The 55,912-nt window shown below is 74.8% G+C and carries 52 protein-coding genes (1 of these 52 cut by a window edge); 27 read left to right on the top strand and 25 right to left on the bottom strand.

Features of this window, described 5'->3' with window-relative positions; genetic code table 11:
• The 3 genes from ACI79E_RS13765 to ACI79E_RS13755 all read right to left on the bottom strand — a co-directional run.
• Nucleotides 1-338, bottom strand: partial view of an isochorismatase family protein gene (locus tag ACI79E_RS13765; RefSeq protein WP_456933116.1) — the 5' portion only. 103 nt of this gene lie to the left of the window's left edge; the window shows 338 of its 441 coding nt (coding positions 1-338); it begins with the start codon at nt 336-338; the stop codon falls past the left edge of the window.
• Nucleotides 339-694: 356 nt separating this feature from the next.
• Nucleotides 695-1,093, bottom strand: coding sequence for an MmcQ/YjbR family DNA-binding protein (locus ACI79E_RS13760; protein ID WP_456933115.1), 399 nt, complete (start codon nt 1,091-1,093; stop codon nt 695-697).
• 299 nt (nt 1,094-1,392) lie between these two features.
• Entirely contained in the window at nt 1,393-3,108 is a 1,716-nt protein-coding gene (locus tag ACI79E_RS13755) for a SpoIIE family protein phosphatase (RefSeq protein WP_456933114.1), read from the bottom strand.
• Nucleotides 3,109-3,195: 87 nt separating this feature from the next.
• Here ACI79E_RS13755 and ACI79E_RS13750 point away from each other — a divergent pair, with 87 nt between their 5' ends.
• On the top strand, nt 3,196-3,576 hold the full coding sequence (locus ACI79E_RS13750) for an ArsR/SmtB family transcription factor (protein WP_456933113.1): 381 nt from the start codon (nt 3,196-3,198) through the stop codon (nt 3,574-3,576).
• Nucleotides 3,577-3,603: 27 nt separating this feature from the next.
• Here ACI79E_RS13750 and ACI79E_RS13745 read toward each other — a convergent pair whose 3' ends face one another.
• On the bottom strand, nt 3,604-4,917 hold the full coding sequence (locus ACI79E_RS13745) for a HupE/UreJ family protein (protein ID WP_456933112.1): 1,314 nt from the start codon (nt 4,915-4,917) through the stop codon (nt 3,604-3,606).
• Between the two features lie 178 nt (nt 4,918-5,095).
• On the opposite strand from ACI79E_RS13745, the gene ACI79E_RS13740 reads away from it, so the two are divergent.
• Nucleotides 5,096-5,662, top strand: a complete 567-nt coding sequence (locus ACI79E_RS13740; RefSeq protein WP_456933111.1) for a hypothetical protein — start codon at nt 5,096-5,098, stop codon at nt 5,660-5,662.
• A 479-nt stretch (nt 5,663-6,141) separates the two neighbouring features.
• Entirely contained in the window at nt 6,142-7,425 is a 1,284-nt protein-coding gene (locus ACI79E_RS13735; protein ID WP_456933110.1) for a gallate dioxygenase, read from the top strand.
• Between the two features lie 81 nt (nt 7,426-7,506).
• Here ACI79E_RS13735 and ACI79E_RS13730 read toward each other — a convergent pair whose 3' ends face one another.
• The 3 genes from ACI79E_RS13730 to ACI79E_RS13720 form a co-directional block, all read right to left on the bottom strand.
• Nucleotides 7,507-7,710 carry a zinc-ribbon domain-containing protein gene (locus ACI79E_RS13730; RefSeq protein ID WP_456933109.1) on the bottom strand — a complete coding sequence of 68 codons (204 nt, stop codon included), beginning with the start codon at nt 7,708-7,710 and terminating at the stop codon, nt 7,507-7,509.
• Nucleotides 7,711-7,922: 212 nt separating this feature from the next.
• Nucleotides 7,923-8,258, bottom strand: a complete 336-nt coding sequence (locus ACI79E_RS13725; RefSeq protein WP_456933108.1) for a hypothetical protein — start codon at nt 8,256-8,258, stop codon at nt 7,923-7,925.
• A gap of 159 nt (nt 8,259-8,417) precedes the next feature.
• Complete coding sequence (locus tag ACI79E_RS13720; protein WP_456933107.1) at nt 8,418-8,654, bottom strand: hypothetical protein; 237 nt, start codon at nt 8,652-8,654, stop codon at nt 8,418-8,420.
• Between the two features lie 322 nt (nt 8,655-8,976).
• On the opposite strand from ACI79E_RS13720, the gene ACI79E_RS13715 reads away from it, so the two are divergent.
• The gene (locus ACI79E_RS13715) at nt 8,977-10,947 is read left to right on the top strand and encodes a BCCT family transporter (RefSeq protein ID WP_456933106.1); all 1,971 of its coding nucleotides are present in this window, start codon (nt 8,977-8,979) and stop codon (nt 10,945-10,947) included.
• 100 nt (nt 10,948-11,047) lie between these two features.
• Here the strand turns inward: ACI79E_RS13715 and ACI79E_RS13710 are convergent, their stop codons facing one another.
• A complete protein-coding gene (locus tag ACI79E_RS13710) occupies nt 11,048-12,220 on the bottom strand; it encodes an NAD(P)/FAD-dependent oxidoreductase (RefSeq protein WP_456933105.1) in 1,173 nt (390 codons plus the stop codon).
• Nucleotides 12,217-12,537 (bottom strand): bifunctional 3-phenylpropionate/cinnamic acid dioxygenase ferredoxin subunit, encoded by a 321-nt coding sequence (locus ACI79E_RS13705; protein WP_456933104.1) that lies wholly within the window; start codon nt 12,535-12,537, stop codon nt 12,217-12,219. The genes ACI79E_RS13710 and ACI79E_RS13705 overlap by 4 nt, the downstream gene beginning before the upstream one ends.
• Nucleotides 12,538-12,666: 129 nt before the next feature.
• Between ACI79E_RS13705 and ACI79E_RS13700 the strand changes: the two genes are divergently transcribed.
• Together ACI79E_RS13700 and ACI79E_RS13695 are read left to right on the top strand one after the other, a co-directional pair.
• The gene (locus ACI79E_RS13700; protein WP_456933103.1) at nt 12,667-13,467 is read left to right on the top strand and encodes an IclR family transcriptional regulator; all 801 of its coding nucleotides are present in this window, start codon (nt 12,667-12,669) and stop codon (nt 13,465-13,467) included.
• A 290-nt stretch (nt 13,468-13,757) separates the two neighbouring features.
• Nucleotides 13,758-14,879 (top strand): aromatic ring-hydroxylating oxygenase subunit alpha, encoded by a 1,122-nt coding sequence (locus ACI79E_RS13695; protein ID WP_456933102.1) that lies wholly within the window; start codon nt 13,758-13,760, stop codon nt 14,877-14,879.
• Nucleotides 14,880-15,009: 130 nt separating this feature from the next.
• On the opposite strand, the gene ACI79E_RS13690 is transcribed toward ACI79E_RS13695, so the two are convergent.
• Nucleotides 15,010-15,816 (bottom strand): methylenetetrahydrofolate reductase, encoded by an 807-nt coding sequence (locus tag ACI79E_RS13690; RefSeq protein ID WP_456933101.1) that lies wholly within the window; start codon nt 15,814-15,816, stop codon nt 15,010-15,012.
• 369 nt (nt 15,817-16,185) lie between these two features.
• Here ACI79E_RS13690 and glyA point away from each other — a divergent pair, with 369 nt between their 5' ends.
• From glyA to ACI79E_RS13660, 6 genes are all read left to right on the top strand, one after another.
• A complete protein-coding gene (glyA, locus tag ACI79E_RS13685; RefSeq protein WP_456933100.1) occupies nt 16,186-17,496 on the top strand; it encodes a serine hydroxymethyltransferase in 1,311 nt (436 codons plus the stop codon).
• On the top strand, nt 17,493-18,725 hold the full coding sequence (locus ACI79E_RS13680) for a sarcosine oxidase subunit beta family protein (protein ID WP_456933099.1): 1,233 nt from the start codon (nt 17,493-17,495) through the stop codon (nt 18,723-18,725). Before glyA ends, ACI79E_RS13680 begins: the two co-directional genes overlap by 4 nt.
• Before the next feature lie 14 nt (nt 18,726-18,739).
• The gene (locus ACI79E_RS13675; RefSeq protein ID WP_456933098.1) at nt 18,740-19,018 is read left to right on the top strand and encodes a sarcosine oxidase subunit delta; all 279 of its coding nucleotides are present in this window, start codon (nt 18,740-18,742) and stop codon (nt 19,016-19,018) included.
• Nucleotides 19,015-21,882: a 2Fe-2S iron-sulfur cluster-binding protein gene (locus ACI79E_RS13670; RefSeq protein WP_456933097.1), complete on the top strand. Its 2,868-nt coding sequence runs from the start codon at nt 19,015-19,017 to the stop codon at nt 21,880-21,882. The genes ACI79E_RS13675 and ACI79E_RS13670 overlap by 4 nt, the downstream gene beginning before the upstream one ends.
• Nucleotides 21,875-22,474, top strand: coding sequence for a sarcosine oxidase subunit gamma (locus ACI79E_RS13665; RefSeq protein ID WP_456933096.1), 600 nt, complete (start codon nt 21,875-21,877; stop codon nt 22,472-22,474). The genes ACI79E_RS13670 and ACI79E_RS13665 overlap by 8 nt, the downstream gene beginning before the upstream one ends.
• Before the next feature lie 83 nt (nt 22,475-22,557).
• A complete protein-coding gene (locus tag ACI79E_RS13660) occupies nt 22,558-25,023 on the top strand; it encodes a GcvT family protein (RefSeq protein ID WP_456933095.1) in 2,466 nt (821 codons plus the stop codon).
• Nucleotides 25,024-25,287: 264 nt separating this feature from the next.
• Here ACI79E_RS13660 and ACI79E_RS13655 read toward each other — a convergent pair whose 3' ends face one another.
• Entirely contained in the window at nt 25,288-25,953 is a 666-nt protein-coding gene (locus ACI79E_RS13655; protein ID WP_456933094.1) for a GntR family transcriptional regulator, read from the bottom strand.
• A 138-nt stretch (nt 25,954-26,091) separates the two neighbouring features.
• Between ACI79E_RS13655 and ACI79E_RS13650 the strand changes: the two genes are divergently transcribed.
• On the top strand, nt 26,092-27,465 hold the full coding sequence (locus ACI79E_RS13650) for an L-serine ammonia-lyase (protein ID WP_456933093.1): 1,374 nt from the start codon (nt 26,092-26,094) through the stop codon (nt 27,463-27,465).
• A gap of 10 nt (nt 27,466-27,475) precedes the next feature.
• Nucleotides 27,476-28,324 carry a formyltetrahydrofolate deformylase gene (gene purU, locus ACI79E_RS13645; protein WP_456933092.1) on the top strand — a complete coding sequence of 283 codons (849 nt, stop codon included), beginning with the start codon at nt 27,476-27,478 and terminating at the stop codon, nt 28,322-28,324.
• A 46-nt stretch (nt 28,325-28,370) separates the two neighbouring features.
• Here the strand turns inward: purU and ACI79E_RS13640 are convergent, their stop codons facing one another.
• Nucleotides 28,371-29,774, bottom strand: coding sequence for a threonine/serine ThrE exporter family protein (locus tag ACI79E_RS13640; protein ID WP_456933091.1), 1,404 nt, complete (start codon nt 29,772-29,774; stop codon nt 28,371-28,373).
• A 212-nt stretch (nt 29,775-29,986) separates the two neighbouring features.
• On the opposite strand from ACI79E_RS13640, the gene ACI79E_RS13635 reads away from it, so the two are divergent.
• Complete coding sequence (locus tag ACI79E_RS13635; RefSeq protein ID WP_456933090.1) at nt 29,987-30,832, top strand: oxidoreductase; 846 nt, start codon at nt 29,987-29,989, stop codon at nt 30,830-30,832.
• Nucleotides 30,833-30,843: 11 nt separating this feature from the next.
• Here the strand turns inward: ACI79E_RS13635 and ACI79E_RS13630 are convergent, their stop codons facing one another.
• Entirely contained in the window at nt 30,844-31,341 is a 498-nt protein-coding gene (locus ACI79E_RS13630; RefSeq protein WP_456933089.1) for a DUF1707 SHOCT-like domain-containing protein, read from the bottom strand.
• A 453-nt stretch (nt 31,342-31,794) separates the two neighbouring features.
• Here ACI79E_RS13630 and ACI79E_RS13625 point away from each other — a divergent pair, with 453 nt between their 5' ends.
• The 3 genes from ACI79E_RS13625 to ACI79E_RS13615 all read left to right on the top strand — a co-directional run bounded on the left by ACI79E_RS13625 (nt 31,795) and on the right by ACI79E_RS13615 (nt 34,357).
• Nucleotides 31,795-32,817, top strand: a complete 1,023-nt coding sequence (locus ACI79E_RS13625; RefSeq protein ID WP_456933088.1) for a methionine ABC transporter ATP-binding protein — start codon at nt 31,795-31,797, stop codon at nt 32,815-32,817.
• Complete coding sequence (locus ACI79E_RS13620) at nt 32,814-33,473, top strand: methionine ABC transporter permease (protein ID WP_456933087.1); 660 nt, start codon at nt 32,814-32,816, stop codon at nt 33,471-33,473. The genes ACI79E_RS13625 and ACI79E_RS13620 overlap by 4 nt, the downstream gene beginning before the upstream one ends.
• 65 nt (nt 33,474-33,538) lie before the next feature.
• Nucleotides 33,539-34,357 (top strand): MetQ/NlpA family ABC transporter substrate-binding protein, encoded by an 819-nt coding sequence (locus tag ACI79E_RS13615; RefSeq protein WP_456933086.1) that lies wholly within the window; start codon nt 33,539-33,541, stop codon nt 34,355-34,357.
• 21 nt (nt 34,358-34,378) lie between these two features.
• Here ACI79E_RS13615 and ACI79E_RS13610 read toward each other — a convergent pair whose 3' ends face one another.
• Nucleotides 34,379-35,122 (bottom strand): VOC family protein, encoded by a 744-nt coding sequence (locus tag ACI79E_RS13610; protein ID WP_456933085.1) that lies wholly within the window; start codon nt 35,120-35,122, stop codon nt 34,379-34,381.
• Nucleotides 35,123-35,175: 53 nt separating this feature from the next.
• Between ACI79E_RS13610 and ACI79E_RS13605 the strand changes: the two genes are divergently transcribed.
• On the top strand, nt 35,176-35,922 hold the full coding sequence (locus tag ACI79E_RS13605; RefSeq protein WP_456933084.1) for an SDR family oxidoreductase: 747 nt from the start codon (nt 35,176-35,178) through the stop codon (nt 35,920-35,922).
• Between the two features lie 31 nt (nt 35,923-35,953).
• Here ACI79E_RS13605 and ACI79E_RS13600 read toward each other — a convergent pair whose 3' ends face one another.
• The 5 genes from ACI79E_RS13600 to ACI79E_RS13580 all read right to left on the bottom strand — a co-directional run bounded on the left by ACI79E_RS13600 (nt 35,954) and on the right by ACI79E_RS13580 (nt 42,681).
• Complete coding sequence (locus ACI79E_RS13600; RefSeq protein WP_456933083.1) at nt 35,954-37,201, bottom strand: amidohydrolase; 1,248 nt, start codon at nt 37,199-37,201, stop codon at nt 35,954-35,956.
• Between the two features lie 133 nt (nt 37,202-37,334).
• Complete coding sequence (locus ACI79E_RS13595) at nt 37,335-38,102, bottom strand: esterase/lipase family protein (RefSeq protein WP_456933082.1); 768 nt, start codon at nt 38,100-38,102, stop codon at nt 37,335-37,337.
• A gap of 3 nt (nt 38,103-38,105) precedes the next feature.
• Entirely contained in the window at nt 38,106-39,086 is a 981-nt protein-coding gene (locus ACI79E_RS13590; protein ID WP_456933081.1) for an NAD-dependent epimerase/dehydratase family protein, read from the bottom strand.
• Entirely contained in the window at nt 39,083-41,659 is a 2,577-nt protein-coding gene (locus ACI79E_RS13585; RefSeq protein WP_456933080.1) for an alpha/beta fold hydrolase, read from the bottom strand. Before ACI79E_RS13585 ends, ACI79E_RS13590 begins: the two co-directional genes overlap by 4 nt.
• Nucleotides 41,656-42,681, bottom strand: coding sequence for a 3-oxoacyl-ACP synthase III (locus ACI79E_RS13580; RefSeq protein ID WP_456933079.1), 1,026 nt, complete (start codon nt 42,679-42,681; stop codon nt 41,656-41,658). Before ACI79E_RS13580 ends, ACI79E_RS13585 begins: the two co-directional genes overlap by 4 nt.
• A 310-nt stretch (nt 42,682-42,991) precedes the next feature.
• On the opposite strand from ACI79E_RS13580, the gene ACI79E_RS13575 reads away from it, so the two are divergent.
• The 5 genes from ACI79E_RS13575 (at nt 42,992) to ACI79E_RS13555 (ending at nt 47,284) form a co-directional block, all read left to right on the top strand.
• Nucleotides 42,992-43,987 (top strand): ABC transporter substrate-binding protein, encoded by a 996-nt coding sequence (locus ACI79E_RS13575; RefSeq protein WP_456933078.1) that lies wholly within the window; start codon nt 42,992-42,994, stop codon nt 43,985-43,987.
• A gap of 122 nt (nt 43,988-44,109) precedes the next feature.
• Nucleotides 44,110-44,979 (top strand): 3-hydroxyacyl-CoA dehydrogenase family protein, encoded by an 870-nt coding sequence (locus tag ACI79E_RS13570; protein ID WP_456933077.1) that lies wholly within the window; start codon nt 44,110-44,112, stop codon nt 44,977-44,979.
• A 131-nt stretch (nt 44,980-45,110) separates the two neighbouring features.
• Nucleotides 45,111-45,629 carry an EXLDI protein gene (locus ACI79E_RS13565; RefSeq protein WP_456933076.1) on the top strand — a complete coding sequence of 173 codons (519 nt, stop codon included), beginning with the start codon at nt 45,111-45,113 and terminating at the stop codon, nt 45,627-45,629.
• A 48-nt stretch (nt 45,630-45,677) separates the two neighbouring features.
• Nucleotides 45,678-46,454, top strand: a complete 777-nt coding sequence (locus ACI79E_RS13560; RefSeq protein WP_456933075.1) for an ABC transporter ATP-binding protein — start codon at nt 45,678-45,680, stop codon at nt 46,452-46,454.
• Nucleotides 46,454-47,284, top strand: a complete 831-nt coding sequence (locus tag ACI79E_RS13555) for an ABC transporter permease (protein ID WP_456933074.1) — start codon at nt 46,454-46,456, stop codon at nt 47,282-47,284. Before ACI79E_RS13560 ends, ACI79E_RS13555 begins: the two co-directional genes overlap by 1 nt.
• A gap of 114 nt (nt 47,285-47,398) precedes the next feature.
• Here ACI79E_RS13555 and ACI79E_RS13550 read toward each other — a convergent pair whose 3' ends face one another.
• On the bottom strand, nt 47,399-48,571 hold the full coding sequence (locus tag ACI79E_RS13550) for an acyl-CoA dehydrogenase family protein (protein ID WP_456933073.1): 1,173 nt from the start codon (nt 48,569-48,571) through the stop codon (nt 47,399-47,401).
• A 140-nt stretch (nt 48,572-48,711) separates the two neighbouring features.
• On the bottom strand, nt 48,712-48,948 hold the full coding sequence (locus ACI79E_RS13545; protein WP_456933072.1) for a hypothetical protein: 237 nt from the start codon (nt 48,946-48,948) through the stop codon (nt 48,712-48,714).
• 235 nt (nt 48,949-49,183) lie between these two features.
• Between ACI79E_RS13545 and serA the strand changes: the two genes are divergently transcribed.
• Nucleotides 49,184-50,389 (top strand): phosphoglycerate dehydrogenase, encoded by a 1,206-nt coding sequence (gene serA, locus ACI79E_RS13540; protein ID WP_456933071.1) that lies wholly within the window; start codon nt 49,184-49,186, stop codon nt 50,387-50,389.
• A gap of 40 nt (nt 50,390-50,429) precedes the next feature.
• Here serA and ACI79E_RS13535 read toward each other — a convergent pair whose 3' ends face one another.
• Entirely contained in the window at nt 50,430-51,320 is an 891-nt protein-coding gene (locus ACI79E_RS13535; protein ID WP_456933070.1) for a LysR family transcriptional regulator ArgP, read from the bottom strand.
• Nucleotides 51,321-51,390: 70 nt separating this feature from the next.
• On the opposite strand from ACI79E_RS13535, the gene ACI79E_RS13530 reads away from it, so the two are divergent.
• Nucleotides 51,391-52,023, top strand: coding sequence for a LysE/ArgO family amino acid transporter (locus tag ACI79E_RS13530; RefSeq protein WP_456933069.1), 633 nt, complete (start codon nt 51,391-51,393; stop codon nt 52,021-52,023).
• 24 nt (nt 52,024-52,047) lie between these two features.
• Here the strand turns inward: ACI79E_RS13530 and ACI79E_RS13525 are convergent, their stop codons facing one another.
• The 3 genes from ACI79E_RS13525 to ACI79E_RS13515 all read right to left on the bottom strand — a co-directional run bounded on the left by ACI79E_RS13525 (nt 52,048) and on the right by ACI79E_RS13515 (nt 54,495).
• The gene (locus tag ACI79E_RS13525) at nt 52,048-52,665 is read right to left on the bottom strand and encodes a nuclear transport factor 2 family protein (protein WP_456933068.1); all 618 of its coding nucleotides are present in this window, start codon (nt 52,663-52,665) and stop codon (nt 52,048-52,050) included.
• A gap of 42 nt (nt 52,666-52,707) precedes the next feature.
• On the bottom strand, nt 52,708-53,913 hold the full coding sequence (locus ACI79E_RS13520) for an FAD-dependent monooxygenase (RefSeq protein ID WP_456933067.1): 1,206 nt from the start codon (nt 53,911-53,913) through the stop codon (nt 52,708-52,710).
• 144 nt (nt 53,914-54,057) lie between these two features.
• Nucleotides 54,058-54,495: an ATP-binding protein gene (locus ACI79E_RS13515; protein WP_456933066.1), complete on the bottom strand. Its 438-nt coding sequence runs from the start codon at nt 54,493-54,495 to the stop codon at nt 54,058-54,060.
• Between the two features lie 222 nt (nt 54,496-54,717).
• On the opposite strand from ACI79E_RS13515, the gene ACI79E_RS13510 reads away from it, so the two are divergent.
• Entirely contained in the window at nt 54,718-55,707 is a 990-nt protein-coding gene (locus ACI79E_RS13510; RefSeq protein WP_456933065.1) for an anti-sigma factor RsbA family regulatory protein, read from the top strand.
• Nucleotides 55,708-55,912: the final 205 nt, after the last annotated feature.

The raw sequence follows: 55,912 nt of genomic DNA, 5'->3' as shown, positions 1-55,912 counted from the left end.
GTGGCCTGGTGCACCACCCCGAGGGCCTCGGTCGCGTCTGCGACCAGGACCGGACGGTAGCCGCGGGCCACCGCGTCGACGCCGGTCGCCCGCACGCAGACGTCGGAGGTGAGCCCGACGAGGACCACCGTGGGGCGGGCCAGGCCGCTGAGCACGAGTTCCAGTGGGGTGACGGCGAAAGCGGAGTACCGGTGCTTGACGGAGGTGGAGTCCTCGTCAGCGACCAGGTCGCCGAGTGGTTCGGCACCCCAGCTCCCCGCGGCCTCGATCGGGTCCGTCTCGGGCTCGATGGTCGTGCCGCCCGTTCCCCGGCGCCGCCGACCCGGGTGTCGGTCCACCGCGAGTGCTGGGTGTGCACGTGCAGGCCCGGGAGGCCGGCGGCCCGGGCCGCCGGTGGCAGCGTGGTGATCCGCTCGACGGCCGCGAGCGCCGGGGCGCAGTCGACTCCCCGGCTCCCGAGCGTGCCCTCGGGGTGGCAGTAGTCGTTCTGCAAGTGGACGACGAGCACGAGGGCTTCGTCCGGAGCGATCTCGGCCGGGTGCATGGTCACCTCTCCACCGCGGCGGTGTCGTCGGAGGAGGGTGACCGTGCGGGTCGAGGACGTCGCCGCCTCGGGGGAGAGCAGTGGCGCCGGAACGGTGCGTCGATCCCGCACTGGTCGACGACGCGCTGGGCGCTCCGGCGACCTGCCTGGTCAGCGGAGCCTGAAGACGTCGGTCCGGGGCCGGACGTCGGCCGTGACGGGTCGACGGGCGTGGGGGAGGGCTGCGGCCACCAGCCGGTAGGAGTTCTCGACGAGGTCGCGGACCAGGTCTTCTGCGACGTTCGCACCCGCCCAGACGCTGAGCCAGTGCCGCTTGTCCATGTGGTAGCCGGGAGAGATGTGCGGATGCGCGGCGATCAGCTCCGCTGCGACCTCCGGTTCACACTTGACCGTGACCACCGCACGGCCGGGCACCTGGGTGGTGAGCAGGAAGACCTTCCCGCCGACCTTGAACACGTCCCAGTCCGGGCCGAACGGGTGCTCCCAGGAGGTGGACGCCAGCTCCATGGCCGCCTGCTCCGCGACGTCGAGCAGCGCCTCGCCGTCCATCCTGCCTCCCGTCCACGCTGTGCGCTGTCGGTCCCGTCCGCGCCCGTCGCGCGCCGCGCAGGTCGCGGGGTGCCCCGCGAGGGGAGCGCCTCGAGTGCCACTGCGACGCCGACGACATCGTCGTCCAGTGGCCGGGGGAGCGGCGGGTCGGCCGGGGCAGCGGTTCTGCCCACCATTGCACCCCGTCCGCAGCTCGGGGCCGTGTCCGGAGAGATCCGGAGCGCCCCCTGACTCGTTCGGGAGGCGGTTCGCCCCCTCGACCACCTCCAGGTCACCCCGGGTCCGGGCCGTGGAGGCGGTCAGCTGCCGGGGTCGTCCCGACCCACGGCCGGGGGGACGCGCACTGGGCCGGCCTCGTCCGGACGGGGGCGGTCCTGGTGGTGCAGGCGGATGGCGACGAGGGCCAGGTCGTCCTCCGGTGTGGTCTCGACCAGCTGGTCGATGAGCTCGTCGCACAGGTCGTCGAGGGGGCGGTCGGCCAGCCGCGCGGCGGCGGTGCGGAGGCGGGCCATCCCCTCGTCGAGATCGGAGTTGCGGCGTTCGATCAGCCCGTCGGTGTAGAGCAGGACGGTGGTGCCGCGGTCCAGGGTCACGACCGACTCGGTGCGCGGGGTGGTGTGGTCCACGCCGAGCATGAGTTCCCCTCGCCAGGTCGTGAGGTCGGCGACGGTTCCGTCGGGGTGGATGACCAGGGGTGGGGGGTGGCCGGCGTTGGCCCAGCGCATCCGGGTGACACCGCGCGCGAGCTCGGCGGGGGTCTGCTCGAAGCGGGCGAGCGCCGCGGTGGCGTAGGTGTGCAGGTCCAGCTGGGTCATCGCGGCGTCGAGCTGGCTCAGCAGCCGGGCCGGCCCGGCATCGCCGGTGACCGCGATGCCGCGCAGCATGCTGCGCAGTTGTCCCATCGACGCGGCCGCCGCGGTGTCGTGCCCGACGACGTCGCCGATGACCAGCGTGGTGGCCCCGTCGGGTTGGACGAAGGCGTCGTACCAGTCCCCGCCGACCCGCGCGGCCTCGGCGGCGGGCAGGTAGCGCACGACGATCTGGGCGTGGTCGGGCTCGGGTGGTGCGGTGAGCATGCTGCGCTGCAGCTCCTCGGCCAAGCGTCGCTGCTGCTCGTACAGGCGCGCGTTGTCCAGGGCCAGCCCGATGCGTTCGGCGACCTCGGTGGCGGTGGCGACGTCGGCGGCGTCCACCGTCCGGTGCCGGTCGTGGACCACGGTGAGGGCGCCCAGGACCCGGCTGGGCCCGCGGATCGGCAGCACCGTCATGGTGCCCGGGGCCAGTGCCCGCAGGAGTTGGCGCGCGGAACCGGTGGCCACCGTGCCCAGCCCGCGATCGGTCAGCTGTCTCGCGGACAGGGCCACGGGGGTGCCCGTGGTCACCGCGCGCAGCGCGGGGGAGGTGGTCGGGGAGGACAGCTGGGCGGCGGCGGCGTAGCGGCGGACGAGGGCGGTCTTCATCGGGTCCACGTGCCAGCCGCCGGCGTCCTGCAGGCTGCCGTCCTCGGCCACCAGCGCGACCGTCGCCCAGCTGGCCAGCGCCGGGACCAGCAGGCGGGGGATGCGTCCGGCGGCGGTCGACGCGTCCAGCGTGCCGGCCAGTTCGGCACCGACCCGGGCCAGCAGCGCCAGCCGCTCGAGCGCCTGGCGGCGGGCGCTGACCTCGGTGAAGTACAGCCACAGCCCCTGCGCGGTGGGCACGGCCTGCACCTCGAACCACCGGTTCAGAGGTTCCGGGTAGAAGGCCTCGACGGTGTGGGGCTCCCCGTTGGCGACCGCCCGCCGGTAGGCGCGGCCGACGTCGTTGTCCACGTTGGCCGGAAAGGCGTCCCAGTAGGAGCGACCCAGCAGGCCGGCCCGGGCACAGCCCATCATCTGCTCCGCGGCGGCGTTCACGAAGCGGACCGTCCAGTCGGTGTCCAGCTCGATCAGCCCGATCGGCATGGTCTCCAGCGTCTGGGGTTCGGCCCCGAGCCCGTCCTTGCCGTCACCCTCTGTGCGCCACCAGCGCGCCATCACACCTCTTCGTGGTGTCACCCTGATTGCGGACTTGATGACTTTATCAACCGAATGTCGGGCGAGCAGCTTCGTAGCATGGTCCTCATGCCGTTCACTCCTGGCCGACCGCTGGCCGAGGCCAAGGCGGAGCTGTTCAAGGCCCTGGCCCACCCCGCGCGGATCCGGGTCCTGGAGTTGCTCGCGGAGCGCGACCGCACGGTGGGCGAGCTGGCCGACGGCACGGGGCTGGAGCTCTCCCACCTGTCCCAGCAGGTGAGCGTGCTGAGGCGGGCGGGGATCGTCGGCAGCAGGCGGGTGGGCAACAACGTCATCTGCACCCTGTGCGATCCCCAGACCGCCGAGCTGCTCGCCGTCGCGCGCCGGATGCTGACGGCGAACCTGCGACAGGGGCAGGCGCTGCTGGAAGAGCTGGACAACGCGCAGGACGCCGTGTCGCTGGCGGACACGGCACGCCCGACGACCTGAGCGCCGACCGGTCACGCGGTGCGGATGTCACTGGGGCGAGGCGGTGAGGACCTCGTCCGGGACCCGACCGGCCGGGCGGAACCGGGTCCGGCGCTCGGCCGTCCAGAAGCACGCGGCCACGACGGCGAGCCCGCTCACCACCCACCAGGGATGGGTGATGACCGCGTCCTCCGCTCCGGACAGCGGGTTGGCGAGTACGCCGAGGCGGTCCAGCGTCCACCCGGTGGCGGCGGCGAGTGCCACGGCGGCACCGGCCAGGCGCAGCGCCGGGGAGTACCGGGTCCGGGACGCCACGTACAGCGACGGGAAGACCAGCGCCACGGTCAGCAGCTGCGCCAGTTCGACGCCGACGTTGAACGCCAGCAGTGACAGCACCGAGGCCGAGCCGTCGAGGCCCAGGTCGGTGAGGATGCCGGCGAAGGCCAGGCCGTGGACGAGGCCGAAGCCGCCGGCGATGAGCACCTCGCCCCGGCGGGCCAGCGGTCGGAGGGCGTGCACCGCCGCCACGCCGACCGAGGCGGCGATGAGCACCTCGACCGGTGCCCCGGGCACGGCCACCCAGCCCAGCGCCGAGGCGATGAGCGTGAGCGAGTGCCCGGCGGTGAACGCGGTGACGACGGCGAGCACCCGTCGCAGCGTCGCCGCGAGGCCCTCGCGCCGCTGCCACCTGCCGGCGACCACGACCAGGGGCGCGACCAGCAGCAGGGTGAGCAGGAAGAGCAGGTGGTCGGCGCCCTCGAGCACGTGGTGCAGGCCGTAGCCGACCATGTCGGTGAAGCCAGTGGAGATCGCGCCGGTGGTCGTCTCGCCGATCTGCAGACTGCTGTCGGACGCGGTGAGGACGCCGGCGGTGGAGATGTCACCGGCCGCGTCGGTGAGGACGACGACGGCCTCGTGGGCCGGGTCGGCGTCGATGATCCCGTCGTAGGTCAGGGTGAACGCCGAGGGGTCGGCGCCGCCGGGGTCGAGGGTGACCTCGACGCTGAGGGACTCGATGCCCTCGACCGACTCCCGCACGACACCGCTGTGGGTCTCGGGCCACGCCGTCCCGTCGGCGCCGGTCACGGTGAGGTGCTCGTCGAGGTAGGCGGTGACCGCGTCGGCGTAGGAGTCGACGTCCGTGGCGCTCGTGTGGTCCGTGCCGACCGCCTCGTCGAGGGTCTCGAGCGCCACGCTGATCGTGGCGTCCACCGAGTCCTCGCCCACGCGCACCGACAGCGTGCTGCTGTCCAGGCTGTGCGCGTGGGCGACGGCGGGGGTGAGCAGGAGCAGGCCCGCGCTCAGTCCGCCGGTCAGGGCGGCACCGGCGGCGAGCGTGCGGGTGCCGGGAAGGGTGGTCACGACGTCCGACCGTGAGGGCCGTCGCTGGGAGGTCCCTGGAGGCGGGCTGGGAGCTCGTACCACTGGACGTCACCGCTCGGTGCCACAGTGTGTTCACAGTGGACGTCCAGCGACGGCCGAGCGGCGCCGGCCACCGTGGAGCCCGACCGACTCACCCCGACATCGAGATGAGCCCACGATGCAGCTCCGCACGACCGTCGCCGCCCTCCTCCTGACCGCCGTGGTCCCGATCGCCGCAGCATGCGGCACGACCGCCGAGGCCGCCTCCACCGGCAGCAGCACGGCCGACAGCAGCACCGCCGACACCGGCTTCCCCGGTGGCGGGCCGGGAGAGGGCGGCGGCCCGGGTGGCGTCGACGTCTCCTCCGTGACCACCGAGGACCAGCTGGTCGAGCTGGTCCAGGAGGCCTACGGCGACGCGGGCCTCGACCTGCACCGCGGCCACCAACCCGTCCAGGACGTCCTCGACGAGGTCCTGACCATCAGCCACGACGAGCTGCACGTCCGCATGGACGCCGGCCAGAACCTCGCCGCCGTCGCCGAGGACCTCGGCATCGACCCGCAGACGCTCGTCGACGCGCTCGTGGAGTCCTGGAGCCCGGCGATCGACGACCTGCTCGCCGCCGGCACCATCACCGAGGACGAGGCCGAGCAGTACCGCGCGGCACTCGAGGAGGCCTTCACCTTCCGCGTGAACTGGGACGGCGAGGAGGCCACGCCCACCTTCACCGGCCTCGACGCCTGAGCCGGGCGGTGACCCCTGGGTCCGGCGGCACGCCCGGCGGACGTCAGCCGGTTCGTGCCCGGCCGGACCGGCGACGGACCGATGCCGGACGTGTGGCCGCCATTCATCTCTCCTGGCGATCGCTGAGGCCGCAGACCAGTGTTGGACCGATCGCTCCACCGCCTCGACACTCGTCGCGTGGAGCCAGCGACCATCCCGACGAGGACCGGCGCAGCACCACGACCTGCACCCAGATCGCGCCCGGGGTCGCCGAGCAGGTCGCGCTGCCGGCCTTCCCGCAGGAGATCGACGTGGAGTCCGATCAGCGCGGTCGCCGGGCTCGTGCAGCAGTACGGGGCGACCGAGGACCAGATCGACGTCGACGCCCTCATGGCCACCGGCTGACCCCGGGGTCCGCGCCTCCGGTGCGCGGCACCGACCATGGTGTCCGTCGACACCGCGGACACCTCACCGACAGACCTCGAGCAGTGGGAGAGAACATGGCAAGGATCGTGGGCGGCATCGGCATGTCGCACTCGCCGACCATCGGGTTCGCCCTGGACATGCAGAAGCAGGACGACCCGGCCTGGGCGCCGATCTTCGAGGGCTTCGCCGAGGTGCGGGACTGGGTGCGGCGGCGGGACGTCGACGTGCTGTTCATGATCTACAACGACCACATCACGTCGTTCTTCTTCGACCACTACTCGGCCTTCACCCTCGGGGTGGACGACAGGTACCTCCCGGCGGACGAGGGCGGTGGCCCGCGCGACGTGCCGCCGGCGGAGGGCCACGACGCCCTGGCCCGCCACATCGGTGCCGCACTCATGGCCGACGAGTTCGACATGTCGTTCTTCCAGGGCAAGGCGCTCGACCACGGCGTCCTGTCGCCGCTGTCGATGATGGGCGACGCGGACGGTCCCTGGCCGGGGAGCATCGTGCCGCTGCAGGTCGGCGTCCTGCAGCTGCCGATCCCCAGCGCCCGCCGCTGCTACAAGCTCGGGAAGTCCCTGCGCAAGGCCATCGAGAGCTTCCCGGACGACGACCTGCGCGTGGCCGTCGCAGCCACGGGGGGCATGTCGCACCAGGTCCACGGGGAGCGCGCCGGCTTCATCAACGAACCCTGGGACGACGAGTTCCTGCGGCTGCTCGAGACCGCCCCGGAGAAGCTGGCCGAGATGCGCGTCGCGGAGTTCGCCGAGCTCGGTGGCTGGGAGGGCTCGGAGGTGATCACGTGGCTGATCATGCGAGGCGCGCTCTCCGGCACGGTCACGAAGGTGCACGCCAAGACCTACGCGCCCTCGGTCACCAACATCGCCACCGTGGTGTTCGAGGACCTGGGGGACGCCCCGGATCCCGCCGAGGTGGCGGCCTACCGCGAGCACATCGGCTCGCAGTACGCCGGAGCCGAGCAGCTGGCGGGCACCTACCCCTTCACCCTGGAGCGCAGCCACGCCTGCTTCCGCATCAACGACTTCCTCCACCGGCTGGTCGAGCCCGGGCACCGGCAGCGGTTCGTCGACGACTTCGAGGCCCTGGCCGCGGAGTTCGGGCTGACCGAGGAGGAGCGCGACCTGATCCGCGGCCGCGAGTGGCTGGAGATGGTGCGCCGCGGGGTCAGCTTCTTCGTGCTGGAGAAGATGGCCGCGGTGCTCGGCGTCTCCAACCCGCAGGTCTACGCCAGTTTCCGCGGAGAGACCCTCGAGCAGTTCATGGCCACCCGCAAGGTGCCGATCCAGTACTCCGTCGCCGGCGGTGCCAAGGCGGCCCACATCGACGGGGACTGAGCCGCTCACCCACCGGGACGGGGCTCCCGGCGGTGGGCCCCACCTCCGTGGACCGCGGCGAACCGGGCACCTGGAGCGCGTTCAGACCTCGACGGCGGTGCCGCAGATGCTGCAGACCTCGAGGTGATGGCGGCCCCACCGGGCGATCGGCACGAAGAACACCGTGAGCTGTTTGGCCTGCCGGACCCGCGCCCACTGGGTGGTGTTGCCGCAGCGCGGGCAGGTACGGACCTCCCCGGGCCCCAGGTCCTGCTGCTTGGTGCCGAAGCCGAAGAGGAAGAACACCTCGCCACCCTAGGCAGCGGACACCCACCGCCGTCCGGCGCGCGTGCCGCCTGGCCCGGCCGTGCTCCGGCCCCTGCCGTCGGCTGCCGCGCAGGAGTGCCCCGGCCCCGAGCACTCGTGGACGCCGGCGGGCCGGCACCGCTCCGATCCCGTGGCGACCCTCCCGTGACGTCGGCACGCCCGACAGGGCTCGCACGAGGGGGTGGGCGACCTCATCGGCGCAGGTGACGAGCGACGCAGGTGACCACCCCTGAACCGCAGTCGCTGACCGCGCGTCGCGGCTGGTGCCGGCGTGGGATGAGAGCGCCCCACGTCCGTCGTCGTGGGATCCGGTCCCGGATGCGCTCACGCGGCACGTCGACGTCCCGCGAGACCAGGTCGCCGTCGGAGCCGGCGGCGACGTACCGGACCGCCGCGCGCCAGCCGGTGCCGTCGTCGTACATCCGCCATGCGTGCTGGATGGCGGGCCACCACCGTCCCGCAGAGTCGACCTCGACGTGGCGCGGTGGGTCGATGCGGCGTTCGACGAGGACGTGACCGTCGTTCACGAGACGGGAAGGTACTGACATGAGCCGGCCCACACGGGGCCAGGCCTCGGTCCCGGCCGGCTCAGGAGGCGGCGCTGGAGGCGCGCTCGTGAGGTCGTCCAGGAGCGGGCACCCCCCGGCGCTGCAGTTCGGTGCGCGGTGAGTGGGCGCCCGTCGCAGTCATGCGGTGAGCCGTTCGCACTCCCCGCACCGCGGAACCGTCCCGATGTCACGCCAGTCCACGTCCGCCATCGCCGTGACCAGCACGCCGCAGATCGACGCGGCAAGGCCGTCCACGACCGGCCGGGCCACCGCATGAGCCGTGCCGCCCCTGCGATCGAGGTCCCGGCCGCCTCGACGCGGATCGTGCTCGAGGGACGCAACGTGCGTGCCGGTCACGTACGGGATGGCCGTCATGCCACAAGGGTCGGCCCGTCAGATGTCGGCATCGCAAACTCCGGACGGCGATCCGGTGATGGGCTGGGGATGTCGCGGCGCGTCGGGCCGAGCGCACGAGGGCCGGCACGTCCGACGGGGGTCTCGGCCTTCCCCTCGGCGACACCGGCCCGCTCCGCGCCCGCATGGAGCCCCGCAGAGCGGTCGTCTCGCGCACAGGCGAGCAACCGGTCCCGGGACGAGACTGTGCCCTGAGTCACTGTCGCCTCTTGTCCCATCCCACCGGCTCTGGTTCCCTCTTGCGAAGTCGGTTCCGAATGACGCAACAGGAATGGGGAGTGTCATGGAGCAGCCGCACGGCAGGCACGTCTCGACCTCCGGTCCGCCGAGCCGGGCGGAGGTGAACGGACAGCACCCGGCCGCCGGTGACGCGGGCCGAGCGGCGGAGGAGGGCTCCCGCGCTCAGGTCGGGCAGGACGCCGTGGCCGAGTGCCACCCCGCGCTCGCCGAGACCCCACCCTGCGTCGCCGATCGGCACTGGGCCGTGGACCGGGTCCTGTTCGCCATCGCCGCGGCCATGGCACTGGGCTTCGTGGTCTGGGGCTTCGCCACCCCCACCGGGCTCGGCACCGTGAGCGGCTCGGTCCTCGGCTGGATCACCGGGAACCTGGGCTGGCTGTTCGTGCTGCTGGCCTCGGCGTTCGTGATCTACGTGATCTGGCTGGCGGCCAGCAAGTACGGACGGATCCCGCTGGGACGCGACGACGAGCGGCCGGAGTTCCGCACCATCTCCTGGATCGCGATGATGTTCAGCGCCGGCATGGGCATCGGGCTGATGTTCTTCGGGGTCGCAGAGCCGCTGTCCCACTTCGTCGCCCCGCCACCGCTCACGACCGAGGCCGAGAGCGCCGAGGCCATCCAGACGGCGATGGCGACCACGCTGTTCCACTGGACCCTGCACCCGTGGGCGATGTACGCCGTCGTCGGGCTCGCCATCGCCTACGGCACGTTCCGCAAGGGGCGCCGCCAGCTGATCAGCTCCGCCTTCATCCCGTTGCTCGGGCGGCGGCGCGCCGAGGGCCCGGCGGGCCGGGTCATCGACGTCCTGGCCATCTTCGCGACGCTGTTCGGGTCGGCGGCCTCCCTGGGCCTCGGTGCCCTGCAGATCGGCAGCGGCGTGGAGATCCTCGGCTGGGCCGGGGACGTCGGCAACGGCGTCCTGGTCGCGATCATCGCGGTGCTGACCGCCGCCTTCGTCGCCTCGGCCGTGTCCGGCATCGAGCGCGGCATCCAGTGGCTGTCGAACACCAACATGGTCCTGGCCCTGGTGCTCGCCGTGTTCGTCTTCGTCCTCGGTCCGACGATCTTCATCCTCAACCTGATCCCCGACGCGGTTGGCAGCTACTTCTCCGACCTCGGCGCGATGGCCGCGCGCACCGAGGCCACGGGCGGCGACCCGATGGCCACCTGGCTGCGCGGCTGGACGGTCTTCTACTGGGCGTGGTGGATCAGCTGGACGCCGTTCGTCGGCCTGTTCATCGCCCGCATCAGCCGCGGCCGCACCATCCGGCAGTTCGTCACCGGCGTGCTCCTGGTGCCCAGCCTGGTCAGCCTGCTGTGGTTCGCCGTCTTCGGTGGAGCCGGGATCGCCGCCCAGCGCGACGGCCTCGACGTCGCGGGACAGGGCACCACGGAGGGGCAGCTGTTCACCGTCCTCGACCAGTACCCCCTGGCCACCGCCGCGACCGTGCTCGTGATGGTCCTCGTGGCGATCTTCTTCGTGTCCGGTGCGGACGCGGCCTCGATCGTCATGGGGTCGCTCTCGCAGCGCGGCACCCTGGAGCCCAGCCGCTGGGTCGTCGTCTTCTGGGGCGTGGTGATGGGCTCCGTCGCGGCGATCATGCTGCTGCTGGGCGAGGACGGCGCCGCGCTGACGGGTCTGCAGAACCTCACGATCATCGCGGCACTGCCGTTCGCGCTGGTGATGGCGGCGATGGCCGTGAGCCTGGTCAAGGACCTCCGCCGCGACCCCATCATCCTGCGCGGCAACTACGCCAACCTGGCGATCGAGAAGGCCGTCGTCGACGGCATCACCCGCCACGGGGACGACTTCGTCATCGTGGTCGAGCCGTCCCGGACCCCGGACACCCCCGACACCGGGGGCGTGGCGGGGGCGGGGTCCGCCCAGCCGGGTGGCCCGGCATCGGTCAGCCGGAGCGGCAACTTCGTGGTGCAGGAGGGGAGCCCGTCCGTCCCCGCGCCGAGTCAGCCGGCGGCGCAGCCCATCGGTCGCCCGCAGGACCCGCGCGACTGACGGGTCCCTGCCGGGGACCGGCCGGAGGTGGGGACCCCGGTACCGGAGCGGCAGCTCCGGTACCGGGGTGGGCCACGCTGCCGTCGCACCGGTCAGGAGGTCAGGACGGTGACGGCACCGCCGAGCGCAGGTGCCGGCGCCACCGGGTGAACAGGCGGGGCTGGTCCATCCCGAGGACGGCGACGGGCTGCCCGTCGCGCTCGTAGACCGCCAGGAAGCTGCGGTCGGCGCAGCTGCCCTCCACCACGCGGGGGACGTCGCCCTCGCGGCGGGACCCGGCGAACTGGATGCGGGCGCCGTACTGGTCGGACCAGAAGTAGGGGACCGGGGCGGGCGGGGGCTCCCCGTCGCCCAGCAGGGTGGCGACCGCGGCCGCCGGCTGCTCCAGCGCGTGGGTCCAGTGCTCGACGCGGACGTGCCGCTGCGCGGCGGGGGACCACGCCGCGGCGCAGTCGCCGACGGCCACCACGCCCGGGACGGTGGTGGCGCAGCGCGCGTCGGTGAGGACGCCGTCGCCGAGGGCCACGCCCGAGTGGGCCAGCCACTCGACGTTCGGGACGGCGCCGATGCCCACGACCACCACGTCGGCGGGCAGGCGCGTGCCGTCGGTCAGGTCGACGGCCTCCACCCTGCCGTCGCCGACCAGTCCGGCGACCCCGGTGCCGACCAGCAGGCGGGTGCCGGAGTCGCCGTGCAGCCCGGCGCAGACCGCGCCCATGTCGGCGCCCAGCGGACCGGCGAGCGGGACGGGCTGGCTCTCGACGACCGTGACGTCCCACCCCAGCGCGCGGGCCGTGGAGGCGACCTCCGCCCCGATGAAGCCGGCGCCGACCACGACCAGGTGGCCGCCGGCGGCGAGGTCCTCCCGTAGGGCGACGGCGTCGTCCAGGGTGCGGAGCACGTGCACCCCGGCGAGGTGCGCGCTGCCCGGCAGGCGCCGGGCACGGGCCCCGGTGGCGAGGACGACGCCGTCGGCCCGGACCTCGCTGCCGTCGCTCAGCAGCACCGCGCGACCGAGCCGGTCCACGCCGACCGCCGCGGTGCCCAGTCGCCACTCGAGGCCGAGCTCCTCGTCGTCGGGTGCGCCCAGGGCGATGTCGTCCCGGGACGCCGTGCCCGCCAGGAACCCCTTGGACAGGGGCGGGCGGTCGTAGGGGGCGTGCACCTCGTCGCCGATGACCACGATGCGGCCGTCGTAGGCCCGGTCCCGGAGGGCGCGCGCCGCCGACAGGCCGGCCAGGGACGCCCCGACGACGGCGACGGTGGGGATCACGCGGCATCGTCCGCGGCGATCCCGGGCTGCACGTGGACCACGCCGTCCCGGACGACGACCCGGTGCGTGCGGACCGCGGTCCTGGCCGGCGGGCCGGACACCTCGCCGGTGCGCAGGTCGAAGCACGAGGCGTGCAGGGGGCACTCGACGGCGCACCCGTCCAGCCAGCCGTCGGCCAGTGAGGCGTCCTGGTGGGTGCACGTGTCGTCGATCGCGTAGAAGGCGCCGTCGACGTTGAAGACGGCGATGGGCTCGTCGGCCGCGACTCGGATCGCCTCGCCGGGCGGCAGCGCGGTCGTGGGGCAGACCGGGATCATGGGGGGCTCCAGGCTGACACTCGTTGCGGTTGACGCAACATGAAGCTGATGACGCAACAGCATGGTCGCCCCGCTCGGGCGGGTCAAGAGGCGAGCCGACCCCCACCGTCCGGCACCTACCCTGAGGTCATGAGTGGCCCCCAGGGAGAGAACGCCGAGCGGAGCTCGGTCGCCGTCGTCCAGTCCGTGGACCGGGCACTGAGCGTCCTGGAGATCCTGGCGGCCCAGGGGGAGGCCGGCGTCACGGAGGTGGCGGCCGAGCTCGGCGTGCACAAGTCCACGGCCTTCCGGCTGGTCGCGGCGCTGGAGAGCCGGGGCTTCGTGGAGCAGCTGGCCGACCGGGGCAAGTACCGGCTGGGCTTCGGTGTCGTGCGCCTGGCCGGTGCGGCCGCCGCGCAGCTGGACATCGCCCGCGAGGGGCGGCCGATCTGCGAGGCGCTGGCCGCCGACCTCGAGGAGACGGTGAACATCGCGATCCTCGACGGTGACCGCGCGGTCAACGTCAGCCAGGTCCGCGGGCCCGCGGCACTCAGCACGCACAACTGGGTGGGGCAGGGCACCCCGCTGCACGCGACGTCGAGCGGCAAGGTGCTGCTCGCCCACGCGCCCGACGCCGTCCGCAAGGACGTGCTCTCCCGCGAGCTGCCGCGCTACGCCCCCGCCACGATCACCGACCCCGAGGTGCTGCGGCAGCACCTGGACCAGATCGTGGAGCAGGGCTGGGGCTCCACCGTCGAGGAGTACGAGGTCGGGCTCACCGCCGTCGCCGCACCCGTCCGTGGCGCGGACGGGGACGTGGTCGCGGCCCTCAGCGTGTCCGGGCCGTCCTTCCGCCTGGCCGAGGAGGACTTCCCGAGGCTCGCCCGGCGGGTGCAGTCCGGCGCCGAGGAGCTGAGCCGGAGGCTGGGCTTCTTCGCGCAGTCCCACTGACCCGGCGGGGCGCCGCCCCCTTCCGTCCGCGGTCCGTGCCCGCGCCGTCGACGGGGCGGCGTCGGGTGCGCGCTGTGCCCGCGCACCGCTGACGGGGTGATCGGTATCCGGGGTTGGCGCGGGGGATTCGTGGCAGCACAGGTTGTTGCGTAGAGCGCGACGCGCTCTGTAATGTGAAACACACCGGTCGTCCTGAGCTCGCCGGCGGACGACGACCGTGGCCAGTCGCAGACCTGTGTTGTCCGACGTCCGGCGTCCCGCAGACCGCCGACGGAACCCCGAGGTGCCGTATGACCACCACCGAACAGCCCGCGAGCCTCATCTCCACGCTGCCGGGCCACTACTACACCGACCCCGCCGTCTTCGCCCTGGAGCAGTCCCGCGTCTTCGAGGACATGTGGTTCTGCACCGTGCGGTCCAGTGACCTGGCCAAGCCCGGCTCGTTCAAGAAGGTGCAGGTGGGCAGGGAGAGCGTCCTCGTGGTCCGCGGCCGGGACGGTCAGCTGCGCGCGTTCCTCAACATCTGCCGGCACCGCGGTGCGCAGATCTGCACGGAGGAGTCGGGCGCGACCAACCGGGCCTTCCGGTGTCCGTACCACGCGTGGACCTACGACCTCGAGGGCAAGCTGATCGCGGCGCCGAACCTGAAGAACATGCCCGACATCGACCGGGTCGAGTACGGCCTGGTCACGGTGGCGTTGCGGGAGTGGCTGGGGTACGCGTGGGTGTGCCTGGCGACGGAGCCGCCGTCCTTCGAGGACGACGTCGTGGGTGACGTCGTCGAGCGCCTCGGGAGCGTGGAGGCGATCGACCACTACGGGATCGACTCGCTGTCCGTGGGCCGCCGCGTCACCTACGACGTGAAGGCGAACTGGAAGCTCATCATCGAGAACTTCATGGAGTGCTACCACTGCGCGACGATCCACCCGGAGCTCACCGAGGTGCTCCCCGAGTTCGCCGCCGGCTATGCGGCGCAGTTCTTCGTCGGCCACGGCGCGGAGTTCGGGGACGACGTCAAGGGCTTCACCGTCGACGGCAGTGAGGGTTTCGACCGGCTCCCGGGCGTCGAGGAGGACCAGGACCGCCGCTACTACGCGATCACGGTCAAGCCGACGGTCTTCGTCAACCTGGTGCCCGACCACGTCATCGTCCACCGCATGTTCCCGGTCTCGGCCGACCGCACGATCGTGGAGTGCGACTGGCTGTACACGCACGACGTGATCGAGTCCGGCCGGGACGTGTCACGCTCGGTGGAGCTGTTCCACCGCGTCAACGAGCAGGACTTCGCCGCCTGCGAGCGGACCCAGCCGGCCATGTCCTCCCGCGCCTACGCCAACGGCGGGGTGCTCGTGCCCTCCGAGCACCACATCGGCGCCTTCCACGAGTGGCTCACCCAGCGCCTGGCGCGCTGAGCCGCTGCCGACGGCACCGGGGCGGGAGGACGACCCCCTCCCGCCCGGCGCCGTCGGCCTCGGACGACGACGTGGCCGTCCTCGACGGCCGGTCCGGGCGTCCGGCCCGGACCCGGCCGGCAGAGCCGGTTCAGCGGTCGTCGGCCAGCCGGGCCAGCCACGTCTGCCGCCACGCCTCCGTCCTCGCCACCTCGTTGAAGGTGAAGAGGTGGAGGCCCTGCAGGCCGTGTCCCGGCTGCCCGAGGGTGGGGGCGAGGCGTTCGACCAGGCGGTCGGGCCGGTAGCCGTGGGGGAGGAAGAACCGCCAGAACAGGCTGTGCTGCCTGCTCAGGAAGCGGGCGGACTGCCCGAGCCCCAGCCCCGCCGAGATGCGCACCAGCTTCTGGCGCGTCACCGCACCGGGGAGCCCGACCCGGATCGGCAGGTCCACGCCGCGCGCCCTGACCCGGCGCGCCCATGCCGTCGTCGTCGACGGGTGGAAGCACAGCTGGGTGATGACGGAGGTCGCGTGCGGCGCCTTCCGCTCCAGCGCCTGCTCGATCAGCTCGGCGCCGATGTGCCCGTGCCCCTCGGGGTAGCCGCCGATCCCCACGTGCCGGAAGGGCCGCCCGGCGGTCTCCAGCTGCTCCAGCAGGCTGAGCGCGTCGGGGAACGTGCCGGCGGGCTCGGCGGCGTCCCCTCCGACGACGAACACGCCGTCGACGCCGGCGGCCCGCAGGCGGGCGACGACGTCGGCCAGGTGGGCGGCGTCCCGGACCAGCCGCGCGGCCAGGTGCGGCGTGGTGTCGAACCCGTGTCCGGACAGCCGCTCGGCCAGCTCCAGCGTGGGTGTCAGGCCCTTGGCCTCCGTCACCGTCACGGTGAGGGGGACGGTCCGGGGGACGTGCGCGACGACCGCCTCCTCGGCGCCGCGCAGCGGCAGGACCTCGTAGCTCACGCCCCGCAGCGCCCGCTCCAGCGCGACCCGGAACCGCCGCCGCGCCGGCCGGCTCTCGTCCGGAGGCGGCGACCCCGCGCCCGGAGGCGCGCCGGAGGCCCCACCGGACACGGCTCGCCTCCGCGGCGGCGGTCCTGCCCTCTCGGTGACCGGCCCGGACGGCGACGACGCCCTCCGCTCGTGTGTCATGGCGCTGGACCTCTCCTCGGGACGGGCGTGCGGCGGGCCGGGGGACGGCGTGGCGCTCCGGCAGGTCTGCGGCACATCGCTCCCGCCGGACCCCTTGACCCCTGCGAGCACCCACCCTACGGTGTTGCACGACTGATATACCAGTCCCCGGCACGGATTCATGACAGAAGGGACCCCGGCATGGTCGTCCAGCTGGAAGCCGCTCCGGACCGTGTGCTCGACCGATCGCTGGGAGACACCGACCCCGAGGTCTGCGCGGCGATCTCCGCCGAGCTGACCCGGCAGCAGACCACGCTGGAGATGATCGCCAGCGAGAACTCCGCACCCGTCGCGGTCATGCAGGCCCAGGGGTCGGTGCTGACCAACAAGTACGCCGAGGGGTACCCGGGCCGGCGCTACTACGGCGGCTGCGAGCACGTCGACGTCATCGAGCAGCTGGCCATCGACCGGCTGACGGCCCTCTTCGGTGCCGAGTACGCCAACGTCCAGCCGCACTCGGGCGCGCAGGCCAACGCCGCGGCGATGGCCGCCCTGCTCGACCCGGGCGACACCATCCTCGGTCTGGACCTCGCCCACGGCGGTCACCTGACCCACGGGATGAAGCTCAACTTCTCCGGCAAGCTCTACGACGTCGCCGCCTACCACGTGGGCCGCGAGGACCACCGGGTCGACATGGCCGAGGTGGAGGAGCTGGCGCGGGAGCGGCGGCCCAGGCTCATCGTCGCGGGCTGGTCGGCCTACCCCCGGCACCTCGACTTCGCCGAGTTCCGCCGGATCGCCGACGAGGTCGGCGCCTACCTGATGGTCGACATGGCGCACTTCGCCGGGCTCGTCGCCGCGGGGCTGCACCCCTCGCCGGTGCCCCACGCGCACGTGGTCACCTCGACCACCCACAAGACCCTGGGCGGGCCACGCGGTGGGGTCATCCTGGCCACCGCCGACCTGGCCAAGAAGTTCAACTCGTCGGTGTTCCCCGGCCAGCAGGGTGGGCCGCTCGAGCACGTGATCGCCGCCAAGGCGGTGGCCTTCAAGCTGGCCGGCGAGCCGGCCTTCCGCGAGCGCCAGGAGCGCACCCTCGCCGGCGCCCGGGTCCTCGCCGACCGGTTGCTGGCCCCCGACTCGCGCGCCGCGGGCATCGACGTGGTCAGCGGCGGCACCGACGTCCACCTGGTCCTCGTCGACCTGCGGGAGTCGACCCTCGACGGCCGGCAGGCCGAGGACCGGCTGGACGCCGTCGGGATCACCGTGAACCGCAACGCCGTGCCCTTCGACCCCCGCCCGCCGATGGTCAGCTCCGGCGTGCGGATCGGCACCCCGGCGCTGGCCGCCCGCGGCTTCGACGTCGACGACTTCGCCGAGGTCTCCGACGTGATCGCGGCCGCGCTCCGCCCCTCGACCGGGGACGACGAGCTCCCCGGCCTGCGCGCGCGGGTCACCCGGCTCGCCGACCGCCACCCGCTCTACCCCGACCTGACGGAGGCCGGCCGATGAGTCCCCGCACCCCCGGCGCCGACCTGCCGGACCACCCGGACGCCCTGTGGCGCGACGCGGAGCCGAGGCGTTCCTACGACGTGGTGATCGTCGGCGGCGGCGGCCACGGCCTGGCCACCGCCCACTACCTCGCCGAGAACCACGGCATCACGAACGTCGCGGTGCTGGAGAAGGGCTGGCTGGCCGGCGGCAACATGGCCCGCAACACCACGATCATCCGGTCCAACTACCTGTGGGACGAGAGCTCGGCCATCTACGAGCACGCGCTCCAGCTGTGGGAGGGGCTGGAGGAGGACCTCGACTACCCGATCCTGTTCAGCCAGCGCGGCGTGCTCAACCTCGCCCACACCCTGCAGGACGTCCGGGACAGCGTGCGCCGCGTCGAGGCCAACAAGCTCAACGGCGTCGACGCGGAGTGGCTGGAGCCCGACGAGGTCCGCAAGGTCTGCCCGATCGTCAACACGTCGGGCGACATCCGGTACCCCGTCCTGGGGGCGACCTACCAGCCGCGCGCCGGCATCGCCAAGCACGACTACGTGGCCTGGGGCTTCGCCCGCCGGGCCGACCAGGCCGGCGTCGACCTCATCCAGGACTGCGAGGTCACGGGGTTCACCACCGACGGCGACCGGGTCACCGGCGTGCAGACCAGCCGCGGCACCATCGCCGCCGGCACCGTCGCGCTGTGCGCGGCCGGCCACACCTCGGTGCTGACCGACATGCTGGGCATCCGCGTGCCGGTGCAGAGCCACCCGCTGCAGGCGCTGGTCTCCGAGCTGCTCGAGCCGGTGCACCCCACCGTGGTCATGTCCAACGCCGTGCACGTGTACGTCTCGCAGGCGCACAAGGGCGAGCTGGTCATGGGCGCCGGCGTCGACTCCTACAACGGCTACGGCCAGCGCGGGGCGTTCCACGTCATCGAGCGGCAGATGGCCGCCGCCGTGGAGCTGTTCCCCGTGTTCGCGCGGGCCCACCTGCTGCGCACCTGGGGCGGCATCGTCGACACCAGCCCCGACGCCTCGCCGATCGTGGGCCGCACGCCCTACGCCAACCTCTACCTCAACTGCGGCTGGGGCACCGGGGGGTTCAAGGCCACCCCCGGCATCGGCTGGGCCCTGGCCGCCACCATCGCCTCCGGCGAGCCCCACCCGACCGTGGCGCCGTTCAGCCTCGACCGCTTCGTCACCGGCGCACTCGTCGACGAGCACGGCGCCGCCGCCGTCGCCCACTGACCCAGGGAGTCCCCGTGCAACTCATCCCGTGCCCGTGGTGCGGCCCCCGCGAGGAGGTCGAGTTCTCCTACGGCGGCCAGGCCCACGTCCCCTACCCGGACAGCCCCGGCGAGCTCTCCGACGAGCAGTGGGCGCACTACGTCTTCTTCCGCGACAACCCCAAGGGCCGCTTCGCCGAGCGTTGGAACCACAGCGCCGGCTGCCGCCGGTGGTTCAACGCGATCCGCGACACCGCCACCTACCGCTTCGAGCGCGTCTACCGCCTCGATGACCCGAAGCCGGTGACCCCGTGACCAGTCCGTTCCGCACCCCCGAGGGCGGCCGCATCGACCGCGCCACCACCCTCGAGTTCACCTTCGACGGGCAGACCCTCTCCGGGCACCCCGGCGACACCCTGGCCTCGGCGCTGCTCGCCACCGGCCGGCACCAGGTCGCCACCAGCATCAGGCTCGGCCGGCCGCGCGGGATCGCCGCGGCCTGGGCCGAGGACCCCGGCGGCCTGGTCCAGGTCGAGGAGCCCTTCCCCGAGCCGATGCTGCTGGCCACCACCGTCGAGCTGTTCGACGGTCTGGTCGCCCACGGCCTGCCGGGGCAGGGCCGGCTGGCCGACGTCCCGGACTCCGCGCGCTACGACGCCGTCCACGCCCACGTCGACGTGCTGGTCGTGGGCGCCGGACCGGCGGGGCTGACCGCCGCGCTCAGCGCCGCCCGGGCCGGTGCCCGCGTGGCCCTGGTCGACGAGCAGTCCGAGGCCGGGGGCTCCCTGCTGTCGGGCACCGACCGGCTCGACGGTGTCCCGGCGCCGGACTGGGTGGCCGACGCGGTCGCGGAACTGGCCCGCCACCCCGAGGTGCTGCACCTGCAGCGCACCACCGCCTTCGGCAGCTACGACGACGGCTTCGTCCTCGCCCTCGAGCGGCGCACCGACCACCTCGGTGCGGCCGCGCCCAAGCACGTGTCACGGCAGCGGGTCTGGCGCATCCGGGCGCGGTCGGTCGTCGTGGCGACCGGAGCCCACGAGCGCCCGGTCGTGTTCCCCGACAACGACCGCCCCGGGATCCTGCTCGCCGGCGCCGCGCGGACGTTCCTGCACCGCTACGGCGTGCTGCCCGGCCGCGAGGCCGTCGTCTTCACCACCAACGACAGCGCCTACGACGCGGCGCTGGACCTGTCCCGCGCCGGTGTGCGGGTGCAGGCGGTGGTCGACGCCCGCCCGGAGGGCTCCGCCCGCCGCGAGGAGTGCGAGCAGGCGGGGATCCGCGTCCTGGCCGGCGCGGTCGTGACGGGCACGCAGGGCGTCGAGCGGGTCACGCACGCCCTCGTCGCCCCGTTCGCCGACGGCGAGGTCGGCGCGAGCAGCGCGATCGCCTGCGACGTGCTGCTGGTCAGCGGGGGCTGGAACCCCGCGGTGCACCTGTTCAGCCAGGCCCGCGGCCGGCTGCGCTACGACGAGGCCCTCGGCGCCTTCGTCCCGGGCGAGGACCTCGACGGCCTGGCCGTCGCCGGGTCGGCCGCCGGGGTGCTCGACCTGGCCGGCTGCCTGGCCGACGGGCAGCGGGTGGCCCGAGCGGCCCTCTCCGCCCTGGCCCTGGAGCCGGCGGACGACGATCGGCTGCCCGCCGCCCCGGAGCCCGTCGTCCCGACCGCGCCGCTGGTGCTGTGGCGGGTGCCGGACACCTCCGGCACCGAGGGCAGCACCTCCTTCGTCGACCTGCAGCGCGACGCCACCGTCGCCGACATCACCCGCGCGGTCGGCGCCGGCCTGCGCTCCATCGAGCACGTCAAGCGGTACACGACCATCGGGACGGCGCACGACCAGGGCAAGACCTCCGGCGTCCTCACCTCGGGGATCGTCGCCGAGCTCCTGGGTGTGCCGGTGCAGGACACCGGGACGACGACGTTCCGGCCGCCCTACACCCCCGTCGCCTTCGCCGCGCTGGCCGGCCGCGACCGCGGTCGGCTCTTCGACCCCGAGCGGGTCACCGCCCTGCACGACTGGCACGTCGCGGCCGGGGCGGTCTTCGAGGACGTCGGCCAGTGGAAGCGGCCCCGCTACTACCCGCGGCCCGGCGAGGACATGGAGGCGGCGGTCCTGCGCGAGTGCGCCGCGGCCCGCACCGGGGTGGGGATCCTCGACGGCTCCACCCTCGGCAAGATCGACGTCCAGGGGCCCGACGCCGCCGTCCTGCTGGACCGGCTCTACACCAACCTGATGAGCAGCCTGAAGGTCGGGTCGGTCCGGTACGGGGTCATGTGCGGTGTCGACGGCATGGTCATCGACGACGGCACCGTCCTGCGGCTGGCCGAGGACCGCTTCCTCGTCCTGACCACCACCGGCGGCGCGGCGAAGATCCTCGACTGGATGGAGGAGTGGGCCCAGACCGAGTGGCCGGACCTCCGGGTGTCCTGCACCTCGGTCACCGAGCAGTGGGTCACCGTCCCCGTCGTCGGCCCCCGTTCCCGGGACGTCGTCGGCGCCGTCTTCCCCGAGGTGGACGTCTCCAACGAGGCCTTCCCGTTCATGACCTGGCGGGACACCACGCTCGGCGGCGTGCCGGTCCGGCTGGCGCGCATCAGCTTCTCCGGCGAGCTGGCCTTCGAGGTCTACGTCAACCCGTGGTACGCGGTCGCGGTGTGGCAGCGGCTGCTCGAGGCCGGCCGCCCGTACGGCATCACGCCCTACGGCACGGAGGCCATGCACGTCCTGCGCGCGGAGAAGGGCTACCCGATCATCGGGCAGGACACCGACGGCACGGTCACCCCGCAGGACCTCGGCATGGCGTGGGCGGTGTCGAAGAAGAAGCCCGACTTCGTCGGCAAGCGCTCCTTCGCCCGCGTGGCGAACCAGGACCCGCTGCGCAAGCAGCTGGTCGGGCTGCTGCCGGTGGACCGGCAGACCGTGCTGCCCGAGGGGTCGCAGATCGTCGAGTTCGCCGCCGACGGCCAGCTGCCGCCCCCGCCGGTCCCGATGCTCGGCCACGTCACCTCCAGCTACCGCAGCGCCGAGCTCGCCCGCCCCTTCGCCCTCGCGCTGGTCAAGGGCGGCCGGGAGCGCATCGGCGACACCGTGCACGTCCCCGTCAACGGCACCCTCGTCCCGGTCGAGGTCACCGGGTCGGTGCTGGTCGACCCCGAAGGAGCCCGTCGCGATGGCTGAGCTGCTGCGCACCCACCCGCTCGAGGCCTGGATCCCCACCTTCGAGCAGCTGCCCGAGACCGTCGGCATCGCCGTCGAGCCGTTCGTCGCGATGGTCGACGTCCGCCTCGGCACCGTCGGCGCGCAGGCGTCCGCGGCGCTGGGCGTCGACCTGCCGACGACACCCAACACCTGGGTCCCGACGGAGGTCGGGCGGGCCGTGTGGCTCGGCCCGGACGAGTGGCTGATCACCAGCACCACCGAGGCGCCCGAGCAGCTCGAGACCCGGGTCCGCGCCGCCGTGCTGCCCCTGGGCGGGACCGCGGCGGACGTCTCCGCCCAGCGGATCGGCCTGCGGCTGACCGGTGCACGGGTGCGCGACGTCCTGGCCAAGGGCTGCTCGATCGACCTGCACCCCCGCGTGTTCGGCCGGGGGAGCAGCGCGCAGACGAGGCTCGGACAGGCCGGCGTCGTCCTGCTGGCCCTCTCCGACACCGGCGACGACGTCCTCGTCCTCGTCCGGTCCTCCTTCGCCGGCTACCTGGCCGACTGGCTGCTCGACGCGGCCCTCGAGTTCACCACCACCACCACCACCACCACCCACGACCGCTGATGGAGGACCCCTCTGCCCCCCGCCCCTCGCAGGCTCGCGGCGGGACCCTGCAGAGGGGCCGACCCAGACCAACAGGAGCAGCAATGTCCACCACCCCACGTGTGGTCATCATCGGAGCGGGGATCGTCGGGGCCAACCTGGCCGACGAGCTGACCGCCCGTGGCTGGGACCGCGTCACCGTGGTCGACCAGGGGCCCCTCCCGCTGACCGGGGGCTCCACCTCGCACGCGCCGGGGCTGGTCTTCCAGACCAACGCCTCCAAGACCATGACGGCCTTCGCCAGCTACACGGTCGAGAAGTTCCTGGGCATCGACGTCGACGGCGCCTGGTGCTTCAACCAGGTCGGCGGCCTCGAGGTCGCCGCCACACCGGAGCGGCTGGCCGACCTGCACCGCAAGCAGGGCTGGGCCACCTCCTGGGGCGTCGAGGCGCAGGTCGTCGACGTCGACGAGTGCGTGCGGCTGCACCCGCTGGTCGACCGCGACCGCATCCTCGGCGGGCTGCACATCCCCTCCGACGGCCTGGCCAAGGCCTCGCGGGCGGTCGTCGCGCTGGCCCGCCGCGCCGAGGCGCGCGGTGCGCGGTTCCAGGGCTCGACCCGCGTGACGGGCATCGAGCAGACCGGTGGCCGGGTGACCGGCGTCCGCACCCCCGACGGCGTCCTCCCCGCGGACGTCGTGGTGTCCTGCGCCGGCTTCTGGGGGCAGGAGCTCGGGGCCATGGTCGGCATGGACGTGCCCCTGCTGCCGCTGGCCCACCAGTTCGTCTGGACCGGCCAGGTGCCGGACCTGGTCGGCCGCAACACCGAGCTCACCGAGGCCGGCCTGCCGATCCTGCGGCACCAGGACCAGGACCTGTACTACCGGGAGCGCGGCGACACCCTGGGCATCGGCTCCTACGCCCACCGGCCCATGCCGGTGGACCTGCGCGAGCTGCCGCAGGGGGACGGCGTCCGGGAGGAGTCGATGCCCTCGATGCTGCCCTTCACCGAGGAGGACTTCGCCGCCCAGTGGGAGGAGAGCCAGCTGCTGCTGCCCTCCCTGCGGTCCTCGAAGATCGACACCGGCTTCAACGGCGTCTTCTCCTTCACCCCCGACGGCGGTCCGCTGGTCGGGGAGTCCGCCGACGTCAAGGGCTTCTGGATCGCCGAGGCGGTCTGGGTGACCCACTCCGCCGGGGTGGCCAGGGCGGTGGCCCAGCTGCTCGTCGACGGGCGCAGCGAGGTCGACCTGCACGGCTGCGACGTCCACCGCTTCGAGGAGGTCCAGCTCGCGCCGGAGTACGTCAGCGAGACCTCGCAGCAGAACTTCGTCGAGGTCTACGACGTGATCCACCCGCTGCAGCCGCGGCTGTCCCCGCGCGACCTGCGGGTGAGCCCCTTCCACGCCCGGCAGCAGGAGCTGGGCGCGGTCTTCCTGGAGGCCGCCGGCTGGGAACGGCCGCACTGGTACGAGGCCAACGCCGCCCTCGTGGACGAGCTGCCCGCGGAGTGGGTGCCGCCGGAGCGCGACGCGTGGGCTGGGCAGTTCTGGTCCCCGATCGCGGCGGCCGAGGCGTGGCGGACCCGCACCGCCGTCGCGATGTACGACATGACCCCCCTCAAGCGGCTCGAGGTCAGCGGCCCCGGCGCCCTCGACCTGCTCCAGCGACTGACGACGGGGGAGATGGACAAGTCGGTCGGGTCGGTCACCTACACCCTGGCCCTGGACGAGGCCGGCGGCATCCGCAGCGACCTGACCGTGGCCCGGCTCGGTGAGCAGCTGTTCCAGATCGGGGCCAACGGCCCGCTCGACCACGACCACCTGCGGCGCGAGGCGCCGGAGGACGGCACCGTGCAGATCCGGGACGTCACCGGCGGGACATGCTGCATCGGGCTGTGGGGTCCGCGGGCCCGGGACCTGGTCCAGCGGCTCAGCGCCGACGACTTCTCCAACGCCGGGCTGAGGTACTTCCGCGCCAAGCGGGCTCGGATCGGGGGGGTCCCGGTGACGGCGATGCGGCTGTCCTACGTCGGCGAGCTGGGCTGGGAGATCTACACCAGCGCCGACAACGGCCGGCGGCTGTGGGACGTGCTGTGGCGCGCCGGCCAGGACCTGGGTGTCATCGCCGCCGGCCGGGCGGCCTTCAACAGCCTGCGGCTGGAGAAGGGGTACCGCGCCTGGGGCCACGACATGACCACCGAGCACGACCCCTACGAGGCGGGTCTGGGCTTCGCCGTCCGCAGGCAGAAGGGCGGCTTCGTGGGCAGCCGGGCCCTCGCCGACCGCAGCGACGCCACCGTCAGCCGCCGGCTGTCCTGCCTCACGGTCGACGACGGCCGCAGCGTCGTCCTCGGCCACGAGCCGGTCCTCGTCGACGGCCGCCCGGCCGGCTACGTCACCAGCGCGGCCTTCGGCCACACCGTCGGCCGGCCGATCGCCTACGCCTGGCTGCCCGCCTCGGCGACCGTCGGCACGCCGGTGGAGATCGAGTACTTCGGCACCCGGATCGCGGCCACCGTCGCCGCCGAGCCGCTGGTCGACCCCGAGATGGCCCGCATCCGCGGCTAGTGCCTGACCGCAGCCCGTGCGTTCGACGGATGCAGACGGTTCGTGCACTCGTCGTGGCCCGGCACCGGGCCGGCCCACGACGAGTGCACGCAGCGCTGCGCGCGTCTTCGACCGCCTCGACCGGGCGGGGCGCACGGGCGCACCCTGGCGGCCGAGGGGCCGACCTGATCGACGTCGGCGGGGAGTCCACCCGGCCGGGCTCGCGCCCGCCGGGCCTGGCCGAGGTGGACGCCGTCGGCCCCGTGTGACCGGCTGCTCGTCCCCTCAGATCACCGCGCGGATCGCCCGCTCGAAGCCGAGGACGTGCTCGCGGGCGAGGTCGTCGGCCCGGTCGGCGTCGCCGGCGGCGATCGCCCGCAGCAGCTCCACGTGCTCGCCGACGTGCTCGTCCACCGTGGGCAGGCGGTCCAGGAACAGGCAGAAGATCCGCGTGGCCAGGTTGTCGTAGCGGATGAGGACGTCCTCGAGGTGGGGGTTGCCGGCCGCCCGGTAGATGGCGCGGTGCACGGCGAGGTCCCAGCGCATCAGCTCGGTGCGGTCGATCGCGGTGACGTCCAGCTGCTCGATCCCCGTGGCCAGCTCCTCGAGCTCGGCGGAGCCCATGCGGGCGGCCCGCTCGGCGGCCCGGCGGGCGGCCAGCGGCTCCAGCTGGGCACGGATCTCGGAGATGTGGGCCAGGTCGGAGATGTCCACACCGGTCGCGAACGTCCCCCGCCGCGGGTAGGACACGACCAGCCGGTCGCCCTCCAGCCGCTTCAGGGCCTCGCGCACCGGTGTCCGGCCCACGCCGAGCTCCCCGGCCAGCTCGTCGTCGTCGATCGGGTCCCCCGGACGGATCGCCAGCATGATCAGCCGGTCCCTGATCGCCACGTAGGCCTTGTCCGCCAGGGAGCTGGCGGACGCGTCGAGCTCGAGCGGTGCGAGGGTCACGAGCAGATCGTAGAGGTTGACGGCCCCGGGGCCTTGCCTCCTCAGAGGGATCGACATACCTTCACCCTACCTCTGATATACCAACTGTGTACCTGCACCTGCGGTGGGTTCCGGTCATCCGCAGGAAGGGGAGGCCCGGTGACGATCAGCGCCTTCGACCTGTTCAAGGTGGGCATCGGCCCGTCCAGCTCGCACACCGTCGGCCCCATGCGGGCCGCGGCCACCTTCGTCTCCCGCCTGCGGGAGGAGGGGGTCCTCGGCCGGGTGGCCGGCGTCCGGTGCGAGCTGTTCGGTTCCCTCGGGGCCACGGGGCACGGGCACGGCAGCGTCAAGGCCGTCGTCCTCGGGCTGGAGGGCGAGCAGCCCGACCTCGTCGACCCCGTCGCGGCCGGCCCCCGGGTCGAGGCCATCCGCCGGGAGGGCGGGCTCCGGCTGGCCGGCGAGCACCCGATCGCGTTCTCGGTGGACGACGACGTCGTCCTCCACCGGCGCAGGCGGCTGGACTTCCACAGCAACGGGATGCTCTTCGTGGCCGTCGACGCCGACGGGGCGCAGCTGTGCCGCCGCGAGTACTACTCGGTGGGCGGCGGGTTCGTCCTCGACGAGGACGAGGCCGGCAACCCGGTGGTCGTCGAGGACGCCACGCCGGTGCGCTACCCGTTCCGCACCGGCGAGGAGCTGCTGGCGCGCACCCGGGAGACCGGCCTGCGGATCAGCGACGTGGTGCTGGCCAACGAGCTGTCCTGGCGCAGCGAGGCCGAGGTCCGCGCCGGTCTCCTGCACGTCTGGGCGGTGATGCAGGAGTGCGTCGAGCGCGGGACCCGGACCACCGGCGTCCTCCCCGGCGGCCTCAGGGTGCGCCGGCGGGCGGCCGCGCTGCGCGCCCACCTGGAGGAGCACCCGGACGAGGCCGACCCCCTGCGCGCCATGGAGTGGGTCACCCTCTACGCCCTGGCCGTGAACGAGGAGAACGCCGCCGGCGGGCGGGTGGTGACCGCGCCGACCAACGGTGCCGCCGGGATCGTGCCGGCGGTCCTGCACTACTACCGGGACTTCGTCGACACCTGCTCCGAGGACGGCGTGGTCCGGTTCCTGCTGACCGCCGCCGCGATCGGCCTGCTGTTCAAGGAGAACGCCTCCATCTCCGGCGCGGAGGTCGGCTGCCAGGGCGAGGTGGGCTCGGCCTGCTCCATGGCCGCCGCCGGCCTGGCCGAGGTCCTCGGCGGGACGCCGGAGCAGGTGGAGAACGCCGCCGAGATCGGCATCGAGCACAACCTCGGCCTCACCTGCGACCCCGTCGGGGGGCTGGTCCAGATCCCCTGCATCGAGCGCAACGCCGTCGGCTCGGTCAAGGCCATCACCGCGGCGCGCATGGCCGTCCGCGGCGACGGCCGGCACCACGTCCCGCTGGACAAGGCGATCAAGACCATGCGCGAGACCGGCGCGGACATGAAGGACAAGTACAAGGAGACCGCCCGTGGCGGGCTGGCGCTCAACATCGTCGAGTGCTGAGGAGGCACCCGTGTCCCACTCCTACACCCTCACGCTCAGCTGCCGGGAGCGTCCGGGCATCGTGCACGCGGTCAGCTCGTTCCTGTTCGAGCACGGCTGCGACATCGTCGAGCACCAGCAGTTCGACGACGCCGTCCGGGGCCAGCTGTTCCTGCGGACGGCGTTCGTCTGCTCGCAGGAGACCGACGCCGAACGCCTGACCACCGAGTTCCGTGCGGTGGCCGACGAGTTCGGCATGAGCTTCGACGTCACCGGCGAGGAGCCCCAGCGCGTGCTGGTGATGGTGTCCAAGCTCGGCCACTGCCTCAACGACCTGGTCTTCCGCTGGCGGGCCGGCACCCTCGGCGCCGAGCTCGTCGCCGTCGTCTCCAACCACGAGGACCTGCGCCCGATGGCGGAGGCGGCCGGCCTGCCCTTCCACCATGTGCCCGTGACGCCGGCGACCAAGCGCGAGGCCGAGGCGCGGCTGCTCGAGCTGGTCGACGAGCACCGCGCCGACCTGGTCGTGCTCGCGCGCTACATGCAGGTGCTCTCCGACGAGACCTGCTCCGCCCTGCACGGCCGGGCGATCAACATCCACCACTCGTTCCTGCCGGGGTTCAAGGGCGCCAAGCCCTACCACCAGGCCTTCGACCGCGGCGTGAAGCTGGTCGGCGCGACCGCCCACTACGTGACGCCGGACCTGGACGAGGGGCCGATCATCGAGCAGGAGGTCATCCGCATCGACCACACCCACGACCCGCGCGCGCTGGCCACCGTCGGCCAGGACGCCGAGGCGCTGGCGCTCTCGCGCGCCGTCCGGTGGCACAGCGAGGGGCGCGTGCTGCTCAACGGGCACAGCACCGTCGTCTTCCGCTGACCCGGCTGCGGAGCCGGACCGGTGCGCAGCCGGTCGGTGGTCGCTGCTAGTCGGTGGTCATGGCCCGCCGGCGGACCCGTTCGTCGAAGCGGTCCCGCTCGCCGCTGACCGGCCGGCCGAGGTACTCGCCCAGCGTGACGCCGGCGGCGAGCGCGAGACCGACGGCCAGCGCCCCGACGAGGGCGGCCAGCCCGCCGTCGATGTCGGCGTCGACGACGATCCGGAACAGGCCGTGGTAGATCGCCAGCCCCGGCAGCAGCGGCACGATGCCGCAGACGGCCACGAGCTGCGGGGGGACCCGCAGCCGCTGGGTCAGCACCTCTCCGACGAACCCGATGACGACGGCCGCGACCCCACTGGCCAGCGGAGCGCCGGCCCCCAGTGCGCTGAGCGTCCAGAACGTCGTCCAGGCCAGTGCTCCGGCGATCGCGGCGAGGCCGACGGCGTGCGGCCGGGCATGACTGGCGAGGGCCCAGAAGCCGGCGATCCCGGCCGAGGCGGCCAGCGCGACGGGAACGGGCACCGGGACGGGCGCGGTGGTGACGACGGTCAGCGGGAGCTGCGCGCGCTGGGCGAGGTCGAGCACGCCGGCGATGCCCACGACGATGCCCGCGGTCAGCGTCACCACCTCGAAGGCCCGCGCTCCCGCGGTCACCGGGAACCCGCTGATCGCGTCCTGCGCGGCGCTGACCAGGGAGAGCCCGGCCAGCAGGACGACGATGCCCGCGGCGACGACCAGGGAGGTCCGGACGTCGACGTCCCAGGCGAGCAGCAGGACGGCGACCCCGGTCGCCAGCGCGGCCCCGACCACCTGCTGGAAGAAGACCGGCAGGCTGCGCCGGTTGAGCACGCGCAGCACCTGCTCGATGAGGGCGGTGGTGAGTGCTGCGAGGAGGGCCTCCCGCCACCCGCCGCCGAGGACGATGCCGAAGCAGCCGGCCACCCCGGCCCAGGCCAGGGCGTTCACGGTCCGGCGGTACGTGGCGGGCGCGGCGACCACCCCGTCCAGGCGGCGGTGTGCCTCCTCGACGTCGAGGTCGCCCGCGCCGATCGCCCGGGCCAGGTCGGTGATGCCCTGCAGACGGGTGTAGTCGGCCCTGGTCATCCGCACGATCCGCATCGCGGTGAGCGGTACGGCGTCCTCCCGGTCGAAGCTGACCGTGATGGAGGTGAAGGTGATGTCGACCTGGCAGCTGGTCAGCCCGTAGGCGGCGGTGACCCGCAGCATCGTCGCGGTCACGTCGGCGGAGGGCGCCCCGATGGCGAGCATGGACGCCCCGATGCGCAGGGCCAGACCCAGCGCGGCGTGCGCGGTGAGGTCGTCCATCCGGCTGGCCTGGGCGCGCAGGCCGATCGGCGCGGTCGGCGGGTCGTTCCCCGCGACCGCACGCCAGGCCCGCTCCGGGAGACGCGAGTACGGCACGCGGCGACGCGGGGACCAGTCGGGCACGCAGCCAGGCTATGGCGCCTCCAGCTGCTGTCCCGACCGGCACCGGGCCGGCCCGCGACGTCCTCGGCAGCGGATCGCCGGACGGACCGCAGCGACAGCACGGCGCGACGGGCCCCGCTCCGGGCCCGTGCCGCTGTGAGGGCACGTCGCAGCCGCACGTCCGTCGAGGCCCCGGATGTTCGGCCGGCGGATCCCGGTGGCATGACCGGGGCATGGGAGACCACGAGATGCGCACCTGGCTGATCACCGGCTGCTCGACCGGGCTCGGCCGGGCCTTCGCCGAGACGGCGCTGGAGCGCGGACGCAACGTCGTCGTGACGGCCCGGGACGTCGCGACCGTCCAGGACCTGGCCGACGCGTACCCGGGGACCGCGCTGGCCGTCGCCCTGGACATGACCAGCGACGAGCAGGTCGCCGCGGCGGTGGCCGCGGCCGAGGCGCGCTTCGGCGGCGTCGACGTCCTGGTCAACAACGCCGGCTACGGGTACCGGGCCGCCGTCGAGGAGGGGGAGGACGGCCCGGTCCGGCAGCTGTTCGACACGCACGTCTTCGGCACGGTCCGCACCGTCAAGGCCGTCCTGCCCGGTATGCGCAGCCGCCGCTCCGGGACGATCGTGAACCTCTCCTCGATCGGCGCGCGGATCTGCCCCGAGGGGTCGGGCTACTACTCGGCGGTCAAGGCGGCGATCGAGGCGCTGACGCTGTCGCTGCGCAAGGAGGTCGGCCCGCTCGGCATCACCGCCATGACCGTCGAGCCCGGGGGCTTCCGCACCGACTTCGCCGGCCGGTCGCTCACCCAGGCGCAGACGCCGATCGCCGACTACGCCGACACCGCCGGCCGGCGCCGCAAGGACCGCGACACCGGGCACGGCCGGCAACCGGGGGACCCGGCCCGGGCGGCGGCCGCGCTGGTCGACGTCGTCGACTCGGGCAGGGCGCCCTACCTGCTCGTGCTGGGCAACGACGCCTCGGATGGGATCCGCGCGGCGCTGGACTCCCTGCGGGAGGAGCTGGACGCGTGGGAGGAGGTCAGCCGCAGCACCGACTTCCCCCGGTGACGCCGATCGGCTCAGTCGTCCCAGTCGTCGTGGTCGTGCCAGTCGTCGTCCCAGTGCTCGTGCCAGCCGTCGCCACCTCCACCTCCACCTCCACCGCCACCACCGCCGCCGCCGTCGGCCAGCGCCGCCCCGGTCAGGGCGCCGACGAGGACCAGGAACACGGCGACGGCGACGAGCACGGCCGCCAGGCGGCGCACCCGGAGCCGGCCGGTGGCGGCGGTGGTCAGGGAGGCCCGCACCTGCTCGACCGCGAGCGCCCCGAGCGACCGCCAGCCCGGCGCCGTGCGCTCGGGCTCCGCCGGCGGGAGGTCCTCGGTCAGCGGGTCGAGGTCGGTCCGGTGGACGGCGGCGAAGGCGTCGGCCATCCGCTCGCTGCCCTCGTCGGGGGTGAGCAGGCCGCGGGCCACCGCGTCCTGCAGCCGTCCGACGGTGGCCAGCCGGTCGGCGTCCGACGCGCGCACCCGCGGCGCGGACGGGGCGGCGCTGTCCAGGTCGATCAGGGGTGGCATGACTGCTCCTCCCGGAGTGCGATCCAGAGGGCACCAGCCTGCACCCGCACCCCCCGGGCCGGGCCGGTTCCGGTGCGTGCCCGTCCGGAACGCCCCGAGTCGCCGTGCGACGTGTGCGCGGTGCAGGGGCCCGGTGTCGTTCCGTGCTCCCCAGGCCGCCACGCGGGCCGGGCGGCGGCCGGCGGAGCGCGGGACGACGGTCGGCGGCCGCCGGTGTGATCCACACCAATCCGGTGGGATTTGTTGCGGGCCCGGTGGTGGGGGAGCATGGCGGGGTGGCCCGGCTGACCCTGACGAGCGACCGCGCCGTCGACCTGGCCGGCACCGCCAGCTGCCTCTGTCGCTGACGTCCCTGCGCCGCCCCACCCGCCGGGGCCGGGCGCCGTCGCGCCGAGCCCCTGCGCGACCGCGCAGACCTGCCCGGCCCGACCCGCTCCCCGAGGACCCGCTCCCGTGATCGAACTGCACGACGTCCGCAAGGTGTTCCCCGCCCGGGGCCGGGCCGGCGAGGTCGTCGCCGTGGACGGGGTCAGCCTGCGGGTGGAGGCCGGTGAGTTCGCCGGCGTGGTCGGCCCGAGCGGGTCGGGCAAGAGCACGCTGGTGCGCCTGGTCAACCTGCTCGAGCGCCCGACGTCGGGGTCGGTGACCGTGGACGGGCAGGTGCTCACCGAGCTGCCCGCCGACCGGGTGCGCGAGGCCCGGCGCTCCATCGGGATGGTCTTCCAGCACTTCGAGCTCCTGGACTCCCGGACGGCGGCGGGCAACGTGGAGCACCCCCTCGAGCTGGCCGGCGTCGGCCGGGCCGAGCGCCGTCGCCGCGCGCTGGAGCTGCTGGACCTCGTCGGGCTGGGGGAGCGGGCCGGCGCGCGCCCCGCGCAGCTGTCCGGCGGGCAGAAGCAGCGGGTGGCCATCGCCCGCGCCCTCGCCGGCCGGCCGCGGGTGCTGCTGTGCGACGAGGCGACCTCGGCCCTGGACCAGGCCAGCACGACCGGCGTGCTGGACCTGCTGCGGCGGGTGCGCGCCGAGCTGGGCCTGACCGTCCTGCTGATCACGCACGAGATGGCCGTGGTCAAGGCCGTCTGCGACAGCGCCGTCCTGCTCGAGCGGGGCCGGGTCGTCGACGGCGGCCGGCTGACCGACGTCCTCGCGCGGGAGCACTCGCCGCTGGGGGAGGCGCTGCTGCCGGCCCCGGTTGCCGACGCCGGCGCCGGGCACGGCGGGGCCCTGGTCCGGGTGACGGTCACCGACGCCACCCCGGAGACCGTCGTGCTGCGCACGCTGGTCGGCGAGCTGGGGCTGGCCGTGGAGGTCGCCGGGGGCTCGGTGGAGACGGTCGCCGGCGGGCGCTACGGCCGGCTGCTGCTGCGCGTCACCGGGGACCTCGACCGGCTCGACGGCGCCGTCCGCCGGCTGCGGGACGACGGCGTCCTCGTCGAACAGGTGCACGCGGGTGTGACCGCAGGGGCGGGGCGATGAGCGACTGGAGCCGGATCTGGCCGCAACTGCTGGAGGCGACCGGCGAGACCCTCTACATGGTGGGCGTCGCCGCGCTGGTCACCGTGCTGCTCGGCGTGCCCCTGGGGGTGCTGCTGACCGTCACGGCCCCGGGCGGGCTGGCTCCGCGCCCGTCGGTGAACCGCGCCCTGGGGCTGGTGGTCAACCTGGGCCGCGCGCTGCCGTTCATCATCCTGCTGGTCCTCGTCGCGCCGATCACCCGCGGCATCGTGGGCACCACGATCGGCTCGACCGCGGCGATCGTGCCGCTGACCATCGGCGCGGTCCCCTTCCTCGCCCGGCTGGTGGAGACCAGCCTCCGCGAGGTCGCCCCCGGCAAGGTCGAGGCGGCGCTGTCCATGGGCGCCCGTCGGCGCGACGTGGTCCGCACCGTGCTGCTGCCGGAGGCGCGGCCCTCGCTCATCGCCGGGGCCACCGTCACCGTCGTCGCGCTGATCAGCTACTCGGCCATGGCCGGGGCCGTCGGCGGCGGCGGGCTCGGCGACTTCGCGATCCGCTTCGGCTACCAGCAGTTCCGCACCGACATCACGCTCAGCACCGTCGTCCTGCTGCTGGTCATCGTCCAGGCCCTGCAGTGGGCCGGTGACCGCTGGGCGCGCCGCCTGGCGCACGTCTGACCCCTCGCCGGCAGCCCCCGAGCCGCCGGCACCCACCGCACCACCCCCGAAGGAGAACCCCTCCCATGCGCTCCCGCCCCACCCTGTTCCTGGTGACCACCGCGGCGACCGTGCTGCTCACGGCTTGCGGTGGCGGCGAGGCCGAGCTGTCCGCGGCCGACGAGCCGCTGCGGGTCGGCGCCTCGCCGGTCCCGCACGCCGAGATCCTGCGCTTCATCGACGAGAACCTGGCCACCGACGCCGGCCTGGACCTGGAGGTCGTCGAGTTCACCGACTACGTGCAGCCCAACGTGGCCCTCGACGACGGGTCGCTGGACGCCAACTACTTCCAGACCGTGCCCTACCTGGAGGAGCAGGAGGCCAGCGCCGGGTACGACTTCACCGCGCTGGAGCCGGTGCACATCGAGCCGCTGGGCATCTACTCACAGTCGCTGACCGACCTCGCCGCCCTGCCCGACGGGGCCACCGTGGCGATCCCCAACGACCCGACCAACGCCGCGCGCGCCCTGCGGCTGCTCGAGGCCAACGACCTGATCACCCTGGCCGACACCGGGGACGCCGCCCCGACGTCCCTGGACATCGAGGCCAACCCGAAGAACCTGGAGGTCTCCGAGGTCGAGGCCGCCCAGGTGCCCCGGTCGCTGGCCGACGTGGACATCGCGGTGATCAACGGCAACTACGCCATCGAGGCCGACCTGGTCCCGGCCGAGGACGCGCTGGCGCTGGAGGAGGCCGAGGGCAACCCCAACGCCAACCTGGTCGTCGTCCGGGCCGGTGACGAGGACGACGAGCGGATCCAGCAGCTGGAGGAGCTGATCCACTCCGAGGAGGTCCGCCGGTTCATCGAGGACACCTACGAGGGCGCGGTCATCCCCGCCTTCTGAGGCATCCCGGGGCGCGGGCGGTCAGCCCGCGCCCCGGTCGGGGTGGTTGGCCGTCACGCAGAACGGCAGGCCGGCCGGGTCCCGCAGCGCCACGAAGCCGTCGCCGGGCCACAGCAGGTCGGCGCCGAGCGCGCGCACCCGGGCCACCTCGGCGTCGACGTCGTCGGTGCCCAGGTCCAGGTGCGCGCGGGCGCGCGTGCCGCCGTCGTCGGCCCCGAGGCGCTGCACCAGCAGCGCCAGCGGGCTCTGCGAGCGGTGCACCAGCCGGGCGAACTCCGGGGAGTCCACCGGCTCGTCGGCCCACCCGGTCGCCGCGCGCCAGAAGTCCAGCTCGGCGTCGTACCGGTCGGCGGGGACGTCGACGCACAGCTGCACCAGCCGGGTGCGGTGCCCGTCCGGCCACGGCGTCGCGCCCGGGCGCACGTGCGGCCAGGTCTCCTCGCAGACGCAGAAGGGCAGGCCGGCCGGTGAGGTCATGACCCGCCACCCGTCGCCGGGCGGGCCGGGCTCGGCGCCCAGCCCCGCCAGCCGGGGGACGTCGTCGGCGAGCGAGCCGAGCAGGTCGAGGTGCACCCGCGGCGGACCGCCGATGCGCTGCACGTGCAGGTAGGGCGCCCCGGACGGCGGGTCGAGGGAGACGAACTCCGGGTGCCCGGGCCACGGCTGCCCCGGCGGCCACCCGGTCACCGCCGACCAGAACGCCCGGGCGGCGTCGACCCGGTCGGCCGGCACGTCGACGAAGGCGTGCACCCACGGGACCGGCATGCGCCCAGGCTGGCACGGCCGCGCCGGGCCCGCCTGCGTGGCAGGCTCCTCCCGTGGCCGAGCCGTCGCGCACCGCCGTCGTCACCGGGGCCGGGTCGGGGCTGGGCCGCGCCATCGCCCGCGCCCTGGCCGACGACGGGTGGTCGGTCGCGCTGCTCGGCCGCACCCGCGCCGCGCTGGAGGGGACGGCGGCCGGTGGCGGGGCCACCCTCGTGCTGCCCACCGACGTCACCGACGAGCGGCAGGTCGACGCGGCCTTCGCCGCGGTGCGCGACGCCTGGGGCCGGGTGGACCTGCTGGTCAACAACGCCGGCACGTTCGGCCCGTCCGGCGAGGTCGACCAGATCGCGGTCGAGGACTGGCGGGCCACCGTCGAGGTCAACCTCACCGGCATGTTCCTCTGCGCCCGCGCCGCCGTCCGGGTGATGAAGGCGCAGGACCCCTCCGGCGGGCGGATCGTCAACAACGGCTCGATCTCCGCGCACGTGCCACGCCCGGCCAGCGTCGCCTACACCGCCACCAAGCACGCGGTCACCGGGCTGACCCGCGCGCTGGCGCTCGACGGCCGGGCGCACCGCATCGCCGTGGGGCAGGTCGACGTCGGCAACGCCGCCACCGACATGACCGCGGGCATCGCCACCGGCGCCCGGCAGGCCGACGGCTCGGTCCGGCCCGAGCCCACCTTCGACCCCGCGCACGTCGCCGCCACGGTGGTGCACATCGCGCGCCTGCCGCTGGAGGTGAGCGTGCCGTCCACCACGGTGCTGGCCACCGGCATGCCCTTCCTCGGCCGCGGCTGAGGACCCCGGGCGGTCCGCGGGGAGGAGCGGGTCACCCCTCCGCCGCGGCCGGCCCGCCCAGGTACGCCGTGATCGCCGTGTACGCCGCGGTGACACCCGTGGTCAGCGTCGGCTCGACCACCGGCGCGAAGAAGGGGGAGTGGTTGGTCGGCACGGGGTCGGCGCCGTCGACGACCTCGTCGGGCATGCCGCCGATGAACCAGTAGACGCCCGGCACCCCGATCGCGTCCGGCAGCAGGCCGAAGTCCTCGCTGCCGAGCAGCGGCGGCGTGTCGTGGACCCGGTCCGCGCCGAACACCTGCGTGAGCGCGGCCGTGACGCGTTCGGTCGCCTCCGGGTCGTTGCGCAGCAGGGGGAACGTGTACAGCTCCGCGACCTCCGGCTCGGGCGCACCCGAGGCCTGCGCCTCGGCCGCGACCACCCGGCGGAGGGCGGCGAGGACGCGGGCCCGGACGTCGGTGTCGAGGGTGCGCACGTTGACGGTGAAGACCGCGGTCGCCGGGATGACGTTCTCCTTGAGCCCGGCGTGGAAGCTGCCGATCGTCACCACGGCGGGCGTCAGCGGGGGCACCTCGCGGGACACGATGCTCTGGATGCGCACCACCATGTGCGCGGCGAGCACGACGGGGTCGATGGTGTCCTCGGGGCGGGAGCCGTGCCCGCCGCGCCCGTGGACGGTGACCTGCCAGCTGTCGGCCATCGCCATCGCCGGGCCACCGGTCAGCCGGATCTCACCGGCCCGGAACGGGTACACGTGCTGGGCCAGGACGACCTCGGGTCGGGGGGCGCGGGTCCACAGCCCGTCGGCGACCATCGCCGCGGCGCCCTCGCTGGTCTCCTCCCCGGGCTGGAAGAGGAACACCACGGTCCCCGACCAGGTGTCCCGGGTGTCAGCGAGCACCGCGGCGGCGCCGATCGCGCTCGTGACGTGCACGTCGTGGCCGCAGGCGTGCATCACCGGCACCTCGGTGCCGTCGCCGAGCCGGCCGCGGGCGGTGCTCGCGTACTCCAGCCCGGTGTCCTCCGCGACGGGCAGGGCGTCGGTGTCGGCGCGGAAGGCGACGACCGGTCCGTCCCCGTTGCGCAGGACGGCGACCACGCCGGTGCCGCCGCAGCCGGCCGTCTCCCAGCCCAGCCGCCCCATGCGCTCGGCGACCAGTGCGGCGGTCCGGTGCTCCTGCATCGACAGTTCCGGGTTCGCGTGCAGGTGGCGGTACAGCCCGTGCAGCTCCTCCTGGAGCTCGGGGGTGATCAGCGGCTGGTCTGTTGGCGACGTCATCGTCCGGTTCCTCCGTCGGTCTCGTCGGGATCCCGGCTGCGGCCCTCCGGTCGGCTCCGGCAGCCGGTGCGGTGGTGCCCGGGCGGGACGCCGTCGACCCGTCCGGTCCGTCGACGCCGCGGACCCCCGTGCCTCACCGGTCGCGGGGGAACAGCGGACGGAGTGCCGGCGGGGGGCGGAACGGCCGCCAGGCGCCCTCGGCCATCGCCAGGCGGTCGGCGAGCAGCCACAGGACGGCCGGGTTGACGGCGAGGCCCAGGTGGCTGCCGCGGACCTCCACGTCCTCCCGCCGGGCGGCGCGGGTCCCGTACCGGCACGAGGACCAGTGCACGATGCCGTCGGCCCGCGTGTAGACCGACGTCGCGGGCACGCGCAGGCCGCCGCGCTCGGCCCAGGGGCGCGGCAGCGCCGCCGCACCGCGCAGGAGGCGCGGGGCGTCGTCCACCATGCCCGACGCCGTGCGGACCCACGGCGCCCAGCGCACCACCGGCGTGCCCAGGGTGACCAGTCCGCGGACGCTGCCGGGTGCGGCTCGGGCCAGCTCCTGCGCGTAGAGCCCGCCCAGGCTCCAGCCGACCAGGCTGACCCGCTGCCCGGAGGTGCGGTGCAACCGCTCGAGGTGGGCCCGCAACCCGCGGACGACGCGGCCGGTCGGGCCCCGGTTGACCCCCAGGGTCCAGCCGGACACGTCGTGGCCGAGGGCGCGCAGCGCGGTCCGCAGCACCCAGGTGGCGGGGTCGCCGGTCATCAGCCCGGGCAGCACCAGCACCGGGTGGCCGTCCCCGCGGGGTGCGGTCGCGAGCACCGGCCAGGCGACGGCGAGGGCGGCCGCGTCCAGTCCCGCCCGCGGCGGCTCGGTGAGGAGCAGGGCCCGGGAGGGGTGGCGGGTCGCGGCGGACACCCGTCAGCCCCCGGCGGCCGCGGAGCCGTACCAGGCGGCGAGGCGGGCGAACCCCTCGTCGAGGGTCACCTGCGGTCGCCATCCCAGCGCGGCGCGGGTCCGTCGCTGGTCGAACCAGTGCGCGGTCGCCAGCTGCTCGGCGAGGAAGCGGGTGAGCGGCGGAGTGGAGCGTCGCCGGGTCGCCGCCCAGAGCCCCTCGACGGCGGCACCCACGCCGTACGCGGCCCGGTACGGCACCCGCCCCCGCGGCCCGCGGACCCCGGCCGCCCGGCACAGCCGGGCGAGGACCTCGGCGACCGGGCGCGGCTGCCCGTTCGAGACGACCAGGGCCTCGCCGTGCACCGGTCCGCACGCGTCCACGGCGGCGAGGAGGGCCGCCGCGGCGTTGTCGACGTAGGTGGTGTCGATGAGGGCCGCGCCCGAGCCGATCACCGGCAGCCGCCCGCCGCGGGCCCGCGCGACGATGCGCTCGACGAGCTGGGGGTCGCCGGGCCCCCACACCAGGTGGGGCCGGACCACGAGGACGGCCAGCGACGGGGAGTCCGCGGCCAGCGCGTCCACCTCGGCCACGGCCTTGGAGCGGGCGTAGTGCCCGCGGGCCCGGCCGGCGTCGGCCGGCTCCGCGCCCACCCCGGCCAGCGCCGTCCCGGCGTGGGCCACCGACGGGGACGAGACGTGCACCAGCCGCCCGACGTCCGCGGCCCGGCAGGCGTCGAGGACGGCCCGGGTGCCCCCGATGTTGGCCGAGGCGTACTCGGCCCACGGCCCGGTGACGTCGACCTTCGCGGCCAGGTGCAGCACGGCGTCCTGGCCCCGGACGGCCCGCGCGACCACGGCCGGGTCGGCGACGTCGCCCAGCACCTCGCGGCACGGCAGGCCGGAGGGGCGGCGCTGCAGCACGGTCACCTCGTCGCCCCGGTCGAGCAGCCCGGTGGCGGTGGCCCGGCCGAGCATCCCGCTCGCGCCGGTGACCAGGACCCTCACGATCGCAGGGACCGCGCGCCGGCCAGCAGGCGCGCCGCGCGGCGGGCGACCTCGCCGCGGTCCACCTTCGACTGGTGGCGCACGTCCACCGGCAGCCGCGCGGCGAGCAGCACCGCGGCGACGTCGACCCCGGCGACCGCCCGGACGGCGTCGGCGGTGTCCGGGTCGGCGAGGCGCAGGCCGGCCCCCCGGGCCCGGGGCGGGAGCGGGCGGCGAGGGGGCCCCGACGGGACGACGACGACCACGACGACCTGCGCACCGGCCGGTCCCACGCCGACGGCCGCGGCGGCCGAGACGCCGGGCAGCTCCTCCACCCGCTGCTCGATCCCGACGGGGGTCACCGGCCCGGCGGCGGTGGGGACGACGTGGGCGAGGCGGCCCTCGATCCACAGCCGGCCGTCGGCGTCCAGGTGCCCGACGTCGCCGGTCCGGTGCCAGCCGGGGTCCCGAGACGTCGCGCGCTCGAGGGCCCACAGCGCGTCGTAGCGGTCCTTGACGTGCGCGGCCCGCACGCAGACCTCGCCGGTCACGCCCGGGCGGTCGGTGGGCGCGGCGTCGGCGCGCCCCTCGGGTGACAGGGGGCTGATCCACACGTCGACACCGGGCAGGGGCCGGCCCACGCAGACGCCCTCGCCGGCGCCGGCCGCCTCGATGCCGGACAGGGAGACGTCGGTGACCGGCAGGACCTCGGTCATGCCGTAGGGGGTGTGCGGGTCGGCGGCGGGCAGGACCGCCCGCAGGGAGCGCAGCAGGGACGCCGGGACGGGCGCGCCGGCCGACATCAACAGCCGGATGCCGCCCAGGGCGGTGCGCTGCCGCGGGGAGAGGTCCCCGGCCGTGGCCGCCACGCGCCGCAGCGCCGCGGGGGAGGCGAAGACGACCGTGGCGTCCACGGCGGCCGCGGCGTCGGCGAGCGCCGCCGCGGTCAGCGACCCGGGCGCGGTCACGTCGACGTCGGGGACCGCCGACCCGATGCCCAGCGCGGGGCCGAGGATCGCGAAGGGCGCGAACGCCGCGACCAGCCGGTCGGTCGCGGTGAGGCCGTAGGTGGTGCGGACGAGGTCGAGCTGGGCGGCGGCCCGGCGGTGCGTGTAGACCACGCCCTTGGCCGGCCCGGTGGCCCCGGAGGTGAACAGGACGGCGCAGTCGGCGTCCACCGGGCACTCGGCGGGCGCCGGCGCCGACCGGCCGAGGGCCGCCACCTCGTCGAGGGTGTGCGCGGCTCCCAGGGCTCGGAGCGCCGTCCGGCCGGCCCGCCCGGCGAGGACCCGGGACCCGGGCAGGCCCATGAGGCGCGCCGCCGCCAGGCCCGCCCGGCTGCCGACCACGTGGTCCACCGCCGCGCTGCGCAGGGCCCGGCGCATCCCGGCGAGCCCCAGGCCCTTGTCCGCGACGACGACGACGGCGCCGGCGCGCCACACCGCGTACACCGCGGCGGTGAGGTCGGCCGACGGCTCGACGAGCATCGCGACGCGCTGCCCCGGCCGCACCCCGCACGCCGCCAGCCCGGCGGCGAGGTCGGACACCCGCCCGGCCAACCCGGACCAGGTCACCGTCGCGCCCCCGACCTCGACCACCGCCGGTGCGTCGTCCCCCGACCGCTCCTGCAGGGCCGACCACAGGCGGCGTCCGGCGCCGTCCGCGGCCGTCGTCCGGGGGGCGCCGGGGGCGGCGTCGAGGTCGGCGACCCACTGCGCCACCGCGTCGGCGTACTGGGGAGCGTCCTCGGGGAGCAGGTGCGAGGCGCCCTCGTAGCGGTGCAGCCGGGCCCGGGGCAGCCGGCTGCGCAGGTCGGTGAGGTAGCGCTCGCCGAAGACCGGGTCGCGCGGGCCCCACAGCAGCAGGGCCGGGACGTCCAGCGTGCGGATGCCCTCGGCGATCTCCTCCTGCACCGGGCGGGACGGGTGGCCGGGCGCGAAGGGGATGTCGGCGACGAAGTCACCGACGGACCGGCGGCGCGCCGGCGACCGGTAGGGGGCGGCGAAGGCGCGCCGGACGTCGGCGGGCAGCGCGGGCCGCGACAGGGCCGTCGTCGCCCGGACGAACACCGGGGTGCCCACGGTGACCGTCGCGCGCACGCCGGGAGCCGAGGCCAGCCGGATGAGGGCCGGGCCGAGGTCGCCCTCGGGCATCGCGACGGCGGTGTTGGCCAGCACCACCCCGCGCACGTCCCGGCGGTGCTGCAGCGCCCAGCCGAGGGAGATGACGCCACCCCAGTCGTGGCCCACCGTGACCACCGGGCCCGTGACGCCGAGCGCCGCGGTGAGGTCCCCGAGGTCGGCCACGCGCTGCCGCAGCGACCGTGGCCCGGGCAGCCGGTCGGACCAGCCCATGCCCAGCTGGTCGGGGGCCACGACCCGCCAGCCCGGCGGCGCGGCGGCCAGCAGCCGGCGCCACAGGTAGGACCAGGTGGGGTTGCCGTGGACGCACAGCAGGGTGCCCACCGGGTCCGGGACGCCGTTGTCGAGGACGTGCCAGGTGTGCTGGGCCCCGGTCGCGTCGGCGACGGTCAGGGAGCGGGACCACGCCGGGTCCAGGCCCGGGAGCGCCGGCGGGAGGGACGCCGCCGTCACCAGGCGATCTCGAGGCAGGAGGCGTTGAGGCCCGAGCCGATGCCCATGAGCAGCACCCGGTCGCCGTCGCCGAGGGAGTCCTGCTCGACGGCGAGGGTGAACGGCACCGACGCGGGGCCGAGGTTGCCCCGGGTCGGGAACGTGGTCGGGACCAGCGCCGGGTCGATGGAGAACCGGTCGCACATGGCCTTGGTGTGGACCTTCGACACCTGGTGGACGATGTAGCGGCTCATGCCCCCGGCCCAGTCGAACTCGGCGCCGGCGTCGGCCCAGAGGTCGGCGGACAGCGCCAGCCCGGCGTCGAGCAGGCCCTTGAGGTCGGTGCGCATCTCGTCGTTGTCGCCGACGCACAGCTCGTGGTGCTCGGTCCCTGCTCGGCTCACCGACGCCACCAGCCGGTGCCCCTCGGGGTGCCGGTCGGCCCGGCCGAGCACCATGGCGACCGCGCCCGAGCCGAGGGTGAGGGTGGCGAACTGCGACAGCACGTCCCGGGAGGTGGTCTCCGGGCGGTTCAGCCGGTCGACGGTGCGCTCCTGGACCGGCCGGGAGTCCTCGCCGTTGACGACCAGGGCGTGCTCGACCAAACCCGACTCGATCATGGCCGCCGCCAGTTCCATGCCGTTCACGAACCCGAGGCAGGCGTTGGTGACGTCGAAGTTCTGGCACGAGCGGGGCAGACCCAGGGCGTGGTGGACCGCGACCGCGGTCGAGGGCTCGAGGTACCGGCGGCTGACCGAGGTGTTGATCATCACGCCGATCGCGGCCGGGTCGACCCCGCTCTCGCTGATCGCCTTCGCGCCGGCCATGGCGGCGCCGTCGACGAACGTGACGCCCTCGGCCCACCAGCGACGCTGCTCGATGCCGGCGAGCCGCTCCAGCAGACCGGGGCGCAGGCCCACCCGCCGGTAGGTGTCGGCGAGCGCGTCGTCGAGGGCGTCGGAGCTGACCACCCGGGTCGCGTCGGCGATCTCCACGGTCAGGACGGCCGTGTTGGTGAACCGGTGGGTGGCGCTGCCGCTCATCTGGAGTCCAGTCCTCGGAAGGGCTGACTCCCTGTTAGCGCCGCCCTGGTCCGCCGAGCGTTACCCGACCGGCCCTCCGCTATGCGCCGTCCCGCCGCCCGCCAGCGCGACATGTGTGGCACGCCACGCCGGACGGTCGGTGGGTGTGTCCTGCGCCACTTCCCGTCATGATCGCTGCGCACGACGGCGGCCCCGGCCGGCGCCGTGCCGGCTCCGCGACCCGGTGTCCGTCGCCGCGTACCGAGCCAGGCGGAAGCCGGTGTCCGCGCTCCCGCCGTCAGCCCGTCCAGCACCGATCCGAGGAGAACACGTGGCACGAAGCCGTTCCGTCAAGCGAGGCGTCCCGGTCGCCCTGGCCGCCATCCTCCTGGTCGCCTGCGGAGGGGGCGAGGACGAGGGTGCCGCCGGGGGCACCCAGCCGAGCGCGGAGGACCCGACGTCGGTCCTGGTCGGCACCCTGCCCATCCCGGACAACGCGCCGCTGTTCCTCGCCATCCAGGAGGGCTACTTCGCCGACGAGGGGCTCGACGTCGAGACCCAGATGGTCGCGGGCGGGTCGGCGGCGCTCCCGGCGATGGTCGCGGGCGACCTGCAGTTCAGCAGCTCCAACTGGACGACGGTGCTGCAGGCGGCCAGCCAGGGCCTGCCGGCCCAGATGGTCTGGGAGATGTCCGGACCCAAGGAGGGGGTCAACGGGATCATGGTCGCGGGCGACGCCCCGTACCAGAGCCCCGCCGACCTCCGCGGCCAGCGGGTCGCGGTGAACACCCTGGCCGGCCTGGTGGAGCTGCAGGTCCGCGAGTGCATGGCCGCCAACGGCCTGCAGGACGGTGACTACGAGCTCGTCGAGATCCCCTTCCCGGACATGCCGGCGGCCGTCCAGCAGGGCAACGTGGCCGCCGCCTTCATCGGCGAGCCCTTCACCACGCTCGCCGAGGACCAGGGGCAGCGGGTGATCGCCGAGCCCTCCACCTGCAGCGACCGGCTCGCCGAGATGCCCGTCATCGGCTTCATGACCACCTCGCAGTACTCGGCCGAGAACCTCGAGGTCGTCTCGGCGTTCGCCCGGGCCCTGGAGCGCGGCGCCGAGCTGGCCGCGTCCGACCCGCAGCAGGTCGTCGACATCCTGCCGACCTACACCCAGCTCACCCCGGAGCTGGCCTCGCGCATGACGCTGCCGGCGTGGCTGGAGGACCGCGCGCCGAGCACGGAGCGGGCCGAGGTCACCCAGTCGGCCATGATCGACTTCGGGTTCATCGACGAGCCGGTCGACGACCTGGACGCGCTCATCGCACCCGTCGACTGACGACGGGTGCGGTGCCCGGCCGTCCCCCGGGTGCCCCTCCGGCCCCGGGGGACGGCAGGGCGGGTGCGCGGGGCCGGGCGCGCTGCGAGGCTGGGGCCGGCAACCCTTCCGAGGAGGTCTGCATGGGGTTCGTGCTCCCCGAGGACGTCGACCACCGGCCGGTGGCCGTCGTCGGAGCCGGCAGCCTGGGCCGCCGCATCGCGGCCGTCCTCGCCGCGGGTGGGACGGACGTGCGGCTCACCGACCCCTCCGCCGAGCAGCTGGCGGCCGCGCAGGAGTACGCGGTGGCCTCGGTCGAGGACGTCCACCGGGCGCTGGGACTGGCCGGTGAGGAACGCGGCACGGTGTCGCCGGCCGCGGGCCTGGAGGACGCCGTGGCCGGTGCCTGGCTGGTGGTCGAGGCCGTTCCCGAGCAGGTGGACCTGAAGACCGCCGTCTTCGGCCGGCTGGACCGGCTGGCCGAGCCCGACGCCGTCCTGGCGAGCAACTCGTCGTCCATCCCGACCCGCCAGGTCATCGGCGAGGTCACCCGCCCGGAGCGGGTGCTCAACACGCACTTCCAGTCCCCGCCGGAGCACACCGCGGTCGAGCTGATGTCGTGCGGGCAGACCGACCCGGCGGTCATCGACGCGCTCGTGGAGCGCCTGCCCCGGTACGGACTGGTGCCCTTCCGGGTGCGCCGGGAGAGCGACGGGTTCATCTTCAACCGCATCTGGGCGGCCATCAAACGGGAGTGCCTCATGGTCGTCGAGGAGGGCGTGGCCACCCCCGAGGACGTCGACGCCATGTGGCAGCTGTTCACCCGCCCGGGGACGCCGCCGTTCCGGTTGATGGACGTCGTGGGCCTCGACGTCGTCCTGGCCATCGAGCAGCACTACGCCGACGTGCGCGAGGGTGTCCCCGAGGGGCCGCGCCGGCTCCTGCGGGAGTACGTCGAGCAGGGCCGGCTGGGGCGCAAGAGCGGCCGCGGCTTCTACGACGACCACGGCTGAGCCCCGCCGGCACCACCGACCCCGCCCCGCCAGGGGGCCCCACCGCTGTCCCTGGCACGTGCCGCGCCGAAGCAGCTTGACGTCTATGCGTAGACGTATGCGTATACTCGCTGCGTGACTACGATCGGCTCGTGCCGAACAAGACGATCTACGTCTCCGACGCCGACCTCCCGGTGTTCCAGCGCGCGCAGGAGCTCACCGGGGGCAACCTCTCGGCGGCCATCTCCCGGGCGCTGCGCCGGCTGGTCGAGGTCGAGGAGGGCCGCCTGCAGGGCTTCGACGAGGTCACCGTCGGGGTGGGCGCCGGCGCGCGGAGGCTCCAGCGCTTCCAGGGGGTCCTGCTCGCCGAGTGGAACCGGTCCACGGCCAGCGGCGTGGAGCGCTACCGCGTCTACCGCACCCGCACCGGCCGGTTCGCCGTGCACACGGCCCGTCCGGAGGGCCACGTGCACACCGCCGGCGAGGACGGCCGGCTGACCGGCTGGCGCAAGCACCTCACCGCCGACCAGCAGTGGGGGCAGGTCCCCGCCTCGGCCACCCTCGAGGTCTTCGACACCTTCGAGGAGCTGCGGGGGGCCGTCCCGGCCGAGCTGGCCGCGCTGGTGGAGGTGCACGCCACCGAACCCGAGGTCGAGGACCTCGACATCTGACGCTCCCGGCGCCGCCGGGAGTCCCCGGCACGGCTGCGAGGAGCGTTCATGCCCGCCATCCCCATCCCGGCGATCGAGGTCGCCGGCCTCACCAAGCGCTACGGCGACCACACCGTGCTCGCCGGCCTGGACCTCACGGTGCCCGCCGGGACGGTGACCGCGCTGCTGGGCCCCAACGGGGCCGGCAAGACCACCACCGTGTCGATCCTGGCCACGCTGCTGCCGGCCGACGGCGGCGCCGCCCGCGTCCTGGGCCACGACGTCGCCGGGGAGCCCCGGGCCGTGCGGCGGCTGATCGGGGTCACCGGCCAGCTCTCCGCCGTCGACCCGCTGCTGACCGTCGCCGAGAACCTGCGGCTCATGGCCGACCTGTTCCACCTGCCCCGCCCGGAGGGACGCCGGCGCGCGGCCGAGCTGGCCGAGCGCTTCGGGCTGGCCGACGCCGCGCGCAAGCCGGCCCAGCAGCTGTCCGGCGGCATGCGCCGCAAGCTCGACCTGGCCATGACGCTGGTCGGCGGCCCGCGGGTGGTCTTCCTCGACGAGCCCACCACCGGCCTGGACCCCCGCGCCCGCCACGACCTCTGGGATCAGGTGCGCGCCCTGGTGGCCGACGGCGTGAGCGTCCTGCTGACCACCCAGTACCTGGACGAGGCCGACCAGCTGGCCGACTCCGTCGCCGTCCTGCACGGCGGCCGGCTGGTCGCCCACGACACCCCCGCCGGCCTCAAGGCCGCCCACGACGCCGGCTCGCTCGACGACGTCTTCCTCGCCCTGACCGCCCCCGACCGGCGCGGTCCCGGACACGACACGGAGGAGGTGGCGTGATGACCGCCGCCGTTCCCGTCCCGACGACGCCCGGCCTGCCCGGCGCCGTCCGGGACCTGACCACCATGGCGCGGCGCAGCCTGCTGCGGATGGTCCGGTACCCCTCGATGACGGTGCTGCTGGTGAGCACGCCCGTGGTGCTCCTGCTGCTGTTCGTCTACGTGTTCGGCGGGGCGTTCGGCGCCGGGGTCGCCGCCGGTGCCACCCCGGGCGCGGCGGGGCGGGCCGCGTACCTGGACTACATCACCCCCGCCGTGCTGGTGATCACCGCGGCCAGCATCGCGCAGTCGACCTCGATCAGCGTGGCCATGGACATGACCGGCGGGATCGTCACCCGGCTGCGCACGACGCCGGTCGCCCCGGTGGCCGTGCTCGGCGGCCACGTCGTCGGCGCCGTCGTGCAGACGCTGCTGGCGGTCGCCGCCGTCCTGGGCACGGCCGTCCTGCTCGGCTTCCGCCCCGGTGCCGACGCGCTCGGGTGGCTCGGGCTCACGGGCTTCGCCGCGCTCGTCGGCCTCGTGCTCACCTGGCTGGCGGTGGCGATGGGGGCGGCGGCCCGCTCCGTCGAGTCCGCGTCGAACACCCCGATGGTCCTGCTGCTGCTGCCCTTCCTCGGCAGCGGCTTCGTGCCCGTGGAGACCATGCCCGCCGCGGTCCGCGCGTTCGCCGAGCACCAGCCCTTCACCCCGGTCATCGAGACCGTCCGCGGCCTGCTCTCCGGCGGGCCGGTCCCGGCGACGACGGTCGGGACGGCGCTCGCCTGGTGCCTCGGCCTGACCGTGCTCGGCTGGCTGTGGGCCCGCGCGGCCTACCGGCGCCCCCGCCCCTGAGCGGGTCGGCGCCGACGGTCCCGGCGGAACCAGACCAGCGGGCCCGCCCCGGTGACCGCCGCCCCCACGCCCTTGCGGCCGGAACCTCCGCGCCGCCGTGCCCCGCGGCGGGGCTCAGTAGGAGCGGGGGAGTCCGAGCACCCGGGTGGCGACGAACGCCTTGACCATGTTGTTGCTGACCGGGGCCACCTGGTAGAGGCGGGTCTCGCGGAACTTGCGCTCGACGTCGTACTGGTCGACGAAGCCGTTGCCGCCGTGGGTGTCGAGGGCGGCGTTGCCGGCGGCCCAGCTGGCCTCGGAGGCCAGGTGCTTGGCCATGTTGGCCTCGGCGCCGCACGGCCGGCCCTCGTCGAACAGCCGGGCCGCCTCGTAGCGCATCAGGTCGGCGGCGCGCACCTTCATGTAGGCGTCGGCCAGGGGGAAGGCCACGCCCTGGTTGGCGCCGATCGGCCGGCCGAACACCTCCCGCCCGGTGGCGTAGCCGACGGCGCGCTCGACGAACCAGTAGCCGTCACCGATGGCCTCCGCGGCCAGCAGGACCCGCTCGGCGTTCCAGCCGTCGATCACGTAGCGGAACCCGGCGTCCACCTCGCCCACGACGTGGTCGGCCGGCACCCGCAGGCCCCGGTAGAAGACCTGGTTGGTGGCGTAGTTGAACATCGTGCGCACCGGCACGACCTCGAGGGTGTCCGGCTGCTCGGCGCGCACCTGCCGCAGGTCGACGAGGAAGAGGGTCAGGCCACCGGTCCGGTCGGCGGCCTTCTCGCTGGTGCGGGCGAGGACGAGGGCCAGGTCGGACTCGGCGATGCGGCTGGTCCAGTTCTTGTGCCCGGTGAGGACGTAGTCGTCGCCGTCGCGGACCGCGGTGGTGGCGATGCTGGTGGTGTCCGAGCCCGCGGCGGGCTCGGTGACGGAGAAGACCTGCAGCCGCAGCCGGCCGGAGGCGACGGGAGGCAGGTAGGCGTCCTTGAGCCGGTCGCTGCCGTGCCGCAGCAGCGCGCCCATCGTGTACATCTGGGCGTGGCAGGCGGCCGCGGAGCCACCGGAGCGGTTGATCTCCTCCATGACCACCGAGGCCTGGGTCAGGCCCAGGCCGGCGCCGCCGTACCGGGCGGGGATGAGCACGGCGAGCAGGCCCGACGCGGTCAGGGTGTCGACGAACTCCTGCGGATAGCGGCGGTCGCGGTCGGTCTGCCGCCAGTACTCGTCGGGGAACCGCGCGCACAGCTCGCGGGTGCGGGCGCGCAGGTGGTCCAGGTCCGTCTCGTCCACCCCGGTGTCGGGCATCGTTCCTCCTCCGTCCGCGGAGCGCCGGACCGGCGGCCCTCCCCGTCAGTCTCGCGGCGCCGGCGGGCCGGGGCAGGGCGTGGGCCGGGCCGTGTCCTGCGGCGACGGCAGCCGGCCACGTCCTGCGGCCGGCCGGACGGTCACCGGGCCAGGCGCAGCGCGGGCGCGGCCGGGCCGGGGCCGGCTGCCGCTCCCCCGGGGAGGACGACGAGCGCCGGGCGGCCGCCGTCCGGGGACGGTCCGCCGAGCGCGGCCCGGAGCGAGGCGTTCGCGTAGCCGGCGGGCAGCCGGCGGCACTCGTCGTGGGCCGGCGCCGGCGCGGGCTCCTGTGCCAGGTGGACGTAGGTGATGCCGTCCGCCGGGTCGTACGTCCTCATCTCGTCCTCGCCTCCTCCCGGATCCGCCGCTGCGGGGTCGTGGTCTGCGACGCCGGCGCTGCGATCCGGACGGCCACAGCGTGGCCCACGGGTACGACAGGAAGCAGACCCCGACGAGGCGGTGCGTGATACCCCCGGCGCCGGTGCCCGCGCCGCCCGCACCCGCCCCGGCCGGCGGCCCGGAGGGGGCTGGGAGGATCGGCGGCACACGCGATCTCGAGGGGGACGGCCCGACATGACCAGAGCGCTGCTGCTGGAGAACATCGACCCGGTGGCGGTGGAGCTGCTCTCCTCGGCCGGCTACGAGGTGCAGTCGCTGCGGGGAGCGCTGGACGAGGCCGACCTGGTCGCCGCGCTGGACGGCGTCGACCTGCTGGGCATCCGGTCGAAGACGCAGGTCACCGAGGCCGTCGTCGACGCCTCCCCGGGCCTGGTGGCGGTGGGCGCCTTCTGCATCGGCACCAACCAGATCGACCTCGCCGCGGCGGCCGGTGCCGGGGTGGCGGTGTTCAACGCGCCGTACTCCAACACCCGCAGTGTCGTGGAGCTGGCGATCGCGGAGATCATCAGCCTGGCCCGGCGGCTCAACGACCGGGACCGCGCGCTGCACGCCGGCATCTGGGACAAGTCGGCCAAGGGCAGCCACGAGGTCCGGGGCCGCACGCTGGGCATCGTCGGCTACGGCAACATCGGCAGCCAGCTGTCGGTGCTGGCCGAGGCCCTGGGCATGCGGGTGCTGTTCTACGACCTGGAGGACAAGCTCGCCCTCGGCAACGCCGAGGCGTGCAGCAGCCTGGACGAGCTGCTCGAGCGTGCCGAGGCGGTGACGCTGCACGTGGACGGGCGGGCGGGCAACGCGGGGCTGTTCGGCGCCGAGCAGTTCGCCCGGATGCGCCGCCGCAGCCTGTTCCTCAACCTCTCCCGCGGGTTCGTCGTCGACCACGAGGCGCTGCGCGAGCACATCGAGAGCGGCCACATCGCCGGTGCCGCGGTCGACGTGTTCCCCGACGAGCCCCGCGAGCAGGGCGACCCGTTCGACTCGGTCCTGCGCGGGCTGCCCAACGTCATCCTCACCCCGCACGTCGGCGGGTCGACCCAGGAGGCGCAGTACGACATCGGCCGCTTCGTCGCCGGCAAGCTGGCCGACTACGCCCGCACCGGGACGACGACGCTGAGCGTGAACCTGCCCGCGGTGGCCCTGCACGGCTCCTCGGCGGCCCGCTTCGCGCTGCTGCACCGCAACGTGCCCGGCGTCCTGGCGCGCGTGGACGCGCTGGTCGGCGAGCACGGCCTCAACGTCGACGGCCAGGTGCTGGCCACCCGCGGGGAGCTGGGCTACGTGGTCACCGACGTCAGCGGCGACCTGTCCCCGGCGCTGGTCGCCGCGCTCGAGGCGCTGCCGGAGACCGTCCGGCTGACGCGGTTCCCCGGGGCCGCCTGACGCGAGGTGGCGCCCGCGGCGCCACCGGCCGGGCCGTGGGTCAGCCGCCCGGTTGGTCCAGTTCGCGGCCGGCGGCGGCCAGCACGGCCTCGCGGACGCGGTCGAGGGTGGCGGAGCGCAGCCGCCACTGCTGCCAGTACAGCTCGACGTCCACCGTGACGGCCGGGTCCAGCTCGACCAGCTCCGCCGCTGCCCCCCGGGCCTGCAGGTCGGGCACCATGCCCCAGCCCAGGCCGAGGGTGACCGCGGCGACGTAGTCCGCCGAGGCGGGCACGTAGTGCACGGGTGGGGCGACGTCCCGACCGGCCCGCGCGTGCAGGTACCGGTGCTGCAGGTCGTCCTTGCGGTCGAAGACGACGACGGGGGCGCGGGCGAGCGCCTCGGGGGTGGGGCCGGAGGGGAACCAGCGCCGCGCGAAGCCCGGGGTGGCCTTCGGCCGGTACCGCATGCCGCCCAGCCGGGTGGAGGTGCAGCCGGGCACCGGGTCGGCGTCGGCGGTCACCGCCGCCATGACCGTCCCGGCGCGCAGCAGGGCGCTGGTGTGCTCCTGGTCCTCCCGGTACAGGTCGAGGCAGATCTCGCCGGCCAGCGGCGCCAGCGCGGGCAGCACCCAGGTGGCCATCGAGTCGGCGTTCACCGCGATCGGCAGTGTGGGTGCACGCCCGGGGGCGGGGTCGCCGCCGAGCTCGCGGGCCACGTCCGCGGTGAGCAGGTCGACCTGCCGGGCCAGCCGCAGCACCGCCTGCCCGGACTCGGTGACCTGCACCGGCTTGGTGCGGACCAGCAGGATGCGCCCGGCGGCCACCTCCAGGGCACGCAGCCGCTGGCTGACCGCCGACGGGGTGACGTGCAGTGCCCGCGCCGCGGCCTCCAGCGTGCCGCCGCGGACGGTGGCGTCCAGCGCCCGCAGCTGGGCCAGATCCAGGTCCATGAAGCTATGCTAATGATGCGTCAGGATGATGAGCTGGACGTCGGTACGACGCCTTCCTACCGTCGGTGCCGTGCTGACCACCTCCGCGTTGCTGGCCGTCGCCTCCGGGCTGGCGTTGGGGCTGGGGCTGATCGTCGCCATCGGCGCCCAGAACGCGTTCGTCCTCCGGCAGGGGCTGCGGCTCGAGCACGTGGCCGCGGTGGTGGCGGTGTGCGCCCTCTCCGACCTCGTGCTGATCGCCGCCGGCGTCCTGGGCGCCGGTGCGGCCCTGTCGCGGGTGCCGTGGCTGATCCCGGTGGTGTGCTTCGCCGGTGCGGCGTTCCTGCTGTGCTACGCCGCCCTGGCCGCGCGGCGGGCGGTGCGTCCCGGTGCGCTGCTCCCGGACGCCGCCGGCGCCCGGGCCGGCCTCGCGGTGACCGTCGGCACCTGCCTGGCGCTGACCTGGCTGAACCCGCACGTGTACCTGGACACGGTGGTGCTGCTCGGATCGATGGCCTCGACCTACGGCGAGCACCGGTGGCAGTTCGCCGCCGGCGCGGGGGTCGGCAGCATCGTCTGGTTCACCGGCCTCGGCTTCGGTGCCCGCCTGCTCCGACCGGTGTTCGCCCGCCCGGTGGCCTGGCGGGTCCTCGACGGGGGCATCGCCGTCGTCATGTCCGCGCTCGCCGTCTCCCTGGCCGTCCGCGGCGTCGCCGGCACGTGATCGCGGATCCGCGGCGTGCCGGGGTCAGGCCGGCGTCCCGGGTGCCGGGGACCCGGCCAGCCACGCGGCCCCCTCCGCGTAGAGCCGCGTGACCGCCTCCCCGGTCAGCCCGGGCAGGCCGCGCTTGACGGTGAAGCCGGCCTTGGTCTGCAGGTAGCCCAGGTACCGGTAGCCGACGGGGAAGGAGTCCAGGAGCTCGGGGTCCACCGCCAGCGACGCGCCGGGGTCGACCACGTCGAGCCGGTCCTTCTCGTAGACCGGCTGACGGCGGGTGATCAGCCACTCGCCGTCCACCCGGCTCAGGAAGTCGTAGAAGCGGCCGGTGCAGACGACGTCGACCTCGACGCCGTCGACCGCGGCGCGCTGGTTGATGGTCATCTTCGTCTGCGCGATCGCACGGTCGCCGGCGAGGTCGGCGGAGTGGCCGCCCAGGAAGTGCAGGATGCTCACCCCGCGCTCGAAGCCGGCGCGGCTGACCTCGATGAACTCCCGGGCCGGGCCCTGGAACCAGGTGGCGCTCATCCAGCCCTGCTCGGGGTGCCAGACGGTGGCGAACCGGTCCCAGTCCCCGGCGTCGCGCCAGATCGCCCAGTTCTCGACCAGCCGGCGGATGGCCTGGCGGTCCTGCTCCTCAGCGTCCACGGGTCGTCTCCTCGTCTCGGGTCCGTGCTCCCCGGCGCCGCGTCACACCGCGGCCCGGGGCTCGGCGGTGTCGGGGTCGTGGGCGTAGATCCAGCCGCTGGCGACCAGGGGGTCGGCGGCGGCCAGCGCGGCGTCGCGGGCCTGCTGCTCGGGGCCGTCGGGCAGGTGGTTGACGTGGGCGCGGTCGTGGCTGATCTGCTGCAGCCGGGTGGTGCGCTCGATCCGCAGGGACTCGTAGCGCTGCAGCGCGCGGGCCGGGTGCTGCGGGTGCTCGGCCAGGCAGCGGGCCAGGACGGCGGCGTCCTCGATGGACTGGGCGGCGCCCTGGGCGAAGAAGGGGAACATGGGGTGGGCGGCGTCGCCGAGGAGGGTGACCGGGCCGCGGCTCCAGCGGGTCAGGGGCGCGCGGTCCAGCAGCGCCCAGCGGCCGGGGGTGCCGGCCTGGCGGATGAGGTCCTGCAGGCGGGGGTCCCAGCCGGTGAACTCGGCGAGGAACTCCTCGACGGTGGCGGTGGCGCTCCAGGACTCGGTGGTGAAGTCGCCGGCGGGGGCGAAGGCGACGAGGTTGACCGCCTCGCCGCCGGAGATGGGGTAGTGGACCAGGTGGTGGTCGGGGCCGATCCACAGGGTCTGCGCGGGCCGGCGGGCGAAGTCCGGTGCCCGGTCGGCGGGCACGACGGCGCGGAAGGCCGAGAGCCCGGAGTAGGTCGCGGGGGAGGGGGCGGTGACCGCGCCGCGGACGGTGGAGTGGACGCCGTCGGCGCCGATGACGACGTCGGCCTCGACGGAGGTGCCGTCGGTGAACTCCAGCACGGCGGAGTCGCCCTGGATGTCGACGGACGTGCAGCGCCGGCCCAGCTGCACCCGGTCGCCGGGGACGACCGAGCCGATCGCGCTGAGCAGGTCGGCGCGGTGGACGGTGTAGGTCCGCTCGCCGTAGAGGCGCTCGCAGGAGCCGGCCAGGTCCTCGGCGGAGAGCACCCGCCCGTCGTCCCAGCGGCGGAACTCCCAGCCCACGTCCAGCGGCACGGCCCGGTCGAGCAGCGTGTCCAGCGCGCCCAGCCGGCGGAGCAGGCGCACGGCGTTGGGGGCCAGGACCAGGCCGGCGCCGACCTCCCTGAGCTCGCGGGCCTGCTCGTGGACGACGGCCGGCAGGCCCGCCCGGTGCAGGAACGCGGCCGCGGCGAGGCCAGCGATGCCGCCGCCGACGACGGCGATCCGCGGCGTGCCGTCAGACGGGTCGACCATGGTGTCCCGCTCCCTCCCGGCGACTGGTGGCGTGTGCCGGCGGCGCGCCGGCCGCCGCCCGACCCGAGCCTGCCCTGCAGCGGGGCCGCGTGCCTCCCGGCGCCGCGCGGTGGGCAGCCCTCCCGCGGGGGGAGGTCTCCGTCGTCAGGGGGCGACCAGGGCCCACACGGTCTTGCGGTGCCCGTCGCGGTCCACGCCGTGGCGGACGGTGAGCCGGCTGACCATGTGCAGGCCCATGCCACCGCGCTCGGCGGGCCGGTCGACCGCGGGGCAGGGGGTGCGCTCGGGCGCGGCGTCGGTCGCGACGACCAGCCAGCCGTCGGGGTGCCGGCGCAGCTCCACCGAGGCGGGCGGGGAGCCGTGGCGGAGGGCGTTGGTGGCCAGCTCGTCGAGCACCATGACCACCTGCTCGACGGTCTCGGTCGAGGCGCCGTCGGGTTCCCGTGCCAGGTGCTCGCGGGCCCCCCGCCGCGCGGCGGCGAGCTGACGGGGCTGGTCGAGCGCCCAGGCGCAGCGCTGGTCGGCCGCCGGCGCTGGGGAGGGCTCCCAGGGGCGGGGTGGGGGAGGTTCAGGAGGGGACACGGGACTCCGTTGCCGGTTTCTGGGCGATGTCGTTCCTGTTCCCGCTGCCGCGCGGCCCACACCTGGCGGTCGCCCCCTGCACACGGCTCCTCCCTCCGGGCGAGACGTCGCCCACGGTCGGCGTGGCTCCCGCCGACACCGGGTAGTGGCCCGCCGAGGGCGGCTACCGTGGTCGTACGGGGACTCCACGGCACGCGGCGACCACGACGGGGGATGAGGACGGTGGGCGGGAACGGAACGGCGACGGCCGGTACCGCTGCCGTCGCCGCGGCCGGCACCGCCGCGCCGGCGTTCCGGCACGACGCGCTGGTCTACCGGACCGGTGACGAGCTGGTCTCGGTGGCCGCTCCCTGGCTGCTGGAGGGTCTGGCGGCCGGCGACGCCGCGGTGATCGCCGTCGGGCCCGGGGCCACCGGGCCGCTGCGCGAGGCCGTCGGCGCCGATCCGCGGGTGACCGTGGTGGAGCGGAACCGCTTGTACCGCGCACGCACGCCCACGGCCATCACCGAGTTCCGTCGCCTCGCCGCCGAGCAGGCAGCCCCGGGGCGGCGCGTCCGCGTCGTCGGCGAGGTGGACTTCGGCGCCAGCGAGGCCGACCGCCGCGAGTGGCAGGCCTACGAGTCGGTCATCAACGCCGCGTTCGCCCCGCTGCCGCTGTGGGGGCTGTGCGTGTTCCGCGCGGACCTGCCCGAGCCGGTCCTGCGCGCGGCCCGGCACACCCACCCCCAGCTGGTCACCGCCGAGGGGCGCACGGCCAACCCCGACTTCGTCGACCCGGCCACCTACCTGCCGGCGCTGCCGGTGCCCGCCGAGCCGCTGGAGGCCACCCCGCCGGCGCTGGCCGACGACGACATCACCGACTACGCGGGGCTGCGGCACGCCGTCCGTCGCCTGCTCGCCTCCGTCGACGGGCCGCGCGACGTCCTGGAGGACTTCCTGATGGCCACCGACGAGATGACCTCCAACGCCGTCCGGCACGGGCGGGCGCCGGCCGGGCTGCGGCTGTGGACCGCTCCGGGCCGGCTGGTGTGCACCATCCGCGACTCCGGCCGCGGCTGGGAGGACCCCTTCGCCGGGTACGGGCCGGCGCACGGCGAGGACCTCTCCCACGGCGGCATGGGCCTGTGGCTGGCCCGCCAGCTGTGCGACCACGTGGCCATCCGCCGCGAGGAGCACGGCGTGAGCGTCCGGCTGTCCACCAGCTGGAGCTGACCGCCCGCGGGGGGGGGGGGGGGGGGGGGGGGGGGGGGGGGGGGGGGGGGGGGGGGGGGGGGGGGGGGGGGGGGGGGGGGGGGGGGGGGGGGGGGGGGGGTGGTGGTGGGGGGGGGGGGGGGGGGGGGGGGGGGGGGGGGGGGGGGGGGGGGGGGGGGGGGGGGGGGGGGGGGGGGGGGGGGGGGGGGGGGGGGGGGGGGGGGGG

This window comes from Geodermatophilus sp. SYSU D00079 (assembly GCF_054050635.1).
The sequence above is the reverse complement of the archived record's forward strand: the minus strand, read 5'-3'. Positions and strand labels throughout refer to the sequence as shown.

What these genes read in the sequence shown, in the direction of transcription:
- ACI79E_RS13550 (WP_456933073.1), bottom strand. Translation starts at nt 48,571, where the DNA reads ATGCCCGACACCGGGGTGGACGAGACGGACCTGGACCACCTGCGCGCC.
- ACI79E_RS13740 (WP_456933111.1), top strand. Translation starts at nt 5,096, where the DNA reads ATGCAGCTCCGCACGACCGTCGCCGCCCTCCTCCTGACCGCCGTGGTC.
- ACI79E_RS13720 (WP_456933107.1), bottom strand. Translation starts at nt 8,654, where the DNA reads ATGACGGCCATCCCGTACGTGACCGGCACGCACGTTGCGTCCCTCGAG.
- ACI79E_RS13635 (WP_456933090.1), top strand. Translation starts at nt 29,987, where the DNA reads ATGGGAGACCACGAGATGCGCACCTGGCTGATCACCGGCTGCTCGACC.
- ACI79E_RS13580 (WP_456933079.1), bottom strand. Translation starts at nt 42,681, where the DNA reads ATGAGCGGCAGCGCCACCCACCGGTTCACCAACACGGCCGTCCTGACC.
- ACI79E_RS13560 (WP_456933075.1), top strand. Translation starts at nt 45,678, where the DNA reads ATGCCCGCCATCCCCATCCCGGCGATCGAGGTCGCCGGCCTCACCAAG.
- ACI79E_RS13735 (WP_456933110.1), top strand. Translation starts at nt 6,142, where the DNA reads ATGGCAAGGATCGTGGGCGGCATCGGCATGTCGCACTCGCCGACCATC.
- ACI79E_RS13535 (WP_456933070.1), bottom strand. Translation starts at nt 51,320, where the DNA reads ATGGACCTGGATCTGGCCCAGCTGCGGGCGCTGGACGCCACCGTCCGC.
- glyA (WP_456933100.1), top strand. Translation starts at nt 16,186, where the DNA reads ATGGTCGTCCAGCTGGAAGCCGCTCCGGACCGTGTGCTCGACCGATCG.
- ACI79E_RS13630 (WP_456933089.1), bottom strand. Translation starts at nt 31,341, where the DNA reads ATGCCACCCCTGATCGACCTGGACAGCGCCGCCCCGTCCGCGCCGCGG.
- ACI79E_RS13520 (WP_456933067.1), bottom strand. Translation starts at nt 53,913, where the DNA reads ATGGTCGACCCGTCTGACGGCACGCCGCGGATCGCCGTCGTCGGCGGC.
- ACI79E_RS13680 (WP_456933099.1), top strand. Translation starts at nt 17,493, where the DNA reads ATGAGTCCCCGCACCCCCGGCGCCGACCTGCCGGACCACCCGGACGCC.
- serA (WP_456933071.1), top strand. Translation starts at nt 49,184, where the DNA reads ATGACCAGAGCGCTGCTGCTGGAGAACATCGACCCGGTGGCGGTGGAG.
- ACI79E_RS13555 (WP_456933074.1), top strand. Translation starts at nt 46,454, where the DNA reads ATGACCGCCGCCGTTCCCGTCCCGACGACGCCCGGCCTGCCCGGCGCC.
- ACI79E_RS13615 (WP_456933086.1), top strand. Translation starts at nt 33,539, where the DNA reads ATGCGCTCCCGCCCCACCCTGTTCCTGGTGACCACCGCGGCGACCGTG.
- ACI79E_RS13665 (WP_456933096.1), top strand. Translation starts at nt 21,875, where the DNA reads ATGGCTGAGCTGCTGCGCACCCACCCGCTCGAGGCCTGGATCCCCACC.
- ACI79E_RS13610 (WP_456933085.1), bottom strand. Translation starts at nt 35,122, where the DNA reads ATGCCGGTCCCGTGGGTGCACGCCTTCGTCGACGTGCCGGCCGACCGG.
- ACI79E_RS13620 (WP_456933087.1), top strand. Translation starts at nt 32,814, where the DNA reads ATGAGCGACTGGAGCCGGATCTGGCCGCAACTGCTGGAGGCGACCGGC.
- ACI79E_RS13750 (WP_456933113.1), top strand. Translation starts at nt 3,196, where the DNA reads ATGCCGTTCACTCCTGGCCGACCGCTGGCCGAGGCCAAGGCGGAGCTG.
- ACI79E_RS13660 (WP_456933095.1), top strand. Translation starts at nt 22,558, where the DNA reads ATGTCCACCACCCCACGTGTGGTCATCATCGGAGCGGGGATCGTCGGG.
- ACI79E_RS13755 (WP_456933114.1), bottom strand. Translation starts at nt 3,108, where the DNA reads ATGGCGCGCTGGTGGCGCACAGAGGGTGACGGCAAGGACGGGCTCGGG.
- ACI79E_RS13695 (WP_456933102.1), top strand. Translation starts at nt 13,758, where the DNA reads ATGACCACCACCGAACAGCCCGCGAGCCTCATCTCCACGCTGCCGGGC.
- ACI79E_RS13715 (WP_456933106.1), top strand. Translation starts at nt 8,977, where the DNA reads ATGGAGCAGCCGCACGGCAGGCACGTCTCGACCTCCGGTCCGCCGAGC.
- ACI79E_RS13545 (WP_456933072.1), bottom strand. Translation starts at nt 48,948, where the DNA reads ATGAGGACGTACGACCCGGCGGACGGCATCACCTACGTCCACCTGGCA.
- ACI79E_RS13705 (WP_456933104.1), bottom strand. Translation starts at nt 12,537, where the DNA reads ATGATCCCGGTCTGCCCCACGACCGCGCTGCCGCCCGGCGAGGCGATC.
- ACI79E_RS13760 (WP_456933115.1), bottom strand. Translation starts at nt 1,093, where the DNA reads ATGGACGGCGAGGCGCTGCTCGACGTCGCGGAGCAGGCGGCCATGGAG.
- ACI79E_RS13600 (WP_456933083.1), bottom strand. Translation starts at nt 37,201, where the DNA reads ATGACGTCGCCAACAGACCAGCCGCTGATCACCCCCGAGCTCCAGGAG.
- ACI79E_RS13570 (WP_456933077.1), top strand. Translation starts at nt 44,110, where the DNA reads ATGGGGTTCGTGCTCCCCGAGGACGTCGACCACCGGCCGGTGGCCGTC.
- ACI79E_RS13700 (WP_456933103.1), top strand. Translation starts at nt 12,667, where the DNA reads ATGAGTGGCCCCCAGGGAGAGAACGCCGAGCGGAGCTCGGTCGCCGTC.